This window comes from Rhodospirillaceae bacterium (assembly GCA_018660465.1).
GTDB lineage: Bacteria > Pseudomonadota > Alphaproteobacteria > Rhodospirillales > JABJKH01 > JABJKH01.
In genome coordinates, this window is record JABJKH010000075.1 from 57,672 (window position 1) to 108,447 (window position 50,776).

The following is a 50,776-nucleotide window of genomic DNA, read 5'->3' on the forward strand; positions in this document are numbered from 1 at the left end:
CTCAGCGCTAACTTTGTCTTTAGTATCAGACACTTTACCTTGGCGGATCATTTTGTCTTTTTCCGCATAGGCTGCGCGCAGACCGTCTTCGGCCAAAGCCGCAACCCGATCAACCACGGCTTGTTTGCCTTCGGGAGGTTCCGGCAATTGGCGGGGCTCTTTCGCACAAACTTCAGCCAATTCGATAATTGCTTGAATAACCGGCTGGAACGACTTGTGACCAAACATCACTGCGTTCAGCATGACCTCTTCCGACAATTCCTGAACTTCTGATTCAACCATCAGCACACCATCGGTTGTGCCAGCAACGACAAGATCAAGCGCACTTGATGACATTTCGTCGGTCTGTGGGTTCAGGACAAACTCACCATCAATATAGCCAACCCGGCAACCGCCGATCGGGCCCATGAAAGGCAACCCGGAGATCGTTAGCGCTGCCGACGTACCGATCATCGCAACAATGTCGGGATTATTTTCTTGGTCGTGAGACATCACTGTACAAATGACCTGAGTCTCATTCCGGAACGCCTTGGCAAACAAGGGCCGGATGGGGCGGTCAATGAGGCGACAGGTCAGGGTTTCTTTCTCACCCGGACGGCCTTCACGCTTGAAAAATCCACCCGGGATTTTACCCGCAGCGTAGGTTTTTTCTTGGTAGTGAACGGACAACGGGAAAAAGTCTAAGCCTGGACGCGGTGCTTTTTCCGCAACAACTGTGCACAGTACTTTGGTTTCGCCGTAGGTCGCCATGACCGCACCGTCCGCTTGACGCGCAATCTTGCCACTTTCTAGGACCAGCTTACGCCCGCCCCAGTCGATTTCTTTTCTAAATTCCTTGAACATTTTTTTTGGATACTTTCTTCCATCAAACGCGCCCACGGATTCCCCGTCAAGCGCGTCTTCTTACAACTGCCACGGCCATCCGTGGCGTCGCCCCGGGGTGCCCCGGGGTTGATTTTGCAGCGTCGTTTAGCGCCGCAGACCGAGGCTGCTGACGATTGTCTCGTAGCGCTCGACCTTTTTACGTTTTAGATAATCCAGCAACCGTCGGCGCTGTCCCACCATCATGATGAGACCCCGGCGGGAATGGTTATCTTTCTTGTGAGTTTTCAAGTGTTCGGTCAGGTTCTGAATGCGTTCGCTCAGAATTGCGACCTGGACTTCCGGTGAACCGGTATCGCCCTCGCCTGCAGCATACTCTTTAATGAGTTCCTGCTTACGTTCTGCTGTAATCGACATCGTCTACTCCAATTCTTACAAGTTTAAAACACGTTGTGGACGGATTTCTCCGCCCTTGATTAATGCCAGTGCCACGGGTTTCCCGCCGGTCATGGCGCAAACCACGGACCCTTGTTTAACCTTTTCAGATGGCGACCGGCTGGCCACGGGCAGGACTGCAATCGCCTGCCCCTGCTGCAATCGTCGGGCTTCCGTTTCCGTTAAGGCAAGCGCCGGGATGTCGGCCAGCGCGGTCTGAACGGGAAGTAGGAAATCGACGAGCGGCGCACTATGCCCTAGAGATTCTAGTTTTTCCAGGGAAATCGCATGTTCTTCTGTAAATGGTCCGACACGGGTCCGCCTGAGGGCCGCAATATGCCCCACCGTACCGACAGCCAAGGCCAAATCTCGCGCTAAACCACGCATGTAGGCTCCCTTGCCGGACACCACTTTAAATTCTGCATGATCCGTATTCGGCATTCCGATGAGATCAAAGGCGTCAATTTGGATTTGGCGGGACTGCAACTCCACAGGTTGATCCGCCCGCGCCAACGCATAGGCTCGCTGACCATTTACTTTGATCGCGGAAAATTTAGGTGGCACTTGCTCTATCATCCCAATAAAGCCGCTTAATGCCGTGCGAATTGCGCTTTCGTCAGGGCGGACGTCACTGGTATCTATGACATCACCTTCGGTATCATCGGTTGTGCGTTGTTCGCCCCAGCGGATGGTAAAGTTGTATTCTTTTGTACCGTCCATTGCATAGGATACGGTTTTGGTCGCTTCGCCCAGGGCAAGGGGGAGCAATCCAGTTGCCAGCGGGTCCAAAGTGCCGCCGTGGCCAACCTTAGCCGCACCGGTAAGCCGACGCACCATGCCAACGACTGCATTTGAAGACATCGTTCCTGGCTTATCGATCACCATCCAGCCATGTATGGGCTTGCCCCGGCGCTTACGCCCCATGGTCTTCGGACTCCTCGGTGAGGGTTTCATCGGCAGCAGCCAAATCCTGGGCAACCTTGGGATCATTAAGCAGAGTTTCAATCTTACTCGCCTGATCAAAGGTCTCGTCCATCTCGAAGGAAATGTTTGGCACATGTCGAAGACGCATGGTTTTACCAACTTGTTTCCGAACAAAGGGACGCGCACGCGTCAGCGCCTCAAGCACTTCAGCGGCTTGATCACCACCCAACGGCATAATATAGGCCGTGGCATTTTTTAAATCTGGGCTGATACGAACCTCGGTCACCGTTACCGAAACGTCTTGTAAAGCGGGTTCATGAAACTCTCTTCGTTCCAACATTTGCGCCACCGCATGGCGAATTTCTTCCCCGATACGGAGCTGACGTTGACTGGGCATTCGAGCCGGCCGATTTTTCATGTTCAATTCCAACCGCCCCGACAATTATGTGAGCCAACGTAAAAGCCGGCCGCACGACACATGTCGCGGGGCGTAATAAATTCGTTTTCTATAGTTCAGGCCTCAAGGCTAAAGTCCGTTTTCGCAAAAACGGTTTCTATCGTAATTCTCTATTTACGGTTCTTGGTTTTACAATTCCCTGGCCACTTCTTCCACATCGAAGCATTCAATAACGTCGCCAACCTGAATATCTTGATAGTTGGCGAAAGCCATGCCGCAATCGAGCCCTTCTTTGACCTCTTTTGCGTCATCCTTGAAGCGTTTCAATTGCGATAAGTCGCCTTCGTGAATGACCACGCTGTCACGAACCAAGCGGACTTTAGAACCGCGCCGCACCATGCCTTCAGTTACCATGCAACCTGCAATCTTGCCGACCTTGGAAATGTTGAAGACCTCGCGGATTTCCGCATTGCCCAGAAAACTTTCGCGAAGGGTCGGCGCCAGCATGCCGGTAAGAGCCTGCCTCAAGTCGTCAATTACATTATAGATGATCGAATAATACCGAATTTCCACGTTATCGGTTTTGGCTAATTCGCGTGATTGCGGATTGGCCCGGACGTTAAAGCCGATAATTAGGCCACCCGATGCACGCGCCAAGATCACGTCCGATTCGTTAACACCGCCGACACCTGAGTGCAGAACCTGAACTTTCACTTCATCATTCGATAGCTGATCCAGCGCACTCACAATGGCTTCTGAAGAGCCGTGAACATCTGCTTTGATCACGACAGGTAAACTCTGGACTTCCGTGCCATCCTGAATTTTTTCGAACATTTCTTCCAGGGTGCCGCGCGCGCTTTGAGTTGCTATCAGATCTTTGCTGCGTCGGCTGCGGAATTCCGTTACTTCCCTGGCGCGGCCTTCTTCCTCAACTACGGCGACTTCATCACCCGCTGCCGGCGTGCCACCAAGCCCGATAACCTCTACTGGAACTGAGGGCAGGGCCTGTTCCACTGATGCGCCTGTGGCATCGCGCATTGCGCGAACCCGGCCCCATTCACTACCGGCAACAAAGATATCACCGATCCGAAGGGTTCCGCGCTGAACCAAGACCGTGGCGACCGTGCCTCGGCCTCTTTCAGTTCTGGCCTCAACCACCACGCCATCGGCGGGCCGGTCGGGATTTGCCTTCAGATCAAGAAGTTCGGCCTGCAGCAAAATTGTTTCTTCAAGCTTGTCAAGATTAGTGCCTTCCAGTGCCGACACCTCGACCGAAAGAATCTCGCCGCCCATTTCCTCGACCACAAGTTCGTGCTGAAGCAGTTCGGTCCGCACCCGGTTGGCGTCTGCGTCCGGCCTGTCCATTTTATTGATCGCGACGATAATAGGAACTTCAGCAGCCTTGGCATGAACAATCGCTTCAATGGTCTGCGGCATAATGCCGTCGTCCGCAGCGACAACCAAAACCACGATATCCGTCACCTTGGCCCCACGTGCGCGCATTTCCGTAAATGCTGCATGGCCTGGCGTGTCGATAAAGGTAATTTTTGCATCGCTCGACATGGTGACCTGATAGGCACCGATATGCTGGGTGATACCGCCCGCTTCGCCACTCACTACATCGGTTTTACGAAGGGCATCCAAAAGCGATGTCTTGCCATGATCAACGTGGCCCATAACGGTAACTACCGGTGCCCGCGGTTGTAGTGTGCCTTCGTCGTCAATCCCGCCCGTCAGTTCGGTTTCCACATCGGCGTCGCTGACCCGTTTCATGTTATGACCGAATTCCGAAACAACAAGTTCAGCGGTATCGGCATCGATGGTCTGGTTGATCGTCGCCATGACCCCCAACTTCATCAGTGTCTTAATCACATCGACACCGCGCTCGGCCATCCGATTGCCCAATTCCTGAACCGTGATAACTTCTGGAACGACCACGTCGCGAATAATTTTTTGTCCCTCAGTCGGCTGGAATTTTTGTTTTTGCTTTTCGCGCGCGCGACGTACTGAGGCGAGACTACGGGTCCGCTCTTCACGAACGCCAAGCGCCTCATCTATGGTCAACTTGCCAGAACGTCGACGCGGCTCACCGCGGCGACCCCCTGGTGCACGGCGTGGTTCCGCACGCGCTGTACGGCTACGACCTCGGTTAGACTCGTCTTCATCTTCCGTATGGTCTTTACGTCCCCGCGCAGACGTCGCACCTTTGGCAGAGGGCTTTTCCGATTCAGGCTGTGGCGGTATTTCAGGTTGCGCCTCAGCAGTCGGTTCTGGCTCTGATTCTGGCTCTGGCTCCGGCTCGGGATCAGGTTCGAGTTCGGGATCAGGCTCAAGGGCCTTACGTGCGGCTAATTCTTCGGCCAGGCGGGCATTTTCTTCAGCCGCAATTTTAGCCTCTTTCAACGCTTTGGCTCGGGTCGCCTTTTCGTCAGTGGTCAACGAGGACGCGGCTTGTGCATCTTCGATGATTTCACTCGGCACTTCCGGCTCGACTTCGACCTTTTCTTCAACCTCCGGCTCCAACGGCTTTTCAACCTTGGTCATCTTGCCGCCGGCATCCTGGGCGTAGCTGCGTTTTTTCCGCACCTCAACAGCAACCATCTTCGAGCGGCCATGAGAGAAGCTTTGACGGACCGTTCCGCCTGTCACTGTCTTCTTAAGCTCAAGCGTTCCCGGCCGCGATAGACTGAGCGGCTTTTTTTTGTCTTGTTCTTTGGCCTCTGTCATTTTTATTCCGTTCTACTCTTAAATCCGGATGCCGTTGTTTCTCGCCACGCTAAACCGTGGAACTCGCATCAATTTCGCCTCGATAATCGATCAGGCGTGCAATCTCAACTGTCAATCGCTCGGCCAAACGTCCATGGGTTAAAACCACATGCACAGCCGTCGCCCGCCCCAACGCGGCACCAAGTTCATCGCCGCTAAAGGCCTCAAGCCTGACAAGGTCTGGAGCCAAAGCGTTGACCTTATTCTTGCCTGCCGCCGAAGCATCATTCGCGGCCAAGAGTGCTGCACCTTCGCCCCGGCGCAAACACGCCGTTGCCTTCTCAAATCCTGCCACAACTTCGCCCGCACGGCGCGCCAAACCTAACAAATTCAAACACCGTTGGCTCATTAATTTTTCAACTTGGTTCGCCAAGTCATCAGGCAACCGAACCGAGCGTCGCGCTGCCTTGGCAAACAGATTTTTCTTGCAGGCCGTTTCAACCACTGTTCGCTTTGCGCTCAGCCAAATTCCCCGTCCTGGTAAGCGGGCCTGAATATCAGGAACGATTTCATTCCCAGGACCAACGACGAATCGAACCATTTCTTCCTTAACAAGCAGTTCCCCGCTAACGATGCACCGACGCACAGGGCCAGCCCCCTGATCAGGGGCATGGTCACCAGAGTTTTCAGGCTCTATATGTTCAGCCATTAAAGGAACCATTTGTTTACTGCCTAATTTAAGCGTCTTCGGTACCGCTATCGGTACTTTCCTCACCATCACTATCGCCTTCACCTTCGCCATCATTTTCTGGCGCTTCTTCATCTTCAAACCAATGCGCCCGCGCCGCCATGATAACGTCGTTGGCTTCATCTGCGGTGAGCGAGCCCGGTGGCAACATTTCAATCAACTCATCGCCCGCCAAGTCGGCCAAATCATCCAGGGTTTTAATACCCTTATCACCCACCAGAGAAATAAGGTTCGGCTTTAGACCTTCAAATTTTATCAGGTCTTCCGTCATGCCAAGTTCCTTGGCCTTGTCGGCAAATTCTTCGTCAACCTTGGACAGGTGCGCGCGTGCACGCTCCCGTAATTCATTGGCGACTTCTTCACTGAACCCTTCAATCGTGGAGAGGTCTTCAAGGGGTACGAAGGCAACTTCTTCGATCTCGGTAAAACCTTCCGTCACCAACAAATGGGCTATGACGTCGTCCACATCCAAAGCATCGATAAACATCTGTGAGCGATTACGGAATTCTTCTGTACGACGGTCTGATTCTTCGTCTTCGGTCAGGATGTCAATATCCCAGCCCGACAATTGAGAGGCCAAACGCACGTTTTGCCCGCGGCGGCCGATGGCCAAACTGAGCTGTTCGTCAGGAACAACGACTTCAATCCGGTTGGCTTCTTCATCCAAAACGACCTTAGCAACTTCTGCCGGCGCTAAGGCATTAACGATAAAGGTTGCCGGATCAGCCGACCATTGAATGATGTCGATTTTCTCGCCTTGTAATTCACCGACCACAGCCTGAACACGCGAGCCGCGCATACCAATACAAGGTCCTACCGGATCAATGCTCGAATCATGGGAAATCACGGCGATTTTCGCACGCGATCCCGGATCACGGGCAACCGACTGAATTTCAATAATGCCGTCATAGATTTCCGGCACTTCCTGGGCAAATAATTTGGCCATAAATTGCGGATGGGTTCGGGAGAGGAGAATCTGTGGACCGCGCGGTTCTTCGCATACATCGACGATATAGCCACGCACCCGATCACCATTAGCAAAATGTTCGCGAGGGATTGATTCGTCGCGTCGTAGTAATGCCTCGGCCCGGCCCAGATCGACAATAACATTGCCGAACTCGATTCGTTTGACCAATCCATTGACCACTTCGCCGGTACGGTCCTTGTATTCTTCGTACTGGCGTTTGCGTTCGGCGTCGCGAACTTTTTGGACGATCACTTGCTTTGCGGTCTGCGCGGCAATGCGGCCAAAATCAATTGGTGGCAACGGATCAATTAGAAAATCGCCGATGACGGCATCGGATTTTTCCCGTTGCGCGTCCTCAAGGGTGATCTGAATTGCGTCGTTTTCTATTTCCTCAGCCACTTCCCGGTAGCGGGCGAGGGCAATTTGACCGTTTGTGCGGTCAATATTGGCGCGAATATCATGTTCATGGCCGTATTTGGAGCGGCCCGCCTTTTGGATGGCTTCTTCCATGGCTTCCAGAACTTCGTCCTGTTCGATACCTTTATCCCGTGCCACGGCTTCTGCAACTTGCAAAAGTTCTGGGCGGGCATGAACAGCGTTTGCCTGTGAGGTCTCATTCATTGTCATCAATGTCCTTCAGCTCGGGCGATTAACTCATCCGTAAGAATTAGTTTTGCTCGCTTAATGTCGACAAATGGGACCTCCATCACCGTATTGTCGACCGAAATTTTTACCACGTCTTGTTCGAGGCCAATCAAACGGCCTCTGAATTTTTTACGCCCCTCAATCAGGCGTTCTGCTTCGACCTTAGCCTCGTAGCCGGCGAACCGATCAAAGTCCTCGGGCCGTACCAATGGCCGATCAAGCCCCGGCGAACTCACTTCCAGCGTATAGGCGTTGTCAATCGGATCATCTACATCCATCAGCGCTGAGATTGCCCGACTAACGGAGGCACAATCTTCAACATCCAACTGCTTTTCGTCGTGGCGTTCCACCATGACCTGTAATACCAATTGTTCAGAGCCGGTAATTTGGATCCGAACAATATCGTAGCCCATCGACTCAATGGTCGGTGTAATTCTCGTCTCGACCCGGTCTGAAAGACCCGCCATATCATCGCCTTTGTCGCTATTACGACTCACTTGCCCTGCATCGATTGCCTAGCTCAAAATAAGCAAAAAGGCGGGCCTGAGACCCACCTCACGAAACCGAACAGACTTGTTTAGTTGAGCCAAGAGAAATCAAATCAAAACCAACGCCCGTCTTATATACCCCCAAAGGCTCCTGATTCAAGGTTTAATCCAGTGTTTTGTTTGCCCGAACCGTGCGGCAAAAGCGTAAATAGGCGCAGGCCTCGCCACGGGCCAAGGCCTTTGACTCATAACGAGTTTGGACCCAGTCGTTCGGCGTCTGGCGCCAGTCTCGGAAAGAACGCACGGGCCATTCAAAGCCAGGATGCCGGGTAACATGCTCCAGTGCCCACGAAACATAGCCCGTGTGATCACTTGCGAATCGTAGATCTGCACCATCCTTTAACACCCGCGCCAGCGCATCCAAGTTGTCTGGCTCAATAAATCGGCGTCGATGATGGCGGGTTTTGGGCCAAGGGTCGGAAAATAGAACAAATCCACGACCAATAGCACCTTCCGGCAACCGCGGCAGTAAACGTCGCGCATCATCTTCAAAGATTCGGATATTGGTCAGTTTATGCTGATCAATTTGGGCCAGCAGGGTCGCAACGCCGTTGATAAAGGGCTCGCATCCTATAAACCCAATATCGGGATTCGCCTGTGCTTGGGCTGCGAGGTGCTCGCCTGCTCCAAAACCGACTTCGAGCCAAATATCTCGCATGGCGGCACCAAATTCCGACACGAGATCGATTTGTTCGACAGTTGACGCGAGGCTGATTTGGGGCAGCAATTCGTCGACGAGCTTTTGCCGCCCCGCTCGAAGCTTATGGCCTCCACGCCGACCGTAAAATTGTGGAGAACCGGACTCGGGCTTCCCTTTGGTGCTACGCGTTAACGGCGGATTTGAGGTCATCGACCAGATCCGTGCGTTCCCATGAAAAACCACCATCACTGTCAGGCTCACGGCCAAAGTGGCCATAGGCCGATGTCCGTGCGTAGATTGGGCGGTTCATCTTCAGTTGTTCGCGAATGCCGCGCGGCGAAAGATCCATAACTTCTTGCAGGGCCGCCGCCAATTTATCTTCCGCAACCTTGCTGGTTCCATGGGTATCGACGTAGACCGACAAGGGTTTGGAAACGCCGATGGCATAGGCCAGCTGGATCGTGCAACGGTCTGCCAATTCAGCAGCAACCACGTTCTTCGCAAGGTAACGTGCGCCGTAAGCTGCTGAACGGTCTACCTTGGAAGGGTCTTTACCCGAGAATGCGCCGCCGCCATGCAGGGCCGCGCCGCCATAGGTATCGACAATAATCTTACGACCGGTCAAGCCAGCGTCTCCATCAGGTCCGCCAATAACGAAACGACCCGTCGGGTTAACGTAAAATTCTTCTTCCGGACACATCCAACCTTCGGGCAATACGTTTTCCACATGGGGGCGGACAAGTTCGCGGATAGCATCTTGGGTCATGTCTTCGGTATGTTGGGTCGAAACAACAACCGATGTCGCCTTAACTGGCATGCCATCAACATAGAGCAACGTCACCTGGCTTTTGGAATCAGGCAACAACCCAGTTGCAGCACCTGAATGCCGGGCTTCTGCCATTGACCGCAAAATTGCGTGGGAATAATGAATAGGTGCCGGCATCAGAACATCCGTTTCCCGACATGCGTAACCGAACATCATGCCTTGGTCGCCGGCACCTTCGTCTTTGTTACCGGCCGCATCCACGCCTTGGGCGATATCCGCCGATTGCGCATGAACCAAAACTTCGACGTCCATATTTTTCCAATGAAAACCGTCTTGCTCGTAGCCAATTTCCTTCACGCAGTTACGGGCAATTTCTTCCATAATATCTTTGGTGACCGCTTCCGGTCCGCGAATTTCGCCCGCCAAAACAACCTTGTTTGTCGTGCAGAGGGTTTCAACACCGGCGCGGGAATGCGGATCCAAGCTCAGCAAGCGGTCGAGTACAGAATCTGAAACTCTGTCGCTGACTTTATCGGGATGGCCTTCAGAAACGGATTCGCTCGTGAATAGATAATCGGGTCGTGACATCGTTAGTCCCCTTTTTAAAATGGTCTGTCCAACTGGACCAGGGGCTGTAACGGACGATCCGTTATTATCGAGCCCACTTAGAGCCTTTTTTAACGTGGTGGCAAGTAGTCCAAATCTATCCACGCCGCCCCTTTTCAGGAAACGGGATTGGCCGGGGTTTTACAGTGTTTCAGGCAGGCGTCAAGATATTTTGACAGTTAGACACGCCATAAATTTTATAGGGTTATTCGCCGTCTTCTGCCTTTGCCAACGTTTTGGTTAGTTCAAACAAACGCTTACGGACTTGTTCATCGGTAATCCGGTAATAGGCGCGAACCAGTTCTAGGGTTTCGCGCCGGGCCAAAGGATCAGGTTCAATTGCGGCTTGCGCTTGATCCGCCATGCCGCGGGTACGATTCCGCCCGCCACCGAATGCTTGAACATCATCCGGCATGTCATCGAAGAAAAACGATACCGGGACATCCAAAATTCGGCCGAGTTCGTAGAGTCGGCTTGAGCCGATTCGGTTGGCGCCGCGTTCATATTTTTGAATTTGCTGGAACGTTAAATTTACCGTCTCGCCCAATTTTTCTTGGCTTAGCCCCAATAGTGTTCTGCGCAGCCGAACTCGGCTTCCAACATGAACGTCAATAGGGTTAGGCGTCCCAAGCGGGAGGATTTTTTCTCGGGCAAGCCGGGTAGGCGCGCGTTGTTTTTTGGTGCGCTTAGGTATCGATTTTTTCATTTGCTTCAAATACGCTTTTCAATGACAGAGGAACGTACATACAACAGTATGCAGATGTACGATATTTGATTTCACCCCAACAGGTCAACCGCCCAGCCGAGCGATTACATTAGACATAATCATATCTTATTTACGCAAATTTGGTAAATAGGATTGTTAGGCTTGATTTGGTTTTCGCGTAAAAATAGCCAAGCCGCCACAGACAACCAGCAGCAAAATCAAAGGCATATCACCCCACTGAGCATAGAAAGTTGTTCCAAAAAATTTCTTAGGCAAAGGGCTATCGAGAACACCGGAAACGCCGAGGTCCAAGCGAGCGAGTATTCGGCCATACCCATCTACCACCCCCGAAATTCCGGTATTGGCGACGCGCACGAGGGGAAGCCCTTCTTCCACTGCCCTGAGACGCGCCGAGGCAAAATGCTGATACGGTCCAGAAGAATGGCCGTACCAACCATCATTGGTTAAATTCAATAACCAATCTGGACGGTCTCTGCTATCAACCACGGCACCGGGAAATATAACCTCGTAACAAATGAGCGGCCCGACTGGCGGAAGACCTGGTAATTTGAGCGTGGACAACCCGGACCCGGGCGTAAAATCGGTTCGGCCGGCGGTTAGTTTTGAAATTTTTAAAATTGAACTAAAGGGCACGTATTCTCCAAAAGGCACCAAGTGAAATTTGTCATAGGTCCCGGCTATATCGCCGTGAGAATTGATCGCGTGAAGGCTGTTCCAAATCTGCCTGCCGGTGTCTGAATTATCGTTACCCCGAATGGCCCCGGTGATGGTCAGTCCACCAGCTGGAGTAATGCCCCCAATTGCCGTCATCAAAGCTTTCTCGCGGGCGAGAAAATAGGGAACTGCGGTTTCTGCCCATATGATATGTGTCGGCGCTGGGCCGGTTTTCGACTGAGCGGCGCTCATTTGTAATTGGCGAACCACGTGGCTGCGACGGTGCTGAGGATGCCACTTTATTCGCTGATCGATATTCGGCTGCACCAGACGGAGGGTGACCCCCTCCACATTATCCGATGGCGCATTCGCCAATCTTAGCCCGCCGCCGGCCCAGACCACACCGAGCGCGACATAGGCCGCGAGGATTGGAACCGCGCGGCCCCGTGCACGCAGGGCACCATCTGTCAAAACAGCCGGAACAGCTGCTGCAATAATGGTAATGAAACTTAGCCCGTATACCCCAAAGACAGATGCGCCTTGGATCATCGTATCTGAAATAGTCCAGACTGTTCCCAACAAGTTCCAAGGGAGCCCGGTAAATATCCACGACCGCACCCACTCCAACAGCGTCCATACGACCGCGAACAAAATAATGCGCGCCATGCCACGAAGGTTTACGACGCGACAAACCAATACTGTTAGGGCTGGAAACATTCCCATCACCGCGCCCAGGCCAAACACGGCGAAGGGAATCATCCAGCCAAATTGATCCGGAAAAACCAATAACGCCGCCGACACCCAGTAATATCCAGACACAGCATGGCCAAGTCCGAACCACCACCCGATAGCAAACGCCTGACGCGGACGCGGACTCGCATCAATCAGCCAAATCAGACCGACAAATGCTGGAATCAAAAGAAATACGAAATGCACCGGTGGCAAAGCGCCGGTTGCCAGAACTCCCAAGCAAAAAGCCACACCCCGTCGCCGCCAACCTGTGGTTGAGATTAAGGCCCCTTTTAGCCGGGTTATGCCAGCGAGAAATGCCATTAATCTTCTGGTTCGGATTGAGACTCTTGTTTAGCTCCCCGCACCCGCACCCGTTTTAGACGGCGCGGGTCGGCATCGAGGATTTGAAATTCAATGCCAGATGAATGGGTAATAAGTTCGCCCCGGATCGGCACACGACCGGCCAAATCCACGACGAGTCCCCCTAAGGTTTGTGAATCTTCCCATTCTTCTTCCCCCATGATGGGTTTCAGAACGTCTTGCAGTTCTTCCAGTACAGCCCGGGCGTCGGCATCAAACGAACCATCCGGGCGCTGAACCAATTCTGGTTCTTCGGTTTGGTCGTGTTCGTCCTCAATCTCGCCAACGATTTCTTCGACCAGGTCTTCAATCGTCACAAGGCCATCAACGCCGCCATATTCATCAACAACCATGGCCATGTGAGTTCGCTTCGCGCGCATCTCCAGCAGCAGTTCCAACACCTGCATCGACGGTGAGACAAACAACACCTTGCGCAAAATTTTTGGTAGGCTAAACGCCGCATCTTCGCCGCGCCAAGCGAGCACATCTTTAATATGAACCATGCCGGTCACGTGGTCCAAGTTATCTCGGTAAATGGGCACCCGCGAATGCGCCTCTTTAGTCATGACACTGATCAGCTCAGCGAGCGATGACTGCACATCCACCGCAGTTATGTCGACCCGGGGCACCATAACGTCGAAGACGGTCTGGCCACGAAGTTCTAGGATGTTGGCGAGCAGGACTTTTTCTTCCGCATCAATCGGAGCTTCGGCTTCCTCACGCTCCTCGATCAATTCTTCGAGGGTATCGCGCACCGTGCTTTCGCCATTGCGCAGACCAAGCACCCGGCGCAGCCAGTCACCGACTGACCGACCTCCTTGGTTAGAGGTCGATTGATTGACAGGACCCGATGACGTCGGATTATTCATAGTTTTCGGTTCAGTTCCCGCTTGCCGTCGTGTGTGGATTATCAAACCCCAAGGACCCAAGTATCCGCGTTTCTAGTGTCTCCATTTTTTCGGCTTCTGAGACTTCTTCATGATCATACCCCAATAAATGCAGCACGCCGTGAACGATCATATGACTTAGATGGCCGGCGAGACTTTTCCCCTGCGCATCAGCCTCTTTTGTAACTGTTTCCAAGGCAACCACCACGTCGCCGTATATCAGTGTTTCTTCTTCCGGCAGTTCCGGCAATTCAATGCCTTTGCCAAAGTTAGAAAACGACAGCACGTTTGTGGGTTCGTCTTTGTTGCGGTAGTCCCGGTTAAGACCTGTAATAAACGCATCGTCAGTTAAAAGTATACTTATTTCCCGAGGGGTCTCCGCCAAATACGGTAGCCGCGGTAGAAGGCTTTCAAGAGACTCTGCAACATCCGGTGTCGGCCCGACTTCCATTGCCACCAAGGCTGCCGCCTTGCACACATCCTCAGCCTCGGCCAAGGCGTCGATCCATCCGTCACAGGTGATGGAAACCAATACGTCTACATTATTTGTCATCGTCGGAACTGCTCTGCTTTGTCGTATGTTCGTACCGGGCTGAGGCGTGCCGATTGTTTTCGATTGAATCATAAGCTTTTACGATTCTCGTGACCAAGCGATGACGCACGACATCCTTTTCGCTGAAGTGCACGAATGAAATTCCGTCCACGTCCTGCAACACATCCAAAGCATCGCGCAGGCCAGAGCGAACACCGCGCGGCAAGTCGACCTGGCTGAGATCGCCGGTGACGACCATGCGCGCGTTTTCTCCCAACCGAGTCAGAAACATCTTCATCTGTACGGCCGTTGTATTTTGTGCTTCGTCCAAGATCACAAACGCATTGGAAAGCGTGCGCCCGCGCATGAACGCCAAGGGTGCAATTTCAATTTCGCCCGACTCCATGCGCTTGGCCACTTGATCGGGCGGCATCATGTCATCAATGGCGTCGTAGAGCGGTCGCAAATAGGGATCAACTTTTTCCCGCATATCGCCCGGCAAGAATCCTAAGTTCTCCCCGGCCTCCACTGCGGGGCGCGATAGGATCAACCGATCCACCTCCCCCTTCATTAATTTTTCCACCGCCTTGGCCACAGCCAAGTAGGTTTTGCCGGTTCCCGCAGGTCCTAAACCAAACACCAAGTCATTGTCCTCGATGGCCCGCAAATACGTCGCCTGCATTGAAGAGCGCGGTGAAATGTGTTTTCGCCGGGTGCGAATTGTCAGGTCTGCATCGCGCACATCGCCACCGTCGGCAAGGGCCATACGCAAGACCGCATCGACCTCGTCCGGACCAACTGCATTGCCGCGCTCCAAACGTTCATAAAGGCCGTTGAGAACAGAGACCGCAGCAGAAACGGCGTCCACAGAGCCGGAAACCGCGACCGTATTACCGCGGGCAAAAATTTTGACGTCCACAGCCTGTTCAACCCGAGCCAAGTTCGCATGATGAGATCCGAACAATTCGAGCGCCAAATTATTATCCGCAAACGACAGGTCAACAGAAGTTTCAGTCGATTTTGACAAGGCCGAATGTTTAGCCGGAGGTGTCATGCACAAACCCTTTCTGAATTAGTTTGGGTTGAAATTGTTTGGCCGGATTGATCCAAAATCGCTTCAGCACGGAGGCTGTTCGCATAGCCATCGGTAACCATTAAATTCACAATTGTGCCGAGAAGGTCGTCGGAGCCTTCTGTATGAACCGCCTGCATATAGGGGCTGCGACCGACCAACTGACCCGGTTCGCGTCCTTTGCGATCCAATAAAACGGGAAGGGCCTTACCAACGCAATTTTCGTTAAAGACCAGCTGTTGACGATTAAGCACTTCTTGCAGACGAGCCAGGCGTTCGACCTTGATATCTTCATCGACTTGGTTTTCGAGCAGCGCCGCTGGCGTTCCTGGTCTGGGGCTGTACTTAAACGAATACGCCTGTGCGAATTCAATATCTTCAACCAAGGTCAGGGTTTCGTGAAAATCGATTTCCGTTTCCCCTGGAAACCCAACAATAAAATCGGATGAGAGCGCAATATCAGGGCGCGCACCCCGCAATCGTGCCACGAGCCCACGATAATCTTTTGCGCCGTGTTGGCGGTTCATGGCCTGCAAAATACGGTCCGATCCTGACTGAACCGGCAGATGCAAATACGGCATCAGTTTGGGGACGTCTCTGTGCGCGGCAATCAATGCATCGTCGACATAGGCCGGATAAGAAGTCGTATAGCGAATTCTTTCAACGCCGCTAATGTCGGCAACAGCTTCAATGAGTCTTCCGAGGCCCCATTCGCTGCCCTCCGTTGCAGAGCCGTGATAGCAATTCACATTTTGACCGAGAAGCGTGATCTCGCTGACGCCGTCTTCCGCCAAGCGCTGAGCTTCTCGAAGAACTTCTTCGACGGGTCGTGAAAATTCTGCGCCCCGAGTATAGGGGACGACACAGAACGTGCAGAACTTGTCGCAGCCTTCTTGAATGGTCAAAAAAGCGGACTTGTTCGCTAGCTCCGTATGGCCCACCTGCTGCACATGACTGGGTAAATGATCAAATTTCGATTCAGCCGGAAAATCGATATCCAGCACAGCACCCGCGGCACGACTGGCCCGAACCACCATTTCCGGCAGCCGGTGATAAGTTTGCGGACCAAAAACCATATCCACATAAGGCGCCCGTCGCAGAATTTCTTCGCCCTCTGCCTGCGCAACACAGCCGGCGACCGCCAAAATCATTTGGCCGCCTTCTTGTTCCCGGACGGCTTTAAGATTGCGCAAGCGACCAAGTTCGGAATAAACCTTCTCAGCCGCTTTTTCTCGGATATGACAGGTGTTCAGAATGACCATGTCGGCACCATCGACCTGATCCGAAACGGCATAGCCAACTGGCGCCAGGACATCCGCCATACGGGCAGAGTCGTAAACGTTCATTTGGCATCCGTAGGTTCTGATGTGGAGTTTTTTCGCCAAAATTACCGCGCTACTTCATGGGGCGGGCACACAGGGCGGTCGGCTAAAACCGTAAGGCGTATAATCATCCGTTCTACCGGACCCTCCAAAAAAGGTGTTTATGTGCTTGAAAAGATAGCATTCTATTCGTCGAATTTCAAGCCAAGGCCTCGATTATCATCATGCGTTGTTGCGGGACTGACCTTCGTTTTTCGCCGACCATTTTCGCCGGTTATTTCTCAGAAGGTTTTAACGGCACGCCATAAAGCTCCAACCGGTGCCCCACCAACCGAAAGCCATGTTCGCGCGCAATTTTTTCCTGAAGAGCCTCGATCTCATCATTTTGAAACTCGATTACGTGGCTCGAATTTATATCAATTAAGTGATCATGATGGTCGCTCGATGCCTCTTCGTATCGTGCACGACCGTCGCCAAAATCATGCCGATCAAGAATTTCCGCTTCTTCAAAAAGCCGCACAGTCCGGTAAACCGTCGCGATACTGATTTTCGGGTCCATTTGAGAAGACCGACGATAAACCTCTTCAACATCCGGATGGTCTTCGGCATCTGACAGCACCCGTGCGATAACACGGCGCTGCTCAGTCATTTTCATGCCCTTATCTATACAACTTTGTTCGATGCGCGATAGCTTGGACATTGCGACCCTCAAGATTACTCTGTTGTAACAGAACTATTGCGCAGTCTACACGAAATCAAACAAATTTTAATTTTTTAAACCACGTTTGCGAGGTTTTGTCCCCAAACCAATCTTTTTCGCCAGGTTACTCCGATGTTTGGCATAATTTGGAGCCACCATTGGATAATCAGGTGTCAGGCCCCAGCGCTCGCGATATTCTTCAGGGCTCATGCCGTAGGCCGTTTTCAGATGGCGCTTGAGCATTTTCAGCTTTTTTCCGTCTTCCAAACAGACGATATAGTCTGGAAATACTGACTTTTTTACCGGAACAGCCGGACGGGGACGTTCTTGGCCTTGTGCCCCATTGCTGACGCCAAGCAGAGTTTGATACACATCTTGAATCAACTGTGGCAGTTCGGTCGTCGGAACCTTATTATTTGCAACATGGGCAGAAACGATGTCAGTAGTTAGTTCTAAAATCTCATTTGCACTTATTGAATCACTCATTGAATGTTATTTCCCTATCCCTTTATTCGCTACGTTATAAATAACATTCGTAAAAGAGGCAATAACTTTACATGAAACAACTTGTGAACACTTCTGAAGACATACAATTTGATTTTGTTATTGATATAACGAAAGAAATATGCCCGTTAACTTTCGTAAAAACCAAATTACTTATTGAAAAAATGCAACCCGGACAGATTGCTCGGGTTCGCCTTTGCGGCACGGAGCCACTTGAGAATGTACCCCGGTCCGTAAATGAAATGGGCCATACAATTTTGTCTCTGGAACCCGAAGACCCGGCCGCCCCGGCAGACGGTATTCATAACCTAATTGTTCAAAAAGAAGAGTCTTAGATTTTCTTCCTTAGAATCAACGCGTCCTCGCGGCCGTTGTCCCGTCGATAATAATTACGTCTGCGGCCAGCCTCTTGGAATTCGGCGGTCGTATAGAGGGCGCGTGCAGCAGTATTGTCGTCAGCAACCTCCAAATACACAGCACCAGCACCTTGGGCTAATGCCTCTCCAAGAAAAGCCTCCAGTAATAAACTTGCAGCCCCTTTGTCACGCCAAGGTGGAATAACACCTAAAGTAATAATTTCTGCCTCGTCCGCAGCAACCCGGCCAATTATAAATCCGCAAGGATCATTCTCGTGGCATCCCAGAAATCCAATTACGCCCGGCATGGACAAAATTTTATTCACTGCCACTTCGTTCCAAACCTCATCAAAGCAAGCACCATGGAGCGTGGATACAACAGCGCTGTGCGCTGACAAACATGGCAAAATTTTAATCAAATTTTGCCCCATTCAGACCCGCAACCGTCCGCCATCTTTGGGCAGTTTTGCATCTGGGGATCTCAGGTACAGAGGTTCCGGTAAAGGGGCGTCCTGACCCAGATGCCAACGAGCGGCAACAATTTCCGCGACAACAGCTGCATCCGGAATGCCCGGCCCAGGCGCTATCGTGAAATCGGTGAAATCTTTTTCGAGTACGCCGGCAACACGTTCTGCCACGTCCCCAGCAATTACAACCGAACCCTTTGGGACAAAATCTCTCACCGCCTCTAAGGCAACCGCTGCCGCCGGGCCAATTGGTTCGAGACCTTGGTCAAATGCCTGTACGTATATGTCTCTGCGTTTTGTATCGAGAGCCGTCAAAAGATTACGCCCCGATCGCGCCGCCTTGTCCACACCATGGGCGATGGTTTCCAAAGTCGTTACGCCCAAACAGGGCACGCCTAAGGCCAAAGCCATGCCGCGTGCTGCAGCCAATCCAATGCGGAGTCCGGTGAAGGCCCCCGGCCCAACCGTAACAGCCACTGCGTCCAAATCCTTATATGCGTGCTTCGCCTCAATCATGACATCTTGGACCATTGGGACCAGGGCTTCAGATTGACCTCGTGCCATTTCTGCCCAGCGCCCGGCGACTATTCCACCGTCGCGCCAAAGTGCTGCCGAACAGCCGACGGTCGAGGTATCCATTGCCAATATTCGCACTTTAGCTTTCGTCCCTTTTGTTGCGCGCCGGTCCCAGTATACTTACGCATATGGCCCCTAAAGGAGACTGATGTAAAGTCATGACGCTCATTGAAATTACCCCCGCCAGCCATGGAGTCGAGGTGTCTATCGCCTATGCCACACCTGAAAATTTTACTGCCGCTCCTGTGTACGGGCGGGCTGCTTGTTACTTGCATCCAGATGCCGAGATTTTATTGCGTGAAGCAATTGATCTTGCCGCTCGGCAGGGCTTTCAGTTGAAGATTTTTGATGCCTTCCGCCCGTCAGAAGCACAGTGGGCATTATGGAACCATACCCCAGACCCTGAATTTCTCGCTGATCCACGCCGAGGGTCGCCGCATTCAAGGGGGGCTGCGATTGATCTGACGCTGATCGATGGGTCGGGGCGAGAGCTTGACATGGGTACTGGGTTCGACGCGTTCACGCCTCTTTCCCATCACGGCAATCAAGATGTATCCATCACGGCACAGAAAAATCGAATGCTTCTGATGGGGCTTATGACCACAGCCGGGTGGGATTTTTATCGGAACGAATGGTGGCATTATCAAATGTTCGATAGCCGCCGTTTTCCGGTGCTGAGCGATAGCGTATTACCTCAAGGCATGATGTGACTTCTATCATTAAAGGGATTTTTTTGAATTTTTAACCTATTCCGTGTATTTGAGCAGGTATGAAACGAAAAACGATTCGATCAACAATCGGGACGGTCCTAACTAAAGCGGTTTCAGTGCTGTTAGGTGCCGGGGCGCTCGTTCTCGTTCCTGAAATTCCCGTTGCCGTGGCCGGTGATTCTGCTGTCATTTTCATGTATCACCGTTTCGGGGAAGAAAAATTTCCCTCAACAAACATCAAACTTTCTCAGTTTGAAGCACATCTGGCCGAGCTTAAGGCTGGTCCTTACACGGTGCTGCCGGTTCCAGAGATCGTTGCTCGGCTTAAAGAAAAGCGGGCGCTGCCGGACCGAACTGTTGGCCTTACCATTGATGATGCGTATCGGTCGTTCTACAAAAAAGCATGGCCGCGTTTAAAAAAGGCTGGCTTTCCGGTCACGCTTTTTGTTTCCACCAATGCCGCCGACCGCAAGCAAGGCGGATATATGACATGGGACCAAATTCGCGAGGTTGCGACCGCAGGCGTCACCATTGGTCATCATACGGTCCATCATTCGCACCTCCCGCGCAAAGATATGAATTCTAATATGTGGGAAATTCGCAATGCTCGGGCACGCTTCGAGAAAGAACTGGGTCGGGCCCCATCGCTTTTTGCGTATCCCTATGGTGAAAGCAGTCAAGCGCTGGAGAAGTTGGCTCAATCATCCGGCTTTGCCGCCGCCTTTGGGCAGCACTCCGGTGTCGCCCATACAACATCAAATTTCTTCTATCTGCCGCGTTTTGCGCTGAGTGAAAAATACGGCAGCCTTGATCGGTTCAAGCTCGGGGCGAACGCCTTAGCCCTGCCTGTCACCGATATAACACCTGCTGATTCGTTAATTGGAACGACGAATCCGCCCGCCATGGGATTTACCGTCCTCCCCAACTATCCGGGACCAAAACATTTGGCCTGTTATATTTCAAGGATCGGTAAAGTGAAGCTAGAGCGCTTGGGTGATATCCGAATTGAGATCCGGTCCGGCAAGCCATTCCCAAGAGGACGCACGCGGCTTAACTGTACAGCGCGCGGCAAAGGCAATCGTTGGTATTGGCTGGGACGACAGTTCTTTGTGAAATAGAAATTTATACCAAGTCTTTATTAGAGATACTTGGCATTAGGCCTTCGTTCCGAACGCGCCTAATTTCGCACCATCAAAATGTTGAAGCTTATTAAATCGGATAATTCCGCGAATAACTTCAACGTATTTTTTGCCCCTTTCGGAATACCGCTGAAGCTTACCGATCAGCACGTCACCTTCCAGAGGTGCCCCTGCCCCACGCATTTCTGCCCGAAGTCTGCGGAATTCACGATAGGCCCTATGTCCGTTTATGTTGAGAGTATAGGCACGTACAGAATCCAATAAGCTCCTGAACGCCCTGACCTTGTGGCTTTTGCCTGCATCGCGTTTGTGGGGAACAAGATCGCCAATTTCCGAGAAGGTCCACTGGCCAAATATCGCATTACCCTCGCGGGCAAATCGGGACGTACCCCAGCCACTTTCTTCAGCCGCCTGCGCCAATGCCATCGATGGCGGAATAACATCGACCCGCTTCAACAACTTGGCGATGTCGCCCCGCTTGACCCGATAACGATCCGCCATGACCGCCAGCCAAAGTCTGTCTTTTGCAATTGGCGTTTGACCCAGAGAAATTTCGTAATGCATCTGCCAAAGTCGGCGGCGGTCCGCCATTATTTCTTCGTTCGCTTGCAAAATTAGCGGTAGCATCGTCTTGAAAAAGATAGCCTTCCGAATTTTGACTTGGCGAATTTGGCTGAGATCATGGGGCATGCTTGCCAAAAACACCCGTGGAACGGCACGCTCGGATTTTTGAACAGCAGTCCAGTCATACCCCAATCGATCGAACGCAGCCGATAGAGTGCGTGTCGTCGTGTGGGTCAAAACGCCACCGCCCAAGACCACGCCCTGCAAGCCATCCGCATTCTCGCTCGATGCCGTTGTAAAATTCAACAACGCCCAAACGCTCTTGGGTGACGAGGTCATGCTATCCGGTGGCCGCAACCACCCCATGGCAGCAAATGCGACAACGAAAGCACCGACGATTAAAAGTGCGCTACGTTCAAAAAACATTTTCTCTGGGAATTCCTGTGAGGCCAATTCCATCTTCAAATCGAAATATCTCCCTCACAAAACTTGGCCCTTCCGTCGTTAAATACAATATCTATTTCGTCAAATTCTCCGCAGTGCCAACTAGACGGAGACGGAACCAAAGGGCCAGCTATGGCTGATTGTCTATCGGATTATAGACCTGAAATCTAGTTGTAAATTTACCACCTAACGGCATTAAACTAATTCAAATCTCGTGCCTTAATCTGGATCGAACGAATGCAACCGAAACGGCTTTCTTAGAACATTCCAGCAGAGAGTTGATCCTGAATAGAAATTTTAAGTATAGCTTAGGGATGCAAGAACCCGACCACTTCTTGAATCTCACGCAGGATTGGTGAGGAGATATCATTGGCGCGGTCGATCCCCTGACGCAAAATTCCGTCGACATACGCCGGGTCTGCCATGATCCGTCGCATTTCTTCTTGAATTGGCGTGAAGTGCGCAACTGCCAAATCCGCGAGATCCTGCTTGAAGGTCGAGAATTGCCCGCCGCCAAAACGCTGGCAAACATCCTCAACCGAACAATCATCCAACGCCGCATATATGCCCATGAGGTTTGCAGCTTCGGGTCGGCCCTCTAGCCCGTCTGGACTATCTGGCAAAGGATGAGGGTCGGTCTTTGCTTTCCGAATTTTCCGCGCGATCGTATCCGGCTCATCAATCATGTTAATTCGGGAATTATCTGACGGATCAGATTTGCTCATTTTATTGGAGCCGTCCCGCAAAGACATCACTCGGGTCGCTTCGCCTAAAATCAGCGGCTCTACTTCTGGAAACAGATCAACTCCAAAATCGGCGTTAAACTTCTGTGCGATGTCGCGGGTTAATTCCAGATGCTGCTTTTGATCGTCACCGACCGGAACGTGGGTTGCCTTATAAAGCAGGATATCTGCCGCCATCAAATTGGGATAGGCGAACAACCCGATGGAGGCGTTTTCGCGATTTTTCCCAGCTTTTTCCTTAAACTGAGTCATGCGGTTCAGCCAACCCATGCGCGCAATACAGTTCAATATCCACGCCAGTTCCGCATGGCCGGACACTTGGCTTTGATTAAAAATAATATTGCGTTTTGGGTCCAAGCCTGACGCTAAAAGCCCGGCCGCGACTTCCCGTGTATTCGCGCGGAGTTCAGCGGGGTCCTGCCACACGGTTATCGCGTGCAAATCCACCAGACAAAAAAGACACTCAAATTCGTCTTGCAGTCGAACCCAATTGCGGATCGCACCAAGATAATTCCCCAAATGGAGATTACCTGTCGGCTGCACACCAGAAAAAATACGCTTCATATCAAGGCCTTTCCCTTTTCCCAGGTCATTATTTTGCCCGAGATGAAAGCGGCGGAGTTATGCCGCCTGATCAACGGCGGGTCAAGGGGAGGGCAAATTATCCGCTCTTCTAAGGCTTTTGATATCCTGATAAGACGCAGCACCTAGTAATTGCGCAAGACCACCGAAGACTGTGGCACCGCCAATGACTAAGAGCGCCAGCGCCGTGACCTTCTCCATTAATCCGCCATTCAAGAACGGTTGCAGCAAAGGCAGCACTGCCCACAAGACAACTCCCATGCCGATGCTTGCTAGAATTGCACGGGGCAATCGGCTTTTAAGGCGGACGTCGGGTTGCAGGTGTCCCCGGTTTTTAAGAATGATCGATAATATAATCACATTCAGCCAAGCCGATATGGCTGTTGCGGCCGCGATTCCGACATGCAGCAATGGTTTCATTAATGCCAGGTTGAGCGCCAAGTTGACCAACATGCAGATCGCCCCAACCTTGATGGGCGTTGCCGTGTCACCACGTGCAAAGAAGCCGGGAGCCAGCGCTTTAACGGCAACATACGCAGGCAATCCAGCGGCATAAACTGCCAACGCCGCCGCCGTCGCCTGTGATTGCGCGCCCCCAAATTCCCCTCTTTCAAACAGAACAGAAATGACCGGCAGTGAAATCACCATCAGGGCTGCTGCTGCAGGCAGAGTCAGGAGCAGGGAAAATTCCAACGCCCGGTTCTGACTGTGCAAGGCTTCTGCTTCTGCGCCATTACGAACTTGGCGGGATAGCAACGGCAATAGTGCCGTGCCCACCGCCAACCCAATCACACCCAACGGCAGCTGGTTCACCCGATCTGCAAAGAAAAGGTAAGAAATTGATCCGGACGGCAGCAATGATGCGATGATCGTATCGATCAACAAATTTACTTGATACAGGCCCGCGCCAAGGGCCAACGGCAACATCTTAACCAATAACTCCCTGACCCGGGGCGTGAGGCGCGGGCGCCGGAATTTAAACGTCATACCAATCCGAGAACACGCCGTATAGAGCCAGATAAACTGCACGACCCCCGCTGCTGCAACGCCCCAAGCCAGGGCATGTGCAGCCGTCTCAACCAAGGGTGCCAACAAAAGAATGGCCCCGATCAAACAAATGTTCAGCAAAATGGGGGTCGCCGCTGCGGCCGCAAAACGATCCAAGGAATTGAGCACGCCGCCCATCAACGACACCAACGACACAAACAGCAAATAGGGAAATGTAATTCGCGTGAGCAACACGGCGAGGTCAAATTTCTCAGAATCAGCCGTGAACCCCGGTGCAAAAGCCAGCATAGCCAACGGCATGGCGATTTCTATTAAAGCAATAAATAACAGCAACACCCAAAAAAGTCCGCTGAGCGCTTCTTCTGCAAATAGCTTAGCCGAGTCCCTACCTTCAGATTCATTCAATCCAGTAAAAATGGGCACGAACGCCGCGTTGAAAGCGCCTTCGGCAAAAAGCCTGCGGAATAAATTTGGAAATTTAAAGGCGACAAAAAATACGTCCGCCAACACTCCGGCACCGAGTATAGCGGCAATCAGAATATCACGGACAAACCCCAGAATGCGGCTGATCAAGGTGAAGCCGCCCACCGTGGCAATGGCGCGCAAAAGACCCATTAATGATGTTTATCGGAATTTTATGGCGGCGAAAAGGCGCTGGAAGCACGCCCCACTTTCGGGATACCTCCCCTTAACCGTCATTTTTGCGAGCAAAATTTAAAATAAACGTAAGTAAGGCTTCCGGTGTATCAACCTTGCTGCAAATCCCTGCTTCAGCAACTGCGGCTGGCATACCCCAAACGATACTTGACTCTTCATCCTGCGCAATCACGGTGCCGCCTGCTTCAACAATTTTACGCGATCCGGCCAACCCGTCCCGTCCCATGCCCGTGAAAATTATGCCCAGGACCCGAGGGCCATACACTTTCGCAAGGCTCGTAAACATCGGATCCACTGCGGGCCGACAGTAATTAACGGGAGGATCATCGGTCAGCCGAATTCTCTTCCTTATCGAATTCCCCGCAACCGTCATATGGACATCGCCAGGGGCCAAGTAAACACGGCCACTTTTCAGTTCCTCACCGTCTTTCGCTAATTCACAAACCCATTTTCCAGCTTTTGTGATATGCCCCGCCATTTGGGTCATAAAAGACGCTGGCATGTGCTGAGTGATAAGAATTGGCTGAGGAATTACCGGAGGCAACTGCTCAAACAACGAGACCAAGACCCGCGGGCCCCCGGTCGAAGAACCTATGGCAATAATCTCGGGGCGTTTGGACGATGGTTCACGCAGCTGAATTTTAGGTTTTACCGGGGCTACAATAGTTCGCTTGGCATCCGACCGGCGACGGCGCACCCGAGCAAGCGCCTTAATTTTCGATGTCAGTTCTAACCTAAATTTAGAATCGATGCTTTTTTTATGGCGGCTCACCGGCAACGTAACGATTTCAACGGCCCCCGCCACGAGTCCATCCATAATAATCTTTACGTTTCGAAACGTTAGAGTCGCCACCATGATGATCTTGAGGTCTGGGTCAACTTTCAACATATTTGGAATTGCTCTAAGGCCATCTATTTCCGGCATGCCGATATCCATCACCACCACGTCAACATGTCCTTGTCTCAAGCGACCCGGAACCAAACTACCTGTTACCGGCTGGGCGACGACCTCAGCGCCAGCCATCGTTTTGAGAGATTCTAAAATCGGTTTACAAACAACCTCGGACTTGCCTGCGACAATAATATTTGTGCTGTGCCCCCCCACAGAACTGCCCAAGGAACTTCTGCTGGAACGGGACGTCGGTGGAGTACTTGGAAGAGCCATAAGTTTAAATTCGCAACATCATTTGATTTAATTCAATAATATATTTCATTCTGCCGCAGCAGCGTTTTGCTCGGCGTCGCTACCCGAGGAGGCTATTGGGGGCGACAAAACGACTAAAAGAGATTTTCGAATCGCTTCATGTTTTTCTTTGTTCTCTACTTTCAAACCGAAAATATCCTTCACGTAAAACACGTCAACGACCCGAACGCCGTATGTGGAAATATGGGCACTGGCAATTTGTAAACCCAAAGCGGTAATTGCGGCGGTTACATCGTGTAAAAGACCAACCCGATTTCGCCCATTTAATTCAATAACAGTGTGAGTGCGGCTGAGTTTATTGTCCACCAAAACATGGGGTGGCACTTTGAACACCCGCGTGCGCTTGGGCGGTGCATGATCGCGCAGCAGCTCTAGTTCCTGGGCAATGTTTATCTGCCCTGACAACGCCTCTTCAATTCGGTTGTGAAGTTTTTTCAAGCGCTCAGGACTTTCAAATGCGCCCCCCTGAACATCTTGAATCCAAAACGTATCCAGGGCCATGCCATTAGACATTGTCATAATTTTAGCATCAACAATGGGGGCTCCCGCCAAGGCTATGGCACCGGCAATGCGTGAAAACAATCCGGGATCATCAGCTGTATAGATAACCAATTCAGTCACCGCCGAATCCGCTAGAACCCGCGTTTCAATGTGCAGATTTAAACCCTTCGTTTCAGCCTGGCGGATAAGTTCCGCATGATGGATGTGAGAATCTGCCGGGAATGTCAGCCAATAATTATCATATCCGCGCGCCAGATGGGCCTCAATTTCAGGTTCGGTCCATCCGCTGAGCGAGTCACGCAGACGTTCCTTGGCACGCGCCACTCGGCTGGCCCGTTGTTCAGCCGGAGCGCCACCCGTCAGAACTTCGAGAGTCCGGTAATAAAGGTCCCGCAACAGGCCCGCTTTCCAGGCATTCCACACATTGGGGCCAACCGCACGAACGTCAGCAACCGATAACACCAACAGCAACCTAAGTCGCTCCGGTGACTGAATCGCATCGGCAAAATCACTGATCGTCTTTGGGTCCTCAAGGTCACGTTTGAAAGCTGTGTTCGTCATCCGTAAATGGTTCAGGACCAGCCAGGATACGGTTTCTGTTTCCCATTCATTGAGCCCCATCCGAGGGCATAATTTCAGCGCAATTTCGGCACCAATTTCCGAATGACTGCCGCCCCGCCCCTTGGCGATATCGTGCAACAGGACTGCCAAGTAGAGCACGCGTCGAGACTGGATTTCGCGAATGACGCCACTGGTCAGAGGGTGCTCTATTTGCAACTTTCCCTGCTCAATACTGTAAAGCGTACCAATGGCGCGTATGGTATGTTCATCAACGGTATACACATGATACATGTCATATTGCATCTGCGCGACGACCCGCCCGAAGTCAGGGATAAAACGCCCCAGGACTCCGGCTTCGTTCATACGCATCAGGGTAATTTGCGGATCTTTCTGAGATGTTAGAATTTCGACGAACAGCCGATTTGCTTCCGGATCATTGCGCAACAATTTGTCGATACATTTCAAACTTTGTTTCACCCAGCGCAGCGCCTGCGGATGAATATCCAGATCATGCTTCTGGGCTTCATAAAATAGTCGGATGAACTTTATCGGGTCGGATTTAAAATCTTCAGCCCCTTCGACATTCAGGCGCCCGCTATCGACCTGAAAGCCGTCAATTTTCATTCGGGAGAACGAAAGAGACGGCAGTTTGAAGCCGCGTTTTTTTTGCTGATCTTCCAAGACCGCGCAAAGGATTCGCGTCAGGTCGCCAACATCCTTAGCAATGAGAAAATAATATTTCATGAAGCGCTCGACACCCTTCATGCCAGCGCGATCTGTATACGACATGCGGCCCGCCAATTCGTTCTGCACATCGAAGCTCAGTCGCTCTTCTGGTCGGCCGACCAAATAATGAAGGTGACACCGAACGGTCCACAGAAAATTTTGTGCCTTGGCGAACAGTTTGGCATCGGCAGTTGTTAAAACACCCAGGTCTACCAGTTGGCTAACATCGTCCACCTTGTAAATAAACTTGGCGATCCAAAACAAAGTTTGTAGATCCCTGAGGCCGCCTTTGCCTTCTTTAATATTAGGCTCCAGCACATAACGGGTATCCCCCATGGAGGCATGACGCTTGTCACGTTCTTCAAGTTTAGCATCGGTAAATCCAAGTTGATCCTTGGCAACGACTTCCTCGGCAAATCGCAGTTTGAAGTCACGGTAAAGCTGTTCGCCGCCCATCAGCCAACGGCATTCCAGCAGGCTTGTACAAATGGTCAGGTCTTGGCGAGCCAAGCGGATGCTTTCATCCACCGACCGGGTCGCATGCCCAACCTTCAACCCCAAGTCCCACAGCATATAAAGCATGAATTCGATGATTTGTTCGGAATGGGCCGTCTTTTTGTAGGGCAGCAGGAATAAAAGATCGATATCCGAATGCGGTGCCATTTCTTGTCGGCCGTAGCCGCCTGTCGCCGCTACTGATATTTGTTCACCGGTGGTTGGATTGGCCATCGGGTAAACGTGCTGGATGGCAAAGTCGTGAATGCTCAGAACCAATTGGTCGATCAAAAACGAATTTGACCGCACAGCTTCGTCGCCAGAGATGTTCTCTTCTTCGAAGCGACGGCGGACTTCATCGAATCCAGTCTTCAAATAGGTTTTGAAGATCGCCAGAACCTGGCCTTGAGTTTTCGACGTGTACCCCGACCAGCCGACCAAATCTTCCAATTCGCCGACCAAGGCCTTCCGATCAATGATTTGTTTCTTTTTTGGAACCCGTGCCATTGTTTATCTAAGTATTTCCGTCCAATTATCTGCGTCGTCATCTTATATAGAAATATAATGTATAGCGAGCAGTGATGGTTAGCCGCTTAACAGGCCCTTGAGACGATAGATCAGGTCCAGGGCTTCGCGGGGTGTCAGTTCATCTGCGCTGATGTCACGAAGCTCTTCCTCCACCGGCGACGGTCCGGTTGGTGCTAACACACGGGCGGCCTCTTCTTGAACGACGGCAAACAAGGGAAGGTCGTCCGCTAAACGTGTGACCGTTGCAGATTGTTCTCCCTTTTCAATGGTTTCCAGGATTTGTTTTGAGCGGGAAACAACGCTACTGGGCAGTCCGGCCAACTTTCCGACATGGATGCCATAGGATCGGTCTGCAGACCCGGCACCTACTTCGTGCAGGAAAACGACATCCCCCTGCCATTCCTTAACCCGCATGGTATGGCAGGCGAGGCCGTCCAATTTATCGGCCAATGCGGTCAATTCGTGATAATGCGTGGCAAACAGGGCGCGGGATTTATTGACTTCGTGGAGATGCTCAACCACCGCCCAAGCAATGGAAAGCCCATCAAACGTCGCGGTTCCGCGTCCGATTTCATCTAAGATAACCAGCGAACGCGCTGTCGCCTGGTGTAAGATGGCGGCGGTTTCGACCATTTCCACCATGAACGTGGACTGACCGCGGGCTAAATCATCGGCCGCACCGACCCGGGAAAATAACCGATCAACGATGCCGATCTTTGCCGAACCTGCGGGCACATATGCCCCCATTTGGGCGAGGATCGCAATCAACGCATTTTGCCGCAAAAAAGTACTTTTACCGGCCATATTCGGACCGGTCAGCAGCCACAGTTGGCCGTCCGTCGCCAGATCACAATTGTTGGCCACAAACGCTGACTGCCCTGTCTGCTTAAGCGCCACCTCAACCACAGGATGCCGCCCCTCAGCAATTTCGAATTCCGTGCCTGTGCTCAACTCGGGCCGGCAATAACGACCATCGACAGCAAGCTCGGCCAGCGCAGCGCCCACATCAAGCCGCGCCAAGGCATTCGCAGCCAAGGCGATTTCCTCAACCCGGCCTTTAACTTCGTTCACAAGGTCTTCGAACAATCCCAATTCCAGCGCTACGGCCCGATCCGCAGCGCGGGCGATTTTGGTCTCTAACTCACCCAATTCAACCGTCGTGAAACGAACCGCGTTGGCCATGGTCTGGCGATGGATAAACGGGTCTTCGGCACCGGATGGAACGTTGTCTCCTTGTTTAGCAGGCACTTCGATAAAGTAGCCCAGCACATTGTTATGTTTGACTTTTAGGGTAGAGACACCGGTCTGCTCAACGTAGCCTGCTTGCAATCCAGCGATAAGTCTCCGGCTCTCATCACGGAGCGTGCGGAACTCATCCAGCTCCGCCGAATACCCCTCGGCAATGAAGCCGCCATCGCGGGCATAGATCGGCAAGTCCGGTGCCAATGCCCTGTTGAGGCGGTCGACCAATTCACCATGAAAGCCCAAGTCTTCTAGGCATTGTTCCAGCTCATGCGGCTGTCCCGCCAGACCGCCCCCTTCGAACGCGGCGCGTAATTCAGCGGTGAGCGCAAGACCGGTTTTAATGCCAGCCAAATCCCGGGGGCCGCCCCGGTCCAGCGTAATCCGGGATAAAGCCCGCTCTACATCCGGGCATTGTTTTAGATGCCCCCGCACATCGCCGCGCAAACGTTCCGAATCGACAAAAAACCGCACCAGATCAAGCCGTGCATCGATGGCTGTAACATCGGTCAGTGGTGCCGCCATGCGGGAGGCCAAAAGTCGTGCGCCGGCTCCCGTCACGGTGCGATCAATGACATTGATCAAACAGCCCTGGCGTTCACCAGATAAAGTTTCGGTCAGTTCCAAATTCCGCCGGGTCGCCGCATCAATTTCCATCACAGCGCCCTGGCTTAAACGCTGCAAACGGCCAATGCGCGGCAATCGCCCTTTTTGAGTAAGCTCCACATAATCGATCAAAGCACCTGCGGCTGCGACCTCGGGTAACGTGAAATCACCAAAGCCGTCTAAAGACGTTACATCAAAAAGAGACTCCAACCGCTTGCGACCATTGGTACTATCGAAGCGGGCTGCGGGCATAGGCGAGAGCTTGTCCGACCAAATGCCAAACACATCAAACAATTCAGGCTTCTGGATCAGCTTGTCGGAGACCAAAAGTTCGCCGGGCGCGACCCTTGTTAAAGCTGCCGCCAAGATGCCTGCATCCACGGGTTGAGTGTGAAAATCACCGGTGGAAACATCAATCCATGCCAGTCCCAGTCCACCCCGAGCCTCTGCACACGCGGCCAAATAATTGTGCCGGCGGGCATCTAACAAGGTATCTTCGGTCAAGGTCCCCGGAGTCACTACCCGAACAACGTCGCGTCGGACGACTGACTTGTTACCACGTTTTTTCGCTTCCGCCGGGTCTTCGCTTTGCTCACAAACGCAGACCTTAAATCCCTTACGAATGAGGCGCTGTAAGTAAGACTCGTGACTATGGACCGGCACCCCACACATGGGGATGTCTTCACCCAGATGCTTGCCGCGTTTGGTCAGGGTGATGTCGAGGGCTTCCGCCGCCTGAACCGCATCGTCGAAGAACATTTCATAGAAATCCCCCATTCGATAAAACAGCAAGCCTTCCGGATGCTCGTGCTTAATCGCCATAAACTGCGTCATCATTGGCGTCACGGCGGCACTTTTGCTGCTGGGTGGCGTTTTATCTGGTATGGGCTCGTGCACGATTAGTATTGTTCTCTTGAGATTAAAATTATTCGCCGGGACCATAACACAGAGGCACCCAATCGTGCTATAATTCGAGTCCTGGAAGGAGACAAAATCATGCCGGATACTGCCACTCAAATCTCGACACCCGAAGTTGTTGGTCTTTTCGCCGATCGGGAAAGCTTTCAAGCCGCTGTTGATGCGTTGTTCGCCGCTGGGTTCGAGCGTACCGATCTCAGCGTTCTGAGCTCTCACGAATCAATCGATGCGGCGGGCAAACCGAGCAAGCCCTGGAAAGATGTCCTAACCGCACTTATTGGCGAGCTGAAATATGAGGGACCCTTGGTCGCATCTGGCGCAATTATTCTGGTGGGCGGCCCAACAGCAGCAGCGATTGCCGCAACCATTGGAACCGCCGTCACTGGCATCGCCGCCAAGGAGCTGTTAGACGAAGTCACCGCCACGCCGCACACCGAAGACTTTGCGCGTTCGTTGGAAGCTGGCAGCCTTATTCTGTGGGTGCGTGCGGAAACCGCAGAAAGGGAAGCGTTAGCGACGTCAATTTTAACATCTAGTGGCGGCACCAATGTTCACGTGCATGAGACTTAATCGAGTGCCGCCAACGCCTTCTCATACGCAGTAACAGACTCTTTTCCGAAGCAACAAAATATAACCCGTTCCGGCCCGTCGCCGCGATCTAGAAATTCAGCCACTGTCTCAACCGCGATCTTGGCGGCGCGCTCCAGCGGAAAATGATAGACGCCCGTGCTGATCGCCGGAAAAGCAACACTAGTGAGATTGTTGCCGACGGTAAGTCCAAGGGACCGCTTGTAGCAGCTGGCCAGTAAATCATCTTCGCCCGCATCACCCCCGTTCCACACCGGTCCCACTGTGTGAATAATGTAGGTGGCTGGCAAGTTGTAGCCGTTGGTGAGACGCGCTTCGCCCGTTGGGCAGACGCGCAACGCTCGGCACTCGATCAATAATTCAGGACCCGCTGCCCGGTGAATGGCACCGTCCACACCACCACCCCCCAAAAGCGATTCCTTGGCGGCATTGACGATGGCATCGACCTCTAGCTTGGTGATGTCGCCTTCGACAATTTCCATTGCTTCGTTCATGGCTAAACTTCCGATTTTGTCTTATCCGGTGGAAATCTACGAATTAGCCACAGCAATAACAACAACCCTGGAAGTGCCGCTGCTGTGGTCACCAGGAAGTACGTCACCCAATCCATATTGTCGGCCAGCCAGCCGCCGCCCGACGCAAAGATCGTCCGCGCAAACGCCATCAAGGATGACAGCAGCGCGTATTGGGTGGCGGTATAGGCGATGTTGCAGAGGCCAGAAAGGTAAGCGATGAAGGCAATAGTCGCCATGCCACCGGTGAAATTCTCGATGCTGATTGTGACCGCCAGCATGGGCACGGAATAACCCACCCAAGCTTGTGCCGCAAAGGCGAGGTTCGACAACGCTTGTAAAATACCGCACACCATCAGCGCTTTTAAGATGTCCATCCGCGCGACCAAGACGCCGCCAAGGAACCCGCCAATCAAAGTCATGACCAAGCCATAGCCCTTGCTGACCAAACCGATTTCTGTTTTTGAAAATCCCATTTCTCGGTAAAACGGGTTAGCCATCACGCCTAAAAGCGCATCGCCGTATTTATAAAGTGCCACGAACAATAGGATCATCAACCAGTGCGGTCGGGACATGAAATCAAAGAACGGCCCAATGACCGCATCCGTAAAAGATTCGGTACTCGTCGGACGGTTAGGCTCTTTATTCAGTAGTACGGTAGCCAATCCCACGACCATGAGGCCCGACATGGCCACATACGCCACCTGCCAATCCCAGAAGTCTGCGATGATTAATGCTCCCCCACCAGCCACCAGCAATGCAATTCGGTAGCCAGTAACAAGATTGGCCGCACCTGCGCCTTGTTGATCGTCTTCTAAAATTTCTATCCGATAGGCATCAATGCCGATGTCCTGGGTAGCTGACGCAAACGCCAGTACCACCGCCCAAAACGCTACCGGCCAAAGGTCTTCAGACGGGTCCGTCGCGCCGAGTCCCAAAATCGCACCGATGATCGCCAATTGTGACAGCACCATCCATCCCCGCCGCTGGCCCAACATCTGGGTCAGCACGGGCAGTGGCATCCGATCCACAATCGGAGCCCACAAAAATTTTAGTGCATAGGCGGTACTGGCCCAGCTAAAAAGACCGATCAATGTTTTTGATACGCCCTCATCCTTCAGCCACGCCGACAGGGTGGAATACACCAGCAACAACGGCAGGCCGCTGGAAAAGCCGAAGAACAACAGCGCCACCACACGCCGCTCAAAATAGACAGACCAGGAGGCAATCCAGGTCTGGACCATGACTACTCTTTTTCCGCGGCGCGACTGGCGCGTTTACGCTCGTGCGGGTCCAGCAATCTTTTGCGCAACCTAACGCTGCTCGGCGTGACCTCTACCAGTTCGTCGTCATCGATATAGGCAATGGCTTGTTCCAGGCTCATCAAACGCGGCGGCGTCAACCGAATGGCATCGTCCGTACCAGAGGCACGAACATTGGTCAGCTGCTTCGACTTCATGGGGTTAACTTCCAGGTCATTGCCGCGGCTGTGTTCGCCAATAACCATGCCTTCGTAGACTTTTACGCCAGAACCAACGAACAATGGGCCACGACCTTCCAAGCCGGCGAGGCCATACCCGACGGTGCTGCCTTGCGCGTTAGAAATCAGAACACCGTTCCGCCGTCCGGGGATCGCGCCGAGATAGGGACCGAAGCTATGGAAGACCCGCGCCATAATTCCAGTGCCTCGGGTTTCCGTTAAGAATTCGCCGTGATAACCGATCAATCCCCGTGCCGGTGCATGAAACGTCAGTCGAACTTTGCCGCCACCCGAAGGCCGCATTTCTTTCATTTGGCCTTTACGAATGCTGATGGCTTCCACCACCACGCCAGAGAATTCTTCGTCCACATCGACCTGGACTTCTTCCATGGGTTCAAGGCGCTCGCCGGTCTTTTCGTCGGTTTGGTACAAGACCCGAGGCCGACTGATGGAAAGCTCAAACCCTTCCCGGCGCATGGTTTCGATCAACACGCCCAGTTGTAATTCACCCCGGCCTGCGACTTCGAAGGCGTCATTGTTCCCGGTCTCGGTAATCCGAATCGACACATTGCCTTCTGCTTCGCGCAATAAACGTTCGCGAACGACGCGCGACGTGACCTTGGTTCCTTCTTTCCCAGCAAACGGCGAATCGTTAATCGACATCGTCATCGACAGGGTCGGCGGATCAACAGGGTCGGCAGTCAGAGGTGTCTCCACCTCATCGGCACACAAGGTATCGGACACGGTGGAGTTGGTGAAACCAGCCATGGCGACAATATCGCCAGCTTCAGCACGATCAACAGGCACACGTTCCAGTCCCCGAAAACGCAGCAGCTTGGTGACCTTCGTTTGTTCAACCAGCCCACCTTCCCGGTTCAGCGCCTTAATGTTTTTATTAACGGCGATCGAGCCGGTTTCGATGCGTCCGGTCAAAATCCGCCCCAAATAGGGATCGGCTTCCAACGTGGTCACAAGCATTGAGAAAGGTGCATCGGCATCCACGCTCGGCATTGGCACGTGCGCGATAATTTTCTCGAATAAAAGATCAAGGTTGGTGCCTTGCGCCGACATGTCGTCGCCCGCCCAGCCTTCCTTCGCCGACGCAATCAGCAGTGGGAAGTCGAGTTGCGCGTCGGTTGCATCCAAGGCCGCAAACAAATCAAAAACTTCTTCGTGAACTTCATCCAACCGCGCATCAGGACGGTCAGCTTTATTAATAACGACAATAGGTTTGAGCCCCAATTTCAACGCTTTGCCGGTGACAAACTTTGTCTGCGGCATCGGGCCTTCGGCGGCATCCACCAACAATAGCACACCATCGACCATGCTTAAGATGCGTTCGACCTCGCCGCCGAAATCAGCGTGACCAGGGGTGTCGACAATGTTCAGAGTTGTGCCCTGCCAATCGACGGACGTGCACTTGGCGAGAATGGTAATCCCACGCTCGCGCTCAAGCTCACCTGAATCCATCGCGCGGCTGGCGACTTCTTGGTTGTCCCGAAAGAGGCCGCTTTGACGCAGCATGACGTCAACCAAGGATGTTTTGCCATGGTCGACGTGGGCGATGATCGCAATATTTCTGAGTGTCACGTGTTAATCCAATGATTCTTCTAGAGTGTTTTCAACAAGTTCGCGGAACGAGACATCAGGCCTGGCCCCCATGTGCTGAATGGTCTCCGCAGCCACAATCGCGCCGATGCGCCCACATTTATCCAACGGCATTTCTTGAGTAAATCCGAACAAGAACCCAGCCGCGAAAGCATCACCTGCACCTGTGGTATCAGCTAGATTTGCAACGGGTTCGGCATCAAGCACATGGACTTCTTCGCCCGATACAATCACCGCGCCGTTTTCACTCCGAGTCAACGCAGCGATGTCGCAACCTTCACGCACATGTTGAAGCGCTTCATCGAAGGTCTTGGTTTCATAGAGCGATTTAATTTCATCTTCGTTGGCAAAAAGAATATCCACATGATTTTTGACCAAGTCGCGGAATTCATCCCGGTATCGGCCAACGCAAAATGCATCAGACAAAGATAAAGAAACCAAGCGACCGGCGTCATGAGACATTTCCGAGGCTTTAATAAAAGCTTCCTTGGCCTGGGGTGGGTCAAACAAATAGCCCTCCAGGTAACATATCTTAGACTCTGCGATGACATCTGGATCGATATCGTCAGGGCCCAATTCCACACAGGCGCCCAAATAGGTCAGCATGGTGCGTTGCGCGTCTGGCGTTACGAAGATCAAACACCGCGCTGTGGGGGTGCCGCTTTGTGCAAGCAGGGTGTCAAAGCCCACGCCTGAAGTTCTGATATCATGGCGGAAAATTGCGCCCAATTGATCATCTCTGACTTTGCCGACGAAGGCCCCTTTGCCCCCTAAGGACGCCAGACCCGCGATGGTGTTCGCCGCTGATCCGCCAGAACATTCAACTGCCGGCCCCATCTCGTCATAGAGGTTCGCCGCCGTTTCCGAATCGATCAGGGTCATTGCCCCCTTGGCCAATTCGTGGCTTTGCAAAAAATCATCATCCGCGTGGGCCAACACATCAACAATAGCGTTGCCAATCCCAACCACATCATACTTGGCGGCGTCCATAGGCGTTTCCTTTTTCGTAGGTGAAAGCGGGCGCAGTATAGCCAGGGCGAACGCCACGGCAAGGAAAGCTTCAAAGGAGACTTTAACCGGATGCCCAATACCCCTATAAAGTGGCATTGTCCTCATCTGGAGACCTTCTATGCGTGCTGCCTTTTCTAAAGCTCTTGGCCAACTGACCGACCCAAAGTTTCAACGGGTGATTTGGACGGGGATTGGGGTTTCGGCGTTGGTCTTTGGATTGCTGTGGTGGGCGGTGTGGATCGTCATTACCAATACACAAGTTTTCGATTCGTGGTGGCTGGGATGGCTTGAGACCATACTGGATTGGCTGGGTGGCGTCGCAGTGATCCTGTTTACCTGGTTGTTGTTTCCGGCCGTGGCGAGTGTGGTCATCGGGCTTTTGATGGAAGTCATTGTCAGCGCCGTTGAAAAAAAGCATTACCCCGAACTGCCCCCCGCACCTGGTGCATCCCGGGCGGCGACATTAATGAGTGCGATCAAGTTGCTTCTTACAATGGTGATCGTAAACATTGTTCTTTTGATTTTCTTATTGATCCCGCCGGTTTTCCCTTTTGTCTTCTACGCCGCAAACGGTTATCTTCTGGGACGGGAATATTTTGAGTTGGTTGCGCTTCGGCGTGTAGACCTTCCCGAAGCGAAGCGGCTCCGGCGAGAAAATAGACGCCAAATCGTACTGGCTGGTGTGGTGGTTGCGTTATTGTTAACGGTTCCGGTTGTAAACTTGGCGGCTCCGGTGATTGGCGTTGCTGTCATGGTTCATTTGTTTACAGCCAATAAGGTGGCCAATAAGACAGTAAGCGCAGAGTAATTTTTTAAAGAAAGGAACGCACAAAATGTTCCGGCGAAATAAAGATGACAACGAGAAGCCCGCGGCCACGGAAGACGAAAACCTAACCGCGCCGCTGAAACCTTTTTCTAAAAAGGGAACGCATGCGCCGTCGAAACCTTCGGCCCCAGCGTACCGCCCGGAGGTTGCACGCCACGTGGTTGAAATTCCCGGTGCCCCCCGCCGTGCCGAACCGAGCCGTTCGAGCAGCATTGAGGGCCGGAAGCTTGTCGTCGGCAGGGAAATTTGCCTAAACGGTGAAATCACGTCCTGCGATACTTTGGTCGTGGAGGGTGAAGTTGAAGCAACCCTCACCGATGCACGCCTAATTGATGTTGCCGAAACCGGCTTATTCAAAGGGTCGGCAACTGTGGATGAGGCAGAAATCAACGGCCGGTTCGATGGTGATTTGACGGCCCGGGACCTTCTTACGGTTCGCGCCGGTGGCCGAGTCAGTGGAACCATTCGCTATGGTCGCATCGTCATTGAATCCGGTGGCGAGATTACCGGTGATACGCAGGCTCTCAGCACAGCGGATAATACAAGCGGGGCTGACTCCAAGGCGTCTTGAAAATAAATTCGGCCCAATCCATTGAAATTATTATCAATTCAAGAGTTATCGACACGCGTGGTGCTGGTGGCGGCTGTCTTTCTGACGGCGTGTGCGGCACCGCCTGAGCAAAGCTCCGAAACGGCCCCCGCGATCACCCCGAGCGAGCCCTTAGCCGTAAAACCTCCGCCTGCAACCAATCCGCCAAAACCGGCAACGGCCGCTGCGGTCCAAACGGAAGATAACAAGCCCGCCCAAAAAGCATCTCCAGCGCCGCCCGCTGATAAGGACTATGCTGCCTTGGTGCCAAAAGGAAATCGCGATCCTGGAACATTGGTAGGACTAAAGCCGGATCGCCTGATTGAAATATTGGGGCCGCCCGGGTTTCGTCGCGCCGACGCGCCCGCTGAAATTTGGCAATATCGATACGGCGGGTGCGTGCTGAATTTAATTCTGTATGAAACCGGCAAGAATAAAACCCTGAACGTTTCGCACTACACCATCCGCTCGGTCGCGGAAAAAAATATCTCCGATTGGAATTGTCTTTTAGGCCTTCTCATTGATCGCCAAAAAAAGTTGGACGGCGTTAGTTAAGTCTTTGCCTTATACCGGCAGAGCTCCCGCACCACACAGACAGGACAATCCGGCTTTCGCGCCTTACAAACGTACCGGCCATGCAGAATGAGCCAATGATGAGCATGGCGTTTCCATTTTGCCGGTGTGCGTTTTTCTAGTTTTTTCTCGACTTCAAGCGGTGTCTTTCCAGGGGCGAGACCTGTCCGATTGCCGATCCGAAATAAATGCGTATCGACAGCAATGGTCGGTTCGCCGAAAGCAATGTTCAGGACAACATTGGCCGTCTTTCGACCGACCCCGGGTAATTCTTCCAAGGCCGCACGCGTTTGCGGTACGTCGCTGGCGTGCTTTTCAACCAGCATTTGGCTGAGTTTGATGACGTTCTTAGCCTTGGTGTTATAGAGACCAATGGTCTTGATATAGTCCTTCAGCCGAGTCTCGCCCAAAGCCACCATCTTTTCCGGCGTATCGACCACTTTAAACAAAGGGCCACAGGCCTTATTGACACCGACATCAGTCGCCTGCGCCGACAACACCACCGCAACTAAAAGGGTATAGGGATTAACATAATTTAGTTCGCCCTTGGGTTCTGGCCGCTCCGCCGCCAATCGCGCATAGAATTCGTCTATATCCGATTTTTTCATGCTTTCGATTTCTCTCGAGATTGCGTTGTTTTCCACGCTACAATATTTGTCATGCCAAAACAGCAACAACAAACACTGCCTTTAAAGATCCGGTTTCAAACCGTTCTGCGGCCACACCGGAGCGCGTCGGCTAAGACCATCAACACCCTCATTTATATCATGGCCGGGTTATGGGCGATCGTCGCATTGGGGTTTTCAAGCGTAGGGGCATGGCCTGTGACGGGGTTCCTGGGCCTGGATGTTGTGCTTTTGTATTTCGCCCTGCATTGGAACAACCGGACGGGTCGGGCCTATGAGTGCATCGATTTGACGGAAGATACCCTGACCATCGAAAAGATCGACCCTTGGGGTCACCATCAAAGCTGGTCGTTTCAGCCCTATTGGTTGCGGGTGGAATTGGCCAAGATACAAGGCCAGACTCAACTCGCCCTTCGGTCTCATGGGGAGTCTCTTACGATTGGCGCATTTCTGACCCATGACGAACGGAAAAATCTAGCGCTTACGCTACGTCACGAACTGGCAGTCCTAATGGGCTGCGGTCCAAATCCGGTAAGCGATTAGACCCTATTCAAACCCCAAGACATCGCGCATGGAATAAAGCCCCGGTGCCTTGCCTTCCGCCCACAGGGCCGCCCGCACAGCACCCCGAGCAAAGACTTCGCGTGATCCAGCTTTGTGGGAAATTTCAATGCGTTCGCCAGCCCCTGCTAGAATGACCGTATGATCGCCGACCACATCGCCGCCGCGAAGGGTGGCAAAGCCAATGTCGCCGGTTTTTCTCGGTCCCGTAATACCGTCGCGAACCCGTTGTGAGACTGAATCTAGATCTACGTTGCGACCATCAGCTGCTGCCTGACCTAAAGCCAAAGCCGTTCCTGAAGGCGCATCGACTTTATGTCGGTGATGTATTTCAACAATTTCGATATCGTAGTCGTCACCCAAAACCGCTGCTGCCTGACGGGTGAGTCCGATCAACAAATTCACACCAACGCTCATGTTTGCGGCTTGAACGAGCGCCGTGGAGTCTGCGGCCTGCTTGAGAACTTCCTGCTGAACGCCATTCAGGCCCGTGGTGCCGACGACATGTATTGTGCCGGACCGGGCCGCCATCTGGGCATGGGCTATTGTTGCCTCAGGTTGGGTAAAGTCGATCACTGCATCAGAGGCGGCGATCAAGGCTTCCGCATCGTCGGTGACCAAAACACCTGCCAATTCAGCACCACTCAGGCCAGCAACATCCTTGCCCAAGCTTGGGTTTCCCGGTTGCTCCGTGCCGCCCGCAAGCTCACACCCTTCGGTCTTTAAGACTTCCTGAACCAGCATTTGGCCCATTCGACCAGCGCATCCAACGATACCAATTTTCATCATATTCCCCTAACAACGAGGGTTACGTTCAGTCAGTTATATCTTCCCAAAGTTCTTTTACCTTAGAGAAAAATCCATGCGATTCGGGACTTTGTGTTTCTACTTCACTATCAGAGGCGAATTGCTTCATCAGTTCTTTTTGCTCTTTGGTCAGATTGACCGGCGTTTCGACAATGGCTTGAACGAACATATCACCCCGGGAAGCTGACCGTAAAACGGTCATGCCTTTATCTTTCAGGCGAAATTGATGCCCGGTCTGAGTACCTGCCGGAATTGTAATCCGCGCTCGGGTGCCCTCGACCGTCGGCACCTCTATGGTGCCACCTAAAACTGCTGAGGTCATTGGGATCGGAACACGGCAGTAGATATTGGCGCCATCGCGTTGAAAAATCCGATGCGGTTGAATGCTCAAAAATATATAAAGATCGCCCGATGGTGCACCGCGCAGGCCCGCTTCGCCTTCGCCTGACAATCGAATGCGTGTGCCGTCTTCAACACCCTTGGGAATATCGACCGAAAGATTTTTCTGGCGCTGCTCTCGGCCGGCACCTGAGCAACGACCACAAGGTTCGCGGATCACTTCGCCAACGCCACCACACGCAGGGCAGGTCTGCTCCACCGTGAAGAACCCGGACTGTCGACGCACACGTCCGTGCCCTTGGCATGTGCCGCACGATACTGGGGCGGCACCACCGGCTGATCCTGATCCTTTACATTCGCCACACGCAACAGAGGTCATGACCTCTATTTCAGTTTTCTTTCCCTTAAAGGCATCTTCGATGGAGACTTCTAAGTTATAGCGAAGATCGGACCCGCGGCCGGCATTTCGTTGACCCTGACGACCGCCGCCACCGCCCATGAAATCACCGAACATTTCATCGAAGATATCGGCAAAGCCTGATCCGAACCCGTGTTCGAATCCGGCACCGCCCCCTGGGCCGCCTTGTTCAAAGGCTGCATGACCATAACGGTCATAGGCCGCACGTTTTTCATCATCACTGAGAATGCTGTAGGCTTCGGATACTTCTTTAAAGCGTTTTTCGGCGTCCTTGTCATCCGGATTACGGTCCGGATGACATTCCATGGCCAGCTTACGGTAGGCCTTTTTCAGAGCCGCCGCATCGACGTCTTTCGGAACCCCCAACGCTTCGTAATAATCTTCTTTGGCCATTTAAACGCCCGACTCGCCTGCAAATTTATAGGAACATGCCGGCGTGGTGCGATGAAGCAACCAGCCGGCAGTGTCCGTTATTATGTCCCACTTTTGACGCCAAGACTAACCGTCTTTCTTAGCCTCTTCGTCACTGCCAGCATCGCTACTTTCAGCATTGGGATTTACTTCTTCAAATTCAGCATCAACCACGGTTGCGCCGTCATCTTCAGCCGACTTGTCGCCATTACTTTCGGATGCCGCCGCGTCGCCCGCTTCTGCCTCTTGTGCTGCCTCTGCTTCTTCCTGGCTCGCCTTATACATGGCTTCGCCCAGCTTCATGGAGGCTTGGGTTAGGGCTTCGGTTTTAGCCGTGATGGCTTCAACGTCGTCACCTTCCATCGCTTCGCGCAACTCTTTAATGCCGGTTTCAATGGCCGCTTTGTCTTCTTCGGAGACCTTATCGCCGTATTCAGCCAAGTTCTTTTCGCAGGTATGAACAAGACCGTCTGCATTGTTACGCGCCTCAACCGAATCGCGCTTTTGCTTGTCGTCATCGGCGTGCTGTTCGGCTTCTTGGACCATGCGATCAATATCATCATCAGACAATCCGCCTGAGGCTTGAATCCTGATTTGCTGTTCCTTACCGGTCGCCTTGTCTTTTGCCGAGACGTTAACGATGCCGTTGGCGTCAATGTCGAAGGTCACTTCAATCTGAGGAATGCCCCGCTGTGAAGGCGGAATACCAACCAGATCAAATTGGCCAAGGACTTTGTTGTCCGCCGCCATTTCCCGTTCGCCCTGGAAGACCCGAATCGTCACGGCTGTTTGATTGTCTTCAGCGGTGGAGAACACTTGGCTCTTCCGTGTTGGGATGGTGGTATTACGTTCAATCAAACGGGTGAACACGCCGCCCAAGGTCTCAATACCCAGTGACAACGGTGTTACATCCAACAGCAGGACGTCTTTGACATCACCCTTCAAAACACCGCCCTGAATGGCAGCACCTAAGGCGACCACTTCGTCCGGGTTAACACCTTTGTGCGGATCACGACCGAAGAAATCTTTCACTGTATCGGCGATCTTCGGCATCCGCGTCATACCGCCAACGAGAATAACTTCACCGACTTCACCTGCCGCCAAGCCTGCGTCTTTCAGGGCTTTTTTGCAGGGTTCAATCGTGCGTTGGATCAAGTCGTCAACCAGCGCTTCTAGTTTTGCCCGGGTGAGCTTGATGTTTAGGTGCTTGGGCCCGGCCTGATCGGCGGTAATAAACGGCAGATTAATCTCGGTCTGCATGGCACTCGACAGTTCGATTTTTGCTTTTTCGGCTTCTTCCTTAAGCCTTTGCAGCGCCAGCTTGTCTTCGCGGAGATCGATGCTGTTATCTTTTTTGAATTCATCGGCCAAGTAATCGACGATCCGCCGGTCGAAATCTTCACCGCCGAGGAAAGTATCACCATTGGTCGAACGGACTTCGAACACACCGTCGCCGATTTCCAAGATGGATACGTCGAACGTACCGCCACCGAGATCATAAACCACGATGGTGCCTGAATTCTTTTTCTCTAATCCATAAGCCAAGGCCGCAGCCGTCGGCTCATTGATAATCCGCAGCACTTCCAGGCCGGCGATTTTACCTGCGTCTTTCGTTGCTTGGCGCTGAGAATCGTTGAAATATGCTGGGACTGTAATGACAGCCTGATCCACATCTTCGCCAAGATAGCTCTCGGCGGTTTCTTTCATTTTTTGTAAAATGAAGGCGCTGATCTGGCTCGGGCTATACTTTTTACCGTCGGCCTCTACCCATGCGTCGCCATTGTCACCTCCGACGATATCATAGGGAACCATTTCTTTATCTTTTTCGACAATCTGATCGTCCATACGACGACCAATTAAACGCTTAATAGAATAAAGTGTGTTGCCTGGGTTGGTGACCGCTTGACGCTTAGCCGACTGACCGACAAGCCGTTCGCCGGAATCTGTAAACGCCACCATTGACGGCGTGGTCCGAAAACCTTCCGCGTTCTCGATCACTTTGGAATCTTTACCATCCATTACGGCGACACAGGAATTCGTTGTTCCCAGATCAATACCAATTACTTTGCTCATATTATCCTCACTTCTCGCGACAGGTTTCCATGACCGTTGAGCATCATGATGAACCCTTTTAAATTAATTTAGGCCATTACTGTACGGTGATAATCAGGTCCGAACAGCAGTGTTCGGGCGTTATATAGGTTGGACTCAAAGACCGCGCAACCATGATGGTCATAATTTTGCCATATGTCTTAATTTTTATCTTCGCAAGGCCCGACGGATGGACGGCTAATGAAAAACCTTGCTGGATTCATGTGTAGTTGTAATGATTTATTTTAAAAACAATGGTTTATATGTATTTGTTAATTTATTAACTTAGATATATTCCAACCCATATTAAATTCATTTCGGTATCAACCGCCTAGAGTTCTTCGTCCAAATTAGAGCCCGCAGTCCCGCCTTTGTTCTCATAAGCCGAAGCGGAGGCTTTTTTGCCTATTTCTTGGCCTGCTTCGTCCGTTTTCTCTGCGCTAGGGGCTTGTTTAGGTCCCCCCTTCGAAATTCCGACCTTTGAGGGTCGCAACAATCGATCATGCAGAATGTAACCCGTCTGCATCACCTGAACCACTGTGCCGTGGGGTTTTTCCGGATCTTCTACTTCAAAAAGTGCCTCGTGAAGGTTGTGATCGAAGGGTTTTCCCAATGCGTCAATCGTTTGAACTTTATAACGCTCAAACGTATTCAGCATTTCCCGTTCGGTCATTTCGATCCCGACGGCAAGGTTCTCTACCCCTTCATCATTTTTCCGCGTTTCTTCATCTACGCTGTCGAGCGCCCGGCGGAGGTTATCCGCAACCCCCACGATATCACGCGCAAATCCAGAGATCGCGTACTTGGATGCTTCGGACTTGTCCCGTTCGGCGCGACGGCGGATGTTTTCCACGTCCGCAAGCGCGCGCAGCAATTTGTCCTTTAGGTCGGCGGTCTCTTCTTCCAGTTCAATGATCCGTGCTTCCGGTTCAACATCGTCTTCGGCAAACGGTCCGTCATCTTCCACATCTACGTCGAGTCCAAGGGCAGCGGCGGCGGCTTCTTCGTTATCGAGACCTTCCGCGTCTAGTTGTTCTTCGTCATCATTTACGGGGTCGTTCAAGGGATTTTCATCAATCACAGGCATTTCGCCATCTGTCTCCAATAAAAAGTAAGCTATCCGATTAATCGGCCAACGAGATCAGCCGTATAATCCACCATGGGTATAATTCGCGAATAGTTCATGCGCGTCGGACCAATCACGCCAATGGCACCGACAATTTGTTGGTTACTATTGCGGTACGGCCCGACAATCAAGGAACAACCGGCCAAACCGAACAACTGATTGTCAGAGCCAATGAAGATTTGCACCCCTTCTGCAGTATCCGCAAGGGAGAGCAAATTCAGTAAAGTCTCTTTAGTTTCAAGGGCTTCAAATAGGGATCTAATGTGTTCCAGGTCCGCCGCGGCGTTAACATCGTCAAGCAAATTAGCCTGACCCTTCACGATCAACGAGCCATTGCGTTCACCGCCAGCCCACACTGCAAGACCTGAGGCAACAACCCGGGTCGTCAGCTCATCCAATTGGACGCGATGAGATTCCAGCTCCTGCATGATCTCTTCGTAGGTGTCGCTCAACGTCCGGCCGACAAGTCGAGCACTGAGATAATTGCTGGCTTCAACCAGAGCCGATGGCGGAATGTCTGCAGGAATTTCGATGATCCTATTCTCGACAACGCCGCTTTCGGTCACCATCACAACGAGACCCCGCCCGGGGCTCAGGGATACAAGCTCAATATGGCGCAGTGGACTTTCCGTCTTCGGCGCCATCACCAAACCGGCGCAGTGGGATAATCCTGAGAGCACCGTGGTGGCCTCACTCAGCAATCCCTCAACCGTGGAGCCCGCGTCAGAACATTTCCCTTCGATGCTTTGACGTTCCTGGTCCGTTAGATTGCCGACTTCCAAAATGCCATCAACGAATAGGCGCAATCCGGCTTCCGTCGGCAGCCGACCGGCGGACGTATGCGGCGCGAACAACAATCCCATCGCCTCCAGATCCGACATAACATTGCGGATGGTAGCAGGAGAAACCGAAATATTCAGCCGTTGGGCAAGTGTGCGCGACCCCACCGGTTCGCCGGTTTCGACATAAGAATCGACAATCTTGCTAAATATTTCTCGCGAACGGACGTCGAGTTCAAAGTTCATCGTGGTGGTACCAAGCCTACTATAGGAATCACCCCCCGAATTTAGGTACGGACGTTGGCCACGTCAACGGGGCCTTTACCGTAACCTTTATCCCTGGAACCTTTACCCCTGGGGCGCAAGCGAGTAGCTTGGCGCCGCTTACACTTAAGGAGACCATGAATGAGACCATCCGGACGCAACCTTGATCAATTACGGGCCGTTAGCCTGGAACCTGGCTTTAGTAAATATGCCGAGGGGTCCTGCTTGATTAGATTTGGCGACACCCACGTGCTCTGCGCTGCCAGCGTCGATGAGACCGTGCCCCGGTGGATGCGCGGATCAGGAAAGGGCTGGGTTACGGCCGAATACGGCATGTTGCCAAGATCGACCCACACGCGCACAAACCGCGAGGCCGCACGTGGCGCACAATCTGGAAGAACGCAAGAAATTCAACGCCTTATAGGAAGAAGTTTGCGTGCAATTACGGACATGAAAGCGCTGGGTGAGATGCAAATCAAGGTCGACTGCGACGTCTTGCAAGCCGATGGCGGCACGCGTACGGCGTCAATTACCGGCGCGTATGTCGCCTTGCATCTGGCCTGTCAGCGGATGGTGGACCTTGGTGTTCTCGAAACCATTCCATTAAGCGACCAAGTCGCGGCAGTTTCCTGCGGGCTCTATAAGGGTTCGGCTGTGCTTGATCTGGATTACGACGAAGACAGCAACGCCGAGGCTGACGCCAATTTCGTCCTCACCGGCAAGGGGGGAATTGTCGAAATTCAAGGCACGGCGGAGGAAGACCCCTTTTCCGAAGAGCAGTTCTTGGCGCTGATGGGACTCGCCAAAAAAGGTGTGACCGAACTTTCAGCACTACAACGAGACGTGTTGGGGCTGGACTAGTACCCACTATCAAAAATAGGTGTAATACGTGATCGTTTTTCAGGCTCCCTCGGTAGGATGTGATGCGCAGGCGATACTTGCGTATCGTCAAGCGTTACAGACACCCCGAGGGAGCCTGAAAAACGACCGTTTCGGCGGCCTCCCGAACTCCCTGGCCGCGTCGCGAGGCCCTCGTGATGCACAAGCATCACGTCGGCCCCCGCTCCTAACCAGGGAATTCGGGAGGCCGTCACGTGTCACACCTATTTATGATAGTGGGTACTAAGGTTATGGCGCGACGGTTCGAAGGCGGCAAACTTGTGATCGCCAGTCACAACCCCGGCAAGGTCCGCGAAATTCAAGCCCTGTTGGAACCGTTTGGCGCAGAGGTAATTTCGGCTGCGGAGCTAGGGTTGCCTGAACCTGAAGAAACCGGCGATACCTTTATCGCCAACGCCGAACTTAAAGCCCATGCGGCCGCCATTGGGGCGAGCCTTCCTGCCCTATCTGATGATTCCGGAATTGTTGTTCATGGCCTAGGCGGTGAGCCGGGTATTTATTCCGCGCGCTGGGCCGGACCTTCGAAAGATTTCGGTCCCGCCATGGAGCGGGTGTGGAAAGGCCTTGAAAACGTTGATGACAAATCCGCACACTTCACCAGCGCCCTCTCACTTTGTTGGCCCGATGGTCATACGGAAAATTTTGAAGGTTATATTTACGGCACGATCGTTTATCCGCCGCGCGGCGATAACGGTTTCGGGTATGATCCGATCTTTCAGCCTGAGGGGTATGAGCTAACCTTCGGCGAACTGGAAAATCACGTTAAGTATGGAATTAGTCATCGTTTTCAAGCATTTGAGCAACTCGTAGCCGCCTGCTTTAAATCCTGATGGGAGAGGCGCTGTGACCGCCCCCCTCGCTATTTACCTTCACTGGCCCTTCTGCGAACGGGTTTGCCCGTATTGCGACTTCAATGTGCGCACGGCGGAAGACGTCGATCAAACTCGTTGGCGGGATGCTTTTTTAAGAGAAGCCGCACACTTCGCTGCCGAATTTTCGGACCGAACAATCAGCAGTATATTCTTCGGCGGTGGCACGCCTTCGCTCATGGAGCCGGGTACAGTCGCCGGTATCATTTCGGGTATTCAGGATCTCTGGACAGTTTCTGAGTCGCTAGAGGTTTCCATCGAATCAAATGTTTCCCCAGCGGAAGCAAAAAAGTTTGAAGCCTTCCGAAGTGCTGGCGTGAATCGTCTTTCGCTAGGCGTTCAATCCCTGGACGATGATGCGCTAAAATTTTTGGGTCGGGAGCACACCGCCACCGATGCAATTGCCGCCCTCGACCATGGCAAAAATTTGTTCCCGATGGTGTCCATTGATCTGATTTATGCGCGACCCGGTCAAGCGGTCCCGGCTTGGCAGGACGAACTGACGCAAGCGCTCGAACAAGGCATTGATCATCTTTCACTGTATCAATTGACCATTGAGCCGGGTACGCCATTTGCGCAGAAAAAAGTTGAGCCCGCCGAAGAAGACTTGGCCGCCAGCCTCTATGAAACAACAAATGCTGTCCTGGAAGCAGCAGACTTGCCAGCCTACGAGGTTTCTAATCACGCCCGCCCCGGCCACCAATGCCGCCACAATCTGACTTATTGGCAAGGTGGCGATTATGTTGGGCTGGGACCGGGCGCCCATGGACGCCTGACCCAGGGTCAAACTAATGCGCTCTATCAAATTCATACACCAGGCCGATGGCTTGATGCTGTAGAATCCCGCAATCATGGCACCGCACGACGCACGGCACTCACTGAAACTGAGCGCCGGGAAGAGCTTATCATGCTCGGGCTTAGAAAGACCGAAGGTATTGATGCAGAACGTTTTTTAGAACTAACAGGAAGTTCGTTAGAGGTTGCCTTAGACAAAAATAAGCTGGAAGACTTGAGCCAAGGGGGGTTCGTGGTTGTAGACCAGAATGGCCTCAGGACAACCCCTGCTGGACGGCAGCGGCTCAATGCGATTCTTGGACATTTATTGACCTAATATAAAGGCTGCCTAATTCAGGGGTGGATCAAAAGAAGCCGGGGCTTCATCAATAACCTTTGATCCCCGATGGGTCAGCTGCAAGACAGCAAGGCCACGTTCCGCGACACCTTGGGGTAAAAACCGGAAAATGCCATCCCGACCGGCAAAGCCACTGGACGCAGTTATCGCGTCTTCGCTGAAATTCGGGCCGTCTTTCGCTCGCGCCAACACTGCGGCCAACGCCCCTGCATCGTAGGCCAATGTCGCCAAGCGGTGTGGATTTAGTCCATACATTTCCTTGTATTGACGGATAAAGTCAGCACGCGCCGTCGGCGGCGGTGCTGCATACCATCCACCAACCAGGGCCGGTTCCGCCCCTAGACCGGACGCATCCCATTGGCCCGTTCCCAACATCTTAATTTTCGCCGGATCAATATCAAAAAACGGCAGCAACGCAGCGATCGCCTGCAAGCGCTTGCCGCCCGCCGGTAACAACAATGCATCGAACGGTAGGTTGCCTAATGTCTGAAGTTTCTCCAGACGCTTTAGCGCACGCAGCGCAATTTCATCGCCGCGGGCTTTTAGTTCCTTCCGCTGATAAACGAGAGCCCCACGGCGTGATCCGTAATTCGCAAGTTCGCGCACCACAGGCGTGTAATCTTCCGCAAGCGGGTCGTAATATTTTACCTGGGTGACAGCAACGCCAAGCTGATCCGCAATCAACTCAAGCGCGCTGATGATCGCTGTTCCATAATCGTTGTCCGGAACCAACGCGGCGAAGCGCTGATGGCCCTTGGTATGGGCGTAGGTAATAATGCGGTCCACTTCTGCGCTCGGCAAAAAACCCATGGTGTAGGTGCCAAGACCGGCAACGGTCCGGTCACTGGAAAAACCAAGCACGGGAACATTCGCAGCTCGAGCATGCGGTGAAATTGCCTTAACCGATGCGGATAACAACGGTCCCAAAATAAGCTCTGCCCCATCACCAATTGCGAGGGCTGCCGCTTCTACCGCTCCCTCTGGAGTGCCTTTTGTGTCTTGTGGCAACAGCTCGAATCCTTCGGCAGCAAAGGCAAAGATCGCCAACTGGGTCGCGTTTAACATGGCTTTGCCAACAGCCGCATTCGGGCCCGACAACGGCAACAACAGTGCCACGCGAACGGCCCCCTCTGCTGGAGGTGGCGGAGGTGGCGACTGATTTTGATAGGTTTGTTCTTCATCGATGGTCCCGGTTGAACGGGTCAATAAAGGAACAAACGACGGACCTTTTTGTACTTCCGGGGCGCTGGGCACAGAGGGAGCGTTATACCCCGGCGGCAAATCCGAACCTGTTAATGTATTTCCAGCACCTGATGGTGGCGGTGGCGGTGGCACAGAAGACCGGGGCCGCGTGATGATCGCTGGGGGCGGGGGCGGTGCCGGACGCGGTGCTGTTTCAACTGCGACCGTCGGATGAGGGGATTCTTTCGATGCCTGCTGCCCCGGACGTGTTTTCTGGGTCGGAGTTGGGGCTGAGCCACCATCCATGACTGAATTTAGTTGCTTCCACCCGGGTAATTCTGAAGACTTACAGCCGGACAATAA

General features: G+C 52.6%; 48 protein-coding genes (1 of these 48 running past the window's edge). 11 read left to right on the forward strand and 37 right to left on the reverse strand.

Annotated features, from left to right (window positions below; genetic code table 11):
- From pnp to HOM51_11930, 18 genes are all read right to left on the reverse strand, one after another.
- A protein-coding gene (gene pnp, locus HOM51_11845; protein ID MBT5035198.1) for a polyribonucleotide nucleotidyltransferase crosses the window boundary here: on the reverse strand, positions 1-843 show its 5' portion. It extends 1,272 nt beyond the left edge of the window; 843 of the gene's 2,115 nt are visible here — the first part of the coding sequence; its start codon is at positions 841-843; its stop codon lies beyond the left edge, outside the window.
- Positions 844-969: 126 nt separating this feature from the next.
- Complete coding sequence (gene rpsO / locus HOM51_11850; GenBank protein MBT5035199.1) at positions 970-1,239, reverse strand: 30S ribosomal protein S15; 270 nt, start codon at positions 1,237-1,239, stop codon at positions 970-972.
- A gap of 15 nt (positions 1,240-1,254) precedes the next feature.
- Positions 1,255-2,181, reverse strand: coding sequence for a tRNA pseudouridine(55) synthase TruB (gene truB / locus HOM51_11855; protein ID MBT5035200.1), 927 nt, complete (start codon positions 2,179-2,181; stop codon positions 1,255-1,257).
- Positions 2,171-2,599: a 30S ribosome-binding factor RbfA gene (rbfA, locus tag HOM51_11860; GenBank protein MBT5035201.1), complete on the reverse strand. Its 429-nt coding sequence runs from the start codon at positions 2,597-2,599 to the stop codon at positions 2,171-2,173. Before rbfA ends, truB begins: the two co-directional genes overlap by 11 nt.
- 168 nt (positions 2,600-2,767) lie before the next feature.
- A complete protein-coding gene (gene infB / locus HOM51_11865) occupies positions 2,768-5,305 on the reverse strand; it encodes a translation initiation factor IF-2 (GenBank protein MBT5035202.1) in 2,538 nt (845 codons plus the stop codon).
- Between the two features lie 49 nt (positions 5,306-5,354).
- Positions 5,355-5,993, reverse strand: coding sequence for an RNA-binding protein (locus HOM51_11870; GenBank protein MBT5035203.1), 639 nt, complete (start codon positions 5,991-5,993; stop codon positions 5,355-5,357).
- 28 nt (positions 5,994-6,021) lie between these two features.
- Positions 6,022-7,620 (reverse strand): transcription termination/antitermination protein NusA, encoded by a 1,599-nt coding sequence (gene nusA, locus HOM51_11875; protein ID MBT5035204.1) that lies wholly within the window; start codon positions 7,618-7,620, stop codon positions 6,022-6,024.
- A 5-nt stretch (positions 7,621-7,625) separates the two neighbouring features.
- Entirely contained in the window at positions 7,626-8,111 is a 486-nt protein-coding gene (rimP, locus tag HOM51_11880) for a ribosome maturation factor RimP (GenBank protein MBT5035205.1), read from the reverse strand.
- A gap of 184 nt (positions 8,112-8,295) precedes the next feature.
- Positions 8,296-9,042 (reverse strand): tRNA (guanosine(46)-N7)-methyltransferase TrmB, encoded by a 747-nt coding sequence (trmB, locus tag HOM51_11885; GenBank protein MBT5035206.1) that lies wholly within the window; start codon positions 9,040-9,042, stop codon positions 8,296-8,298.
- Positions 9,014-10,186, reverse strand: coding sequence for a methionine adenosyltransferase (locus tag HOM51_11890; GenBank protein ID MBT5035207.1), 1,173 nt, complete (start codon positions 10,184-10,186; stop codon positions 9,014-9,016). The genes trmB and HOM51_11890 overlap by 29 nt, the downstream gene beginning before the upstream one ends.
- A 223-nt stretch (positions 10,187-10,409) precedes the next feature.
- Positions 10,410-10,910 carry a helix-turn-helix domain-containing protein gene (locus HOM51_11895; GenBank protein ID MBT5035208.1) on the reverse strand — a complete coding sequence of 167 codons (501 nt, stop codon included), beginning with the start codon at positions 10,908-10,910 and terminating at the stop codon, positions 10,410-10,412.
- A 156-nt stretch (positions 10,911-11,066) separates the two neighbouring features.
- The gene (lnt, locus tag HOM51_11900) at positions 11,067-12,638 is read right to left on the reverse strand and encodes an apolipoprotein N-acyltransferase (protein ID MBT5035209.1); all 1,572 of its coding nucleotides are present in this window, start codon (positions 12,636-12,638) and stop codon (positions 11,067-11,069) included.
- Entirely contained in the window at positions 12,638-13,546 is a 909-nt protein-coding gene (locus tag HOM51_11905; GenBank protein MBT5035210.1) for an HlyC/CorC family transporter, read from the reverse strand. The genes lnt and HOM51_11905 overlap by 1 nt, the downstream gene beginning before the upstream one ends.
- A gap of 10 nt (positions 13,547-13,556) precedes the next feature.
- Positions 13,557-14,117, reverse strand: coding sequence for an rRNA maturation RNase YbeY (gene ybeY, locus HOM51_11910; GenBank protein ID MBT5035211.1), 561 nt, complete (start codon positions 14,115-14,117; stop codon positions 13,557-13,559).
- Complete coding sequence (locus tag HOM51_11915; protein ID MBT5035212.1) at positions 14,107-15,150, reverse strand: PhoH family protein; 1,044 nt, start codon at positions 15,148-15,150, stop codon at positions 14,107-14,109. Before HOM51_11915 ends, ybeY begins: the two co-directional genes overlap by 11 nt.
- Positions 15,147-16,553, reverse strand: coding sequence for a tRNA (N6-isopentenyl adenosine(37)-C2)-methylthiotransferase MiaB (gene miaB, locus HOM51_11920; GenBank protein MBT5035213.1), 1,407 nt, complete (start codon positions 16,551-16,553; stop codon positions 15,147-15,149). Before miaB ends, HOM51_11915 begins: the two co-directional genes overlap by 4 nt.
- Before the next feature lie 211 nt (positions 16,554-16,764).
- Positions 16,765-17,190 carry a transcriptional repressor gene (locus tag HOM51_11925; GenBank protein ID MBT5035214.1) on the reverse strand — a complete coding sequence of 142 codons (426 nt, stop codon included), beginning with the start codon at positions 17,188-17,190 and terminating at the stop codon, positions 16,765-16,767.
- Positions 17,191-17,256: 66 nt separating this feature from the next.
- Positions 17,257-17,676, reverse strand: coding sequence for a MucR family transcriptional regulator (locus tag HOM51_11930; protein ID MBT5035215.1), 420 nt, complete (start codon positions 17,674-17,676; stop codon positions 17,257-17,259).
- 71 nt (positions 17,677-17,747) lie between these two features.
- Between HOM51_11930 and HOM51_11935 the strand changes: the two genes are divergently transcribed.
- Positions 17,748-18,029 carry a sulfurtransferase TusA family protein gene (locus tag HOM51_11935; GenBank protein ID MBT5035216.1) on the forward strand — a complete coding sequence of 94 codons (282 nt, stop codon included), beginning with the start codon at positions 17,748-17,750 and terminating at the stop codon, positions 18,027-18,029.
- Here the strand turns inward: HOM51_11935 and HOM51_11940 are convergent.
- Positions 18,026-18,469, reverse strand: coding sequence for a GNAT family N-acetyltransferase (locus tag HOM51_11940; protein MBT5035217.1), 444 nt, complete (start codon positions 18,467-18,469; stop codon positions 18,026-18,028). The genes HOM51_11935 and HOM51_11940 overlap by 4 nt on opposite strands.
- A gap of 12 nt (positions 18,470-18,481) precedes the next feature.
- Complete coding sequence (gene tsaB, locus HOM51_11945; GenBank protein MBT5035218.1) at positions 18,482-19,156, reverse strand: tRNA (adenosine(37)-N6)-threonylcarbamoyltransferase complex dimerization subunit type 1 TsaB; 675 nt, start codon at positions 19,154-19,156, stop codon at positions 18,482-18,484.
- A 95-nt stretch (positions 19,157-19,251) separates the two neighbouring features.
- Here tsaB and ddpX point away from each other — a divergent pair, with 95 nt between their 5' ends.
- Together ddpX and HOM51_11955 are read left to right on the forward strand one after the other, a co-directional pair.
- Complete coding sequence (ddpX, locus tag HOM51_11950; GenBank protein ID MBT5035219.1) at positions 19,252-19,803, forward strand: D-alanyl-D-alanine dipeptidase; 552 nt, start codon at positions 19,252-19,254, stop codon at positions 19,801-19,803.
- Between the two features lie 59 nt (positions 19,804-19,862).
- Positions 19,863-20,921, forward strand: a complete 1,059-nt coding sequence (locus HOM51_11955; GenBank protein ID MBT5035220.1) for a polysaccharide deacetylase family protein — start codon at positions 19,863-19,865, stop codon at positions 20,919-20,921.
- A 36-nt stretch (positions 20,922-20,957) separates the two neighbouring features.
- Here HOM51_11955 and HOM51_11960 read toward each other — a convergent pair whose 3' ends face one another.
- The 6 genes from HOM51_11960 to mutS all read right to left on the reverse strand — a co-directional run bounded on the left by HOM51_11960 (position 20,958) and on the right by mutS (position 31,745).
- On the reverse strand, positions 20,958-21,932 hold the full coding sequence (locus tag HOM51_11960; protein MBT5035221.1) for a hypothetical protein: 975 nt from the start codon (positions 21,930-21,932) through the stop codon (positions 20,958-20,960).
- Between the two features lie 326 nt (positions 21,933-22,258).
- The gene (gene trpS / locus HOM51_11965) at positions 22,259-23,257 is read right to left on the reverse strand and encodes a tryptophan--tRNA ligase (GenBank protein ID MBT5035222.1); all 999 of its coding nucleotides are present in this window, start codon (positions 23,255-23,257) and stop codon (positions 22,259-22,261) included.
- A gap of 81 nt (positions 23,258-23,338) precedes the next feature.
- Positions 23,339-24,898: a murein biosynthesis integral membrane protein MurJ gene (murJ, locus tag HOM51_11970; protein ID MBT5035223.1), complete on the reverse strand. Its 1,560-nt coding sequence runs from the start codon at positions 24,896-24,898 to the stop codon at positions 23,339-23,341.
- A 73-nt stretch (positions 24,899-24,971) separates the two neighbouring features.
- Positions 24,972-26,105, reverse strand: a complete 1,134-nt coding sequence (cheB, locus tag HOM51_11975; GenBank protein MBT5035224.1) for a chemotaxis-specific protein-glutamate methyltransferase CheB — start codon at positions 26,103-26,105, stop codon at positions 24,972-24,974.
- Between the two features lie 45 nt (positions 26,106-26,150).
- Entirely contained in the window at positions 26,151-28,934 is a 2,784-nt protein-coding gene (locus tag HOM51_11980) for a [protein-PII] uridylyltransferase (GenBank protein ID MBT5035225.1), read from the reverse strand.
- A gap of 78 nt (positions 28,935-29,012) precedes the next feature.
- On the reverse strand, positions 29,013-31,745 hold the full coding sequence (mutS, locus tag HOM51_11985) for a DNA mismatch repair protein MutS (GenBank protein ID MBT5035226.1): 2,733 nt from the start codon (positions 31,743-31,745) through the stop codon (positions 29,013-29,015).
- Between the two features lie 54 nt (positions 31,746-31,799).
- On the opposite strand from mutS, the gene HOM51_11990 reads away from it, so the two are divergent.
- Positions 31,800-32,291 (forward strand): hypothetical protein, encoded by a 492-nt coding sequence (locus HOM51_11990; GenBank protein ID MBT5035227.1) that lies wholly within the window; start codon positions 31,800-31,802, stop codon positions 32,289-32,291.
- On the opposite strand, the gene HOM51_11995 is transcribed toward HOM51_11990, so the two are convergent.
- From HOM51_11995 to HOM51_12010, 4 genes are read right to left on the reverse strand one after another with little or no spacing between them, the layout of a single operon-like run.
- A complete protein-coding gene (locus tag HOM51_11995; GenBank protein ID MBT5035228.1) occupies positions 32,288-32,803 on the reverse strand; it encodes an O-acetyl-ADP-ribose deacetylase in 516 nt (171 codons plus the stop codon). The genes HOM51_11990 and HOM51_11995 overlap by 4 nt on opposite strands.
- Before the next feature lie 2 nt (positions 32,804-32,805).
- Positions 32,806-34,065, reverse strand: a complete 1,260-nt coding sequence (locus HOM51_12000) for an AmpG family muropeptide MFS transporter (protein ID MBT5035229.1) — start codon at positions 34,063-34,065, stop codon at positions 32,806-32,808.
- A 2-nt stretch (positions 34,066-34,067) separates the two neighbouring features.
- Positions 34,068-35,891 (reverse strand): translational GTPase TypA, encoded by a 1,824-nt coding sequence (typA, locus tag HOM51_12005; GenBank protein ID MBT5035230.1) that lies wholly within the window; start codon positions 35,889-35,891, stop codon positions 34,068-34,070.
- A 3-nt stretch (positions 35,892-35,894) separates the two neighbouring features.
- Positions 35,895-36,899, reverse strand: coding sequence for an adenosine kinase (locus tag HOM51_12010; protein MBT5035231.1), 1,005 nt, complete (start codon positions 36,897-36,899; stop codon positions 35,895-35,897).
- Between the two features lie 139 nt (positions 36,900-37,038).
- Between HOM51_12010 and HOM51_12015 the strand changes: the two genes are divergently transcribed.
- Genes HOM51_12015 through HOM51_12025 form a run of 3 tightly spaced genes read left to right on the forward strand, consistent with a single transcriptional unit; the run spans position 37,039 to position 38,890 of the window.
- Complete coding sequence (locus tag HOM51_12015; GenBank protein MBT5035232.1) at positions 37,039-37,728, forward strand: hypothetical protein; 690 nt, start codon at positions 37,039-37,041, stop codon at positions 37,726-37,728.
- Between the two features lie 25 nt (positions 37,729-37,753).
- On the forward strand, positions 37,754-38,317 hold the full coding sequence (locus HOM51_12020; GenBank protein ID MBT5035233.1) for a polymer-forming cytoskeletal protein: 564 nt from the start codon (positions 37,754-37,756) through the stop codon (positions 38,315-38,317).
- 21 nt (positions 38,318-38,338) lie between these two features.
- Positions 38,339-38,890 carry a hypothetical protein gene (locus tag HOM51_12025; GenBank protein ID MBT5035234.1) on the forward strand — a complete coding sequence of 184 codons (552 nt, stop codon included), beginning with the start codon at positions 38,339-38,341 and terminating at the stop codon, positions 38,888-38,890.
- Here the strand turns inward: HOM51_12025 and nth are convergent.
- Positions 38,887-39,516: an endonuclease III gene (gene nth / locus HOM51_12030; GenBank protein MBT5035235.1), complete on the reverse strand. Its 630-nt coding sequence runs from the start codon at positions 39,514-39,516 to the stop codon at positions 38,887-38,889. The genes HOM51_12025 and nth overlap by 4 nt on opposite strands.
- A 51-nt stretch (positions 39,517-39,567) precedes the next feature.
- Here nth and HOM51_12035 point away from each other — a divergent pair, with 51 nt between their 5' ends.
- A complete protein-coding gene (locus HOM51_12035; protein ID MBT5035236.1) occupies positions 39,568-40,077 on the forward strand; it encodes a DUF2244 domain-containing protein in 510 nt (169 codons plus the stop codon).
- Positions 40,078-40,080: 3 nt separating this feature from the next.
- Here HOM51_12035 and HOM51_12040 read toward each other — a convergent pair whose 3' ends face one another.
- From HOM51_12040 to hrcA, 5 genes are all read right to left on the reverse strand, one after another.
- Positions 40,081-40,881 (reverse strand): 4-hydroxy-tetrahydrodipicolinate reductase, encoded by an 801-nt coding sequence (locus HOM51_12040; protein MBT5035237.1) that lies wholly within the window; start codon positions 40,879-40,881, stop codon positions 40,081-40,083.
- A 28-nt stretch (positions 40,882-40,909) separates the two neighbouring features.
- The gene (gene dnaJ, locus HOM51_12045) at positions 40,910-42,052 is read right to left on the reverse strand and encodes a molecular chaperone DnaJ (protein ID MBT5035238.1); all 1,143 of its coding nucleotides are present in this window, start codon (positions 42,050-42,052) and stop codon (positions 40,910-40,912) included.
- A gap of 105 nt (positions 42,053-42,157) precedes the next feature.
- The gene (gene dnaK, locus HOM51_12050) at positions 42,158-44,143 is read right to left on the reverse strand and encodes a molecular chaperone DnaK (GenBank protein ID MBT5035239.1); all 1,986 of its coding nucleotides are present in this window, start codon (positions 44,141-44,143) and stop codon (positions 42,158-42,160) included.
- Between the two features lie 349 nt (positions 44,144-44,492).
- Positions 44,493-45,248 carry a nucleotide exchange factor GrpE gene (gene grpE, locus HOM51_12055; GenBank protein MBT5035240.1) on the reverse strand — a complete coding sequence of 252 codons (756 nt, stop codon included), beginning with the start codon at positions 45,246-45,248 and terminating at the stop codon, positions 44,493-44,495.
- Between the two features lie 29 nt (positions 45,249-45,277).
- Positions 45,278-46,312, reverse strand: a complete 1,035-nt coding sequence (hrcA, locus tag HOM51_12060) for a heat-inducible transcriptional repressor HrcA (protein MBT5035241.1) — start codon at positions 46,310-46,312, stop codon at positions 45,278-45,280.
- A gap of 159 nt (positions 46,313-46,471) precedes the next feature.
- On the opposite strand from hrcA, the gene rph reads away from it, so the two are divergent.
- The 3 genes from rph to HOM51_12075 all read left to right on the forward strand — a co-directional run bounded on the left by rph (position 46,472) and on the right by HOM51_12075 (position 49,210).
- On the forward strand, positions 46,472-47,191 hold the full coding sequence (rph, locus tag HOM51_12065; protein MBT5035242.1) for a ribonuclease PH: 720 nt from the start codon (positions 46,472-46,474) through the stop codon (positions 47,189-47,191).
- A 269-nt stretch (positions 47,192-47,460) separates the two neighbouring features.
- A complete protein-coding gene (gene rdgB, locus HOM51_12070; protein ID MBT5035243.1) occupies positions 47,461-48,060 on the forward strand; it encodes an RdgB/HAM1 family non-canonical purine NTP pyrophosphatase in 600 nt (199 codons plus the stop codon).
- A 13-nt stretch (positions 48,061-48,073) separates the two neighbouring features.
- Positions 48,074-49,210, forward strand: a complete 1,137-nt coding sequence (locus HOM51_12075) for a coproporphyrinogen III oxidase (GenBank protein MBT5035244.1) — start codon at positions 48,074-48,076, stop codon at positions 49,208-49,210.
- Positions 49,211-49,222: 12 nt separating this feature from the next.
- Here HOM51_12075 and HOM51_12080 read toward each other — a convergent pair.
- Positions 49,223-50,776, reverse strand: a 1,554-nt coding sequence (locus tag HOM51_12080) for a penicillin-binding protein activator (GenBank protein MBT5035245.1), incomplete at its 5' end; no start/stop codon positions are given.

Coding starts and splice junctions, on each gene's coding strand:
- trpS (MBT5035222.1), bottom strand. CDS start 23,257: ATGAAGCGTATTTTTTCTGGTGTGCAGCCGACAGGTAATCTCCATTTG.
- HOM51_11960 (MBT5035221.1), bottom strand. CDS start 21,932: ATGTTTTTTGAACGTAGCGCACTTTTAATCGTCGGTGCTTTCGTTGTC.
- hrcA (MBT5035241.1), bottom strand. CDS start 46,312: ATGAACTTTGAACTCGACGTCCGTTCGCGAGAAATATTTAGCAAGATT.
- dnaJ (MBT5035238.1), bottom strand. CDS start 42,052: ATGGCCAAAGAAGATTATTACGAAGCGTTGGGGGTTCCGAAAGACGTC.
- truB (MBT5035200.1), bottom strand. CDS start 2,181: ATGGGGCGTAAGCGCCGGGGCAAGCCCATACATGGCTGGATGGTGATC.
- dnaK (MBT5035239.1), bottom strand. CDS start 44,143: ATGAGCAAAGTAATTGGTATTGATCTGGGAACAACGAATTCCTGTGTC.
- HOM51_12040 (MBT5035237.1), bottom strand. CDS start 40,881: ATGAAAATTGGTATCGTTGGATGCGCTGGTCGAATGGGCCAAATGCTG.
- HOM51_12010 (MBT5035231.1), bottom strand. CDS start 36,899: ATGGACGCCGCCAAGTATGATGTGGTTGGGATTGGCAACGCTATTGTT.
- tsaB (MBT5035218.1), bottom strand. CDS start 19,156: ATGGATACCTCGACCGTCGGCTGTTCGGCAGCACTTTGGCGCGACGGT.
- rph (MBT5035242.1), top strand. CDS start 46,472: ATGAGACCATCCGGACGCAACCTTGATCAATTACGGGCCGTTAGCCTG.
- cheB (MBT5035224.1), bottom strand. CDS start 26,105: ATGGCTCTTCCAAGTACTCCACCGACGTCCCGTTCCAGCAGAAGTTCC.
- rpsO (MBT5035199.1), bottom strand. CDS start 1,239: ATGTCGATTACAGCAGAACGTAAGCAGGAACTCATTAAAGAGTATGCT.
- rbfA (MBT5035201.1), bottom strand. CDS start 2,599: ATGAAAAATCGGCCGGCTCGAATGCCCAGTCAACGTCAGCTCCGTATC.
- ddpX (MBT5035219.1), top strand. CDS start 19,252: ATGACGCTCATTGAAATTACCCCCGCCAGCCATGGAGTCGAGGTGTCT.
- HOM51_11870 (MBT5035203.1), bottom strand. CDS start 5,993: ATGGCTGAACATATAGAGCCTGAAAACTCTGGTGACCATGCCCCTGAT.
- rimP (MBT5035205.1), bottom strand. CDS start 8,111: ATGGCGGGTCTTTCAGACCGGGTCGAGACGAGAATTACACCGACCATT.
- HOM51_11995 (MBT5035228.1), bottom strand. CDS start 32,803: ATGAACGAAGCAATGGAAATTGTCGAAGGCGACATCACCAAGCTAGAG.
- grpE (MBT5035240.1), bottom strand. CDS start 45,248: ATGCCTGTGATTGATGAAAATCCCTTGAACGACCCCGTAAATGATGAC.
- HOM51_12035 (MBT5035236.1), top strand. CDS start 39,568: ATGCCAAAACAGCAACAACAAACACTGCCTTTAAAGATCCGGTTTCAA.
- murJ (MBT5035223.1), bottom strand. CDS start 24,898: ATGGGTCTTTTGCGCGCCATTGCCACGGTGGGCGGCTTCACCTTGATC.
- nth (MBT5035235.1), bottom strand. CDS start 39,516: ATGAAAAAATCGGATATAGACGAATTCTATGCGCGATTGGCGGCGGAG.
- ybeY (MBT5035211.1), bottom strand. CDS start 14,117: ATGACAAATAATGTAGACGTATTGGTTTCCATCACCTGTGACGGATGG.
- HOM51_11915 (MBT5035212.1), bottom strand. CDS start 15,150: ATGACACCTCCGGCTAAACATTCGGCCTTGTCAAAATCGACTGAAACT.
- HOM51_11980 (MBT5035225.1), bottom strand. CDS start 28,934: ATGGCACGGGTTCCAAAAAAGAAACAAATCATTGATCGGAAGGCCTTG.
- HOM51_12000 (MBT5035229.1), bottom strand. CDS start 34,065: ATGGTCCAGACCTGGATTGCCTCCTGGTCTGTCTATTTTGAGCGGCGT.
- HOM51_11895 (MBT5035208.1), bottom strand. CDS start 10,910: ATGAAAAAATCGATACCTAAGCGCACCAAAAAACAACGCGCGCCTACC.
- mutS (MBT5035226.1), bottom strand. CDS start 31,745: ATGGTCCCGGCGAATAATTTTAATCTCAAGAGAACAATACTAATCGTG.
- trmB (MBT5035206.1), bottom strand. CDS start 9,042: ATGACCTCAAATCCGCCGTTAACGCGTAGCACCAAAGGGAAGCCCGAG.
- HOM51_11935 (MBT5035216.1), top strand. CDS start 17,748: ATGAAACAACTTGTGAACACTTCTGAAGACATACAATTTGATTTTGTT.
- infB (MBT5035202.1), bottom strand. CDS start 5,305: ATGACAGAGGCCAAAGAACAAGACAAAAAAAAGCCGCTCAGTCTATCG.
- HOM51_12020 (MBT5035233.1), top strand. CDS start 37,754: ATGTTCCGGCGAAATAAAGATGACAACGAGAAGCCCGCGGCCACGGAA.
- HOM51_11990 (MBT5035227.1), top strand. CDS start 31,800: ATGCCGGATACTGCCACTCAAATCTCGACACCCGAAGTTGTTGGTCTT.
- lnt (MBT5035209.1), bottom strand. CDS start 12,638: ATGGCATTTCTCGCTGGCATAACCCGGCTAAAAGGGGCCTTAATCTCA.
- HOM51_11905 (MBT5035210.1), bottom strand. CDS start 13,546: ATGAATAATCCGACGTCATCGGGTCCTGTCAATCAATCGACCTCTAAC.
- HOM51_11925 (MBT5035214.1), bottom strand. CDS start 17,190: ATGTCCAAGCTATCGCGCATCGAACAAAGTTGTATAGATAAGGGCATG.
- HOM51_11955 (MBT5035220.1), top strand. CDS start 19,863: ATGAAACGAAAAACGATTCGATCAACAATCGGGACGGTCCTAACTAAA.
- HOM51_12015 (MBT5035232.1), top strand. CDS start 37,039: ATGCGTGCTGCCTTTTCTAAAGCTCTTGGCCAACTGACCGACCCAAAG.
- HOM51_11890 (MBT5035207.1), bottom strand. CDS start 10,186: ATGTCACGACCCGATTATCTATTCACGAGCGAATCCGTTTCTGAAGGC.
- HOM51_11930 (MBT5035215.1), bottom strand. CDS start 17,676: ATGAGTGATTCAATAAGTGCAAATGAGATTTTAGAACTAACTACTGAC.
- nusA (MBT5035204.1), bottom strand. CDS start 7,620: ATGAATGAGACCTCACAGGCAAACGCTGTTCATGCCCGCCCAGAACTT.
- rdgB (MBT5035243.1), top strand. CDS start 47,461: ATGGCGCGACGGTTCGAAGGCGGCAAACTTGTGATCGCCAGTCACAAC.